This is a genomic window from Shinella sp. BE166 (genome assembly GCF_051201095.1).
GTDB lineage: Bacteria > Pseudomonadota > Alphaproteobacteria > Rhizobiales > Rhizobiaceae > Shinella > Shinella lacus.
In genome coordinates this window covers 1-54583 of record NZ_JBPEHL010000018.1, presented here as the reverse complement: position 1 = coordinate 54583, position 54583 = coordinate 1, and the positions used below count along the sequence as shown (strand labels likewise).

The following is a 54583-nucleotide window of genomic DNA, read 5'->3' as shown; positions in this document are numbered from 1 at the left end:
TGCGCCACTTCGTCTAAGGGACGTTGCTCGCGTTGAAATTGTTCCGGACGAGCGGCGTGGCATTGCGGAGCTGAACGGGGAGGGCGAAGTTGCAAGCGGTATCGTTCTTCAGCGCTTCGGTTCGAATGCGTTGTCTGTGATCGAGGGCGTTAAGGAGAACCTCGCCGACATCAAGAAGAGTCTGCCGGAAGGCACTGACATCGTGCCCGTTTATGACCGGTCGCAACTGATTGAAGCCGCCATCGAGACGTTGAAAGTTACGTTGATCGAGGAATCGATAGTGGTCGCGCTGGTGACGATTGCCTTCCTGCTCCACGTGCGAAGTGCATTGGTCGCGATCATCATGCTGCCGGTCGGGATTCTCATGGCCTTTGTCGCCATGCGGGCGTTGGGCATTGGCGCAAACATCATGAGCCTGGGCGGTATCGCGATTGCCATCGGTGCCATGATCGATGCCGCCATCGTCATGATCGAAAACGCGCACAAGCATCTTGAACGTGCACCGCCTGACAGGAAGAGGACTGAGGTCCTGATCGCGGCGGCGAGCGAAGTCGGTCCGGCTCTATTCTTCAGCCTCCTCATCATCACGGTATCCTTCCTGCCGATCTTCACCCTGGAATCCCAGGAGGGCCGCCTCTTCGGTCCCTTGGCGTTCACGAAGACCTTCGCTATGGCAGCCGCAGCGCTGCTGTCGGTCACGCTCGTTCCGGCCCTGATGGTTGTTTTCGTCCGAGGAAAGATTGTTTCCGAACACCGAAATCCGCTAAACCGGTGCCTGATCTGGGTCTATCGCCCGATCATCACGGGAGTATTGAGGGCCAAGGTGGTCACCATTCTGTTGGCCGTCGTCGCATTGGCAGTCACGATCTGGCCTGCGCGCCAAATCGGAACCGAGTTCATGCCGAGCCTGAACGAGGGCACGCTGATGTACATGCCGACGACACTGCCCGGTCTGTCCGTCACCAAGGCAGCTGAACTGATGCAGACCCAGGACAGGATCATCAAGTCCTTTCCAGAAGTGGAAACCGTGTTCGGAAAGGCGGGGCGGGCACTGACCGCGACCGATCCGGCCCCGACCGAAATGTTCGAGACGATCATTGCGCTCAAGCCGAAATCGGGGTGGCGGCCTGGTGTGACTATAGACAGCCTTAAGCAGGAGATGGACGCGGCGCTCCAGTTCCCCGGCGTCTCCAATGCCTGGACCATGCCGATCCGGGCGCGTATCGACATGCTCTCGACGGGCATACGCACGCCTGTCGGGGTGAAAGTGTTCGGAACCGATCTCAAGGAAATGGAGCGTATCGCGCGCGACATTGAGACCGTCCTGAAGGCAGTTCCCGGAACATCGAGCGCATATGCGGAACGTGTAATCGGGGGATACTACCTCGACATCATTCCGGATCGCATAGCCCTCGGAAGATACGGGTTGACCGTGGGCGACGTTCAGGAGGTCATCGGCATTGCCCTTGGGGCCGAGGTCGTGACATCCACGGTCGAGGGGCGCGAGCGATATGGTGTGGCCGTCCGCTATCCACGGGCGTTCAGGAGCGATCCTCAAGCAATCGCGCGCGATGTTCAGGTCGATGTCCCCACTGGTGGGTCAGTCCCTCTTGGGCAGGTCGCAGAGGTGCGTCTGAGCCGTGGGGCAACAAGCATCAGGACGGAGAACGGTCAGCTCGCCGTTTACGTATTTGTCGACATCGCCGGGCGGGACCTTGGCGGCTACGTGCAAGAGGCACGAGAGGCGGTGGAAAAAAGCGTCGAGATGCCACCCGGTTATTCCGTCGCCTGGAGCGGCCAGTTCGAATATCTTGAACGGGCAAAGGATAGGCTTTCCATCGTCGTTCCGCTCACGCTCGCTCTAATTTTCCTTCTTCTCTACCTCAACTTCAGAGCGCTGACCGAAACGCTGATTGTCATGCTCTCGCTACCGTTCGCGCTCGTCGGGGGTATCTGGCTGATGTGGTGGCTCGGCTTCAATGCTTCCGTTGCGGTCGCCGTTGGGTTCATCGCTCTGGCTGGCGTTGCTGCAGAAACCGGGGTGATCATGCTGATCTACCTCGACCATGCTCTTCGTGAGAAACAGGAGGCCTGTCAGGTGCAGCGGCGTGCCTTGACCAAAGCGGATTTGCGGGACGCCATCATGGTCGGTGCGGTTGAGCGAGTGCGACCCAAGATGATGACCGTCGTCGCCATCATGGCTGGTCTGATCCCGATCCTTTGGAGCACCGGGGCTGGCTCAGAAATCATGCAACGCATCGCCGTTCCGATGATCGGCGGGATGGTGTCGTCGACCATCCTGACGCTGGTGGTCATTCCTGCCGTCTATGCGCTCGTGAAGGGATGGCAACTGCCTGCCTCGCCCGTCGAGCAAATCGAACAATCCAATCAAAATCTAGCCGAAGGAGTTCTCACATGAACAGGAGACAATTCGTCTGCACGGCAATGGCATCTGTAGTCGTTGCCAGCGCTCGCCCAGTAGGGGCGTCACAAACACGAATGACGGTATACAAGGACCCGAGCTGTGGCTGCTGTGGTGCCTGGGCGACCGCGATGGGCAATGCCGGTTTCCAAGTCGATCTGCGTGAGGTTGATGATCTCGACTCGATTAAAAGGAAGTACCGCGTACCCCAGACTGCAGAGGGTTGCCACACAGCTGTCCTCGGGCCGTATTTTATCGAAGGACATGTACCCCTCGATGCCGTTAAAAGGCTGCGGAACGAGGTTCCCGACATCCTTGGCATTGCAGTTCCAGCTATGCCGCTCGGCTCCCTTGGGATGGGTGATGATCCCTCAGTTGCCTCCTACGACGTTTTGAGCGTGAGCCGGAGTGGAGAAACCGCTGTCTACATGAGCGTTCGGCCGAAGAAAGTTTGACCTCGTTCATGGTCTCCAAAAGATGCTCGTCCCTTGCCGTGGGCGCTCGGCCCACGGTACTTCCGGCATAGCTTTTTGTGGGGACTGGGCATGGACAACACCGTTATCGTCGCAATCGCAATCGGTGTCGTCTCCGTCATTTACTCGGCAGCCGGTCAGGCCGGTGGAACTGCGTTCCTGGCGGTCATGGGACTGGCCGCATTTCCTTCTCTGGAAATGCGGCCGACAGCGCTCTTTCTAAATATTGTCGCGGCAGGATACGCCACCTGGCGACTGAATCGGCACGATCTAATCGACTGGCGCTTTCTGGCCAATCTCGCGGTTTCTTCCGTTGTGTTCTCGTTCATCGGTGGACTGATCGCGTTTGGGCAGGAGGCCTATTCAATGATTACGGGCTTGCTTCTTGTTGTGGCGGCAGTTCTCATGATCCGCCAACGCGTCGAGACCAGGGACGAACAGCGGCATCGATCCCAATGGGCAACTATCGGAGTGGGTGCGGTGACGGGCATTCTATCGGGGGTCTCAGGGATTGGGGGTGGTGTATTCCTCGTACCTCTTCTCATCACGTTGGGATGGTGCACGCCCAGGAAAGCCGCGATCTTGTCTCCACCATTTATTCTGATCAACTCGGCTTCTGGTCTGGCAGGCGCACTGTCGACCGGACAAGTGCTCGGAGCGAATGCCTTTTTTTCGCAGTCGCCGCGCTTGCCGGAGCGGCCATTGGGACTACGGTCGGTCTAAAATTCATGTCTGATGGCATGACGCGTTACCTACTCGCGGCCATACTGATGGCTTCATCCCCCATGCCCTCGTTGACGAGATGGCGGAGCGTTTCAACGTCCTGGTCGGTGAGCAGCTCGGCGAGCGCATCGCGCCGGTCGATCGGCAGGACGGCGGCGATCGTGTCGAGTTCCCCGGCGCGCCGTTCTATCGCCGAAGGTGTCGCCGGCTCACGAGACCTCGGCGCGGTCATGCCGGTTCCGCCTGTGGCCGCCAGCGCAATGATCGCTTCGATCTCGCGGCGGTAATCATAGGGATAAACGACATCCTCTTCGCGGGCGAGGAACGTAAGAATCGTCGCCATGTCCTCGCCGAGGTGCGGATCGACATTGGCGAGATCGGTGAGATCGAAGCCGCCATGGACCTCGGCATTCCACCAGGCCAGCAGACAGGTGGCGACCCGCCGGCCCTGGCCGCTATCCTCATGCGCAACGTTGAGCAGCTTTTCGAGGGCGAACCTAACGCGGTCGTCCATGTTTGCCTCCCCTATTGCGACGACGACGGATGCAGTTTCACGTCCGTCCGTCCAAAATCCTGGCCTTTGAACAGCAGCGGGGCCTTGGCAATCGCGGCCACCGCATAGGAAAAACAGTCACCCATATTGAGACCGGCCGGATGGCGGCCCCGGCCAAAACGTTCGAACGCATCTTCGGCTGCGCGATAATGCTTCCCGTCGAAAGCGACGGTCGTGACATTCGGCGTTTCGGAAAGCCGCTCGATCATCCTTGCTGCACTGGCAAATCCCTTGCCGGTCAGGACCATCCGTGTTTCCAGCAGGGTCGGCCAGCCGATGATGACGTGCTCACGACCGATCAGCGGCCGGAAGACTTCGGCCTCCGGCTCATCGGCGGCGATTGCGATGATGACCGACGTATCGACGGCGATCATATGGGCAGGCCGTTCTCGTCGTAGAATTCGTCGTGGTTGGACGTGGTGCCGGGTGCGATATGGCGTCGATCTTCGGCCGCCAGATCCCAGACGGCGTCCATCGGATAGCGGATCTTGCCGTCACGCAGCGCCTGATCGTACCGTTCCAGCGCCAGCTCGACGAGCCGGTTGATCGGTTGGCCAGTGCGACGGGACAGGGAATGGGCCAGATCGCGGGCCTTGCTGCTGCGAATGGAAAGCTGCGGTTCGGACATGGCGTGCCTCATCGGGATCGAGGTCACAATATAGGGAAAAGCGCCCAGGATGGCAAGAATTTGGGGTCAGATGGCTAGTTTCCGATAAGGGTTACTTATCGGCGGTGACCCACCGCGGGAATAGTTGTGCAGGGTGCAGAACCCTACTAGCCACATAGCTTTCTCTTAACGAATCATTTACCATAAATTCAATGTCTTATGATCTCGCCAGATTACCTATCGAGAGCCTGTTCCGGCCGATCTCCGAGGCAGCTGTGGCTTTTACTTCCCGGTTTCAATTGAAACGGTAAGCTGAAAACTCGGCATCCAATTTTGACTTAACGGCTTCATCTCAGGTAGGGAAGCGGGCGCATCAAAGCCCGGACGCCTTGGTGAGATTGACGCGGAACCGGTCACGCCGCCGCTGGTACTTCCGGGTCATTTCGGCCGAAGCATGGCCGAGTTGCTTCTGAACGTAACGCTCATCGACCTCGGCCGAGGATGCGAGGCCAGCACGCAGCGAGTGGGCGGAGAATTTTTCCGCACGCTCGGTCTCAGTGAGATCAGGGCGCACGCCGGCAGCCAATGCCGCCTTCTTGACGAGGCGTGCCACTTCCTGATCGAGCAGCCGGTCGGGACCGACATCATTGCCTTGGCCGGTAACACGCCGGAAGAGGGGGCCGTGCGCGATCCGCGCAAGGTTGAGCCAGGTCTGCAGCGCAACGACAGGGCAGGTGGCGTCCGAGGATCCGCGACCGACTTCGACCTCGCGCCAACCGCGCTTGCCCCGGACTGTGACGACCATGCCCTTATCGAGGATCTCAACCCAGCCGCGGCCGTCCTTCGTCTGGTCGCGGCCGATATCGAGCCCGACAATCTCGGAGCGCCGCAGCCCGCCGGCAAAGCCGAGCAACAGCATCGCCCGGCCGCGCAAGCCCCGCAGCGTGCCGCGGGGGAGCGTTTCGAGCATGGCGATCAGGTGTTCGGGTAATATCGCTTCCTTCTGCCGGGGAGGGGCGGCGTGGGTGTTGCGGATGCCCGCAAGCACCGTGGCGATATGGCGGTCCTTGCGGTCGAGGGCCAAGCCGCGCTGGGCATAGTTCCAGGTGATCGCCGACAGTCGACGCTCGATCGTCGTGACCGAACTCTGCTTGCGGCCGCCGATCGCCGCGCCGGACGCGGTGCCACCGGCACAGGCGGTGATGTAGAGGCCTACGGTTTGCGGGTTCGGAGGCAGGGTCTCCAGCCCTTGCCGGCGGCACCATCCGGAAAAATGCTTCCAATCGGAGGCATAGGCTTTGCGGGTGTTGGCGGAACTGGCTGCCTCGACATAATCGCGGGCCTGATCGGCCAACTGCTCCAGGTGGGCGGGGAAGGCTGCACGCGTTTCTGGAGGAGGGGAGGGGAGCCCGGCATTGGGCGTCGGCATGCCGGCCGACGCCTGCGGCGCGGAAATGTCACCGTCGGCCGCTGTGCTGAGAGGCGGAGCAGAACTCTCCTCGACCTGAATTTCGCTGTTTTGCTCGATGATTTGGCTCATTTCCTTATAATGACAAGAATGAACGATAATGGAAGTTTATCGTTCGTTTTTATCTGTCGACGGGCGCGGCGGTTTATGCGCCAGATACTGGCTCAAAGCGCCGTCTTGTGGTACTGTTCAGCATGGTCTCACGCGCACGAATCATCCCCGATCCCCCGCCCATCTTCCCACTCCCGCCAGATTGGGCGCGGGCCGCCGGCGAGCGGCAAGGCGCTGGCGATGCGGAGCTTTTCGCCGGCGCGGCGCTCGCGGCTATCCACCCGATCGCCCGCAGCGAGCATCCGCTGGGACAGCTCTGGCGGCAGCGCCTGGCGCTGTCGGCCGCAGAGGCCGTCGTCCGCTGGCAGGGGCGCACGGAAGACGCCGCGACGCTGCGCGATCATCTCTATCTGACCCGCCCCGGGGACGATCCGGGGCCGGCTGGCCGGCTGCTGCAGGCCTGGAGGGCGCTGGGCAGAAAATCCTCGCTAGGGCCGGCATCGCTGAATGGCGAATGGCCGGTGATCTTCGCCGAGTTTTTGTCGGTCATGATCGACGAGCCGGCGCAGGAGGCGATCAACGCCGCACTGACGGCGAGCGTCGGAACCAGGAACCCGATCGAGGCGGCGAGCACGACGGCCGCGGCCAGCCTACACCTGCGGCCTGATAGCCGGCCGTTGGCACTCTGGCTCGCGGACGCGGTGCTTGCCCGGCGTCTGAACTGGCCGGTCCCGGTGCCACTCTTCGCGGCGCATCTGAAGGGGGACGACCTGCGCCTCGCCGCCGGTCCGCGTGCCGATCCGCAGCGGTGGCGGACCGCATGTGCCTTCGCGTATGGGCGAGGAGCAACAGCGGCGTTCGATCTTTACGCCGATCTGGCGCGGCGAACGGCACAGCTGCTGGCCGTGGCGCCCCAATTGCGCGGCAAGGACGCTGACGTCGTGGTGGCCACGCTGATCAGCGAAGATGCTCAGGCCGCGCGGCCGGTCTGGACGGCCAGCGACCGCTCCAGCCGTCGGCTGTTCGAGCGGTTGGTGGCGCTCGGCGGTGCGCGCGAGCTGACCGGACGGCCGACGTTCCGGCTTTACGGATTGTAGCCGATGGGACGGCGGCCACAATCGACCGAGGGGCTGGACACTGAACTGGCGGATCTGCCGCCGGAGTTGCGCTGGCGCGAATGGATGGGCCGGGTCGAGGCGGTGATTTTCGCGTCGTCCGAGCCGGTGAACCGCGAGACGCTGACGCAGTTGGTCGGGCGCGACTGCAGCATCGACCTGCTGATCGACGACATCCGCGACGAGCTGCGTGACCGGCCTTATGAGCTCGTCTCCGTGGCCGGCGGCTGGCAGCATCGGACCCGCATCCGGTTTGCTGATGCGATCCGCCGTGTCACCGGTGTCGAGCAGGAAGGACGCTCATTGTCGCAAACCGATCTGCTGGTGTTAGCAATAGTCGCCTATCACCAGCCGATCACCCGACACGAGATTTCCAAGATCATCGGAAAGGAAGTCAGCCGTGATAGAGTTGCTCACATTCGCTCTTTGGGTTTTCTTTCCTCGGGTCCGCGCAGTCCGCAGCCGGGCGCTCCTTACACGCTGGTCACGACACGGACCTTCCTGTCACGTTTCGGGTTAGGGACTTTGCGCGACCTGCCGAACCTCGAATTGCTCGAAGATGCCGGCCTGCTGAGCAGGGACAGGAGGTTCGATGGCGACATGCCGATCGCATCGGACGAACAGGACGAACAAGCCGACTTCGAGGACGACAGCAGCGAGGACTACCAGGCTTCGGATCGCTGACCATTCACAGGCTTTGCCCGGATCCGGGAAAGGGGATTCAGGTTGAGAATCTAGATCTACGGGTATTGACCCTGCAGTGGCTACAGGCCGTAGCACCCTTTCTTCATGCGAATCAGGGCTCGGACTAAAATGATCGAGGCAATACTCCACCGGCTCGGGCCGCTCGTCTTGTTTGTGCTGCTTGTCGCCGGACTTAACGGCTGTACCACCATGAGCCTCGACGATATCGGCGATCCGTCGCCGAAAATTCCGGTCAAACTCGTCGGAGAGATGGCAAAGAAAGGGATGACGCCGGAGAGCCCAGTGCTGATACGGATCTTCAAACAAGAAAGCGAGCTCGAGATTTGGAAGCAGGATCGGACCGGTCGCTACGCACTTTTGAAGGTGTATCCGATGTGCCGATGGTCAGGAAAACTCGGCCCGAAAACCCGGACCGGCGATCGGCAGGCGCCCGAAGGATTTTATCATGTCTCCACAGGCATGCTGAATCCCAAGTCGCAATTTTATCTATCGTTCAACCTTGGCTATCCGAACCGCCTCGAGGCGGCACTGAATTACACCGGCGAAGCTCTGATGGTCCACGGCGCTTGTTCTTCGTCGGGATGCTACGCGATGACCGACCAAGGTGTCGGCGAAATCTACGCCCTCGTGCACAGCGCACTCGCCGGTGGCCAAGACAAGTTTCAGGTGCAGGCATATCCGTTTCGCATGACCGTGGAGAATATGGTGGCCAATCGCAGCGATCCGAACTTCGCGTTCTGGAAAAACCTGAAAGAAGGTTACGACGCCTTCGAATTTTCCAAGCGGCAGCCAAAAGTCGCGGCGTGCAATCGTCGATATGTTTTCAACGCCGATTTCGACAGGGACCCTACCAACCCCCTTGCTGCCTGTCCCCCTCTTAAACAGGCTATAGATCCGACCCTTTCCGCCAAAGTTCAACAAGAGGATCAGAAACTGACCGCGCTGCTCGACAAGGATTCTCCTGCGACCGTGACCGCCTATGCTGACGGTGGGATGCACTCCAGCTTCCGCGAACTGCTGAAGCAAAACGGCGCCGACAAGCTTGCCCAGAAAATCTCGACCATTAAGTACCCGATCAGCCGTCCAGACGCGGCCTTGGCGGACCCTTACCAGGGCGAGCCTTGGAAACCGGCGCTTAGCCGTTCCGAAAAGGACAGAGACGCCGATTGATGGGGCAGTTCTTCACCTGAAGTTCAATTTGCGCGAGCATGGAACGCGCTCAACGAGGGAACGATTGTCTTTTATCTCGGCTACGCTGGCTCTTCACGTTTGTGGCGCGGTTTCGTCTAGGCGTATTTTCTTGCCCAGGTGATATCCATCAGGTCCTCGACCGGGACGGGGAAGTTCTTCAAGGCTGAATGTAAACGCTCCACATCGCCAGCATGTTCTTTAGTCACGCTTCGGCAAATTGGCGATTGACCCTGTAGCCGCTACAGGCTGTAGACCTAAGCTCGAACGAATCTGACGAAGGAAGCCTATCCAAGAGATGCGGCGGGGTCCCATTTCGCGGCATTCAGTCCGTCGAGCAATCTTTGTTTGGCGCCAGCCGAGAAGCGGGACTAACTGCAGCGACGGCGCGGGGCGACATCGGCGCGCGGTGTGGGCGCCTCGCGCTCGACTTCCACTAACGATCAGGCCCAGCCAATGAGGGGAAATCATATTGCCGACTAGTTCCGTTAGACATCGAACCGTCTGGATTGCGATCGCTTTTGTCCTCGCGCTTCTTTTCGACATCGCGACAAAGTGGCTGATCGTTAACGTCGTCATGGTCCCGCCGCGGACGATTGAGCTTGTGAGCTACTTCAACCTGACACTGGGTTTCAATACCGGCGTCAGTTTCGGAATGTTCAGCGATATCTTCTTTGAGCGTCCGTTATTGCTGGCCACCATAAAGACCGTCATAACCATCGGGCTGATCGTCTGGGCAATGCGAGCGGATCGGACGTTGGAAGCGACTGCGCTCGGTTTGATTGCCGGTGGGGCGGCCGGAAATATTCTTGATCGCGTGTGGCATGGCGCCGTCACCGACTTTCTCGATTTTCATATCGGGACTTGGCATTGGCCCGCTTTCAACATGGCAGATGTCGCGATCACCATCGGGGCAGCGCTGCTTATCGCAGGCTCGATCTTTTCTTTTGAGCCCGCACGCACACCCGGACCGTCCAGTACCGAGAAGCGCTGAATGAAGACGTTGTCGGGTTTCAGCCGCACGCGACGCTGGACCAGTGCATCGGCTTTCTATGTGCAGAAATAATGGGAAAACTTGAATGAGCGAGAAACACCGCGAGGACGAAATACGGCTCGACGCGAGAAATGCCTCCGAGCGAACGACGCTTGTCTGGGTCCTTGCCATCAATCTGTTGCAAGTGATCGTCGCCGGCGTCGTTGGCGTCTTCGCTGACTCGACCGGTCTTCTGGGAGCAGCCCTCGATAATATGGGCGACGCTGGCGTTTATGCCATCAGCCTTTACGCCGTCGGTCGGACGGTAGTGGCAAAGGTGCGTGTTGCGCGCCTGTCCGGAATCCTGCTGATCGCCCTGGGTCTGGCACTTTTCGTCGAGGTAGGGCGTCGGTTTTTCGTAGGCGCCGAGCCGATTGGCTTGGCCATGATCATTACCGCCTTCATCAATGCCGCGCTGAATGTCATTTGCCTGAAGCTTCTTCGATCGCATCGCGATCAGGGCGTTCATCTGAAGGCGTCGTGGATTTTCACGACGAACGATATGATCGCCAATGCCGGCATTGTCGTTTCGGGCGCAGCGGTTATGTTCTTCGCTTCTCCTTATCCGGATCTGGTTATCGGGGTGTTGGTTGCAGGCATCGTCCTGCGGGGTGGCTGGGAAATCCTGGAAGAGGCGAAGGACGCATCTTAGCGGCCTGCAATGTAGGAGATCGGCGTTCATTGCAGTTCACGACGCTGGTCGGCAATTCGCCTGCCGCCACAGACGCATTGGAACGAGGGCCTCAAACAGTCGAATGCGCTCTCTGCCTGCGCCGGCCACCCACTTCCCAGCCGCCGCTTTACATCAAAGCGGCTTTTGAATCTGTGTTGGCCCCTAATGCTTCGGCGAAAGAGAATCGATGATGCGGCAGTCGGCGACCGTTCCACAACTACACTGGTCGATAATACTGTCTAGTTCCGCCTTCAACGCCTGCAGGTCGCGGATCTTGCGCTCGACCTCGGCGCGATGCTCGTTGGCAATTTCGTCGACCGCCATGCATGACTGGTCACGGTCGTCACTCAGCCTCAGAAGACCGCGTACCTGATCGAGGGAAAATCCAAGGTCGCGCGCGCGACGGATGAAGCTCAGTCGATTCAGGTGCGCATGGTCATAGGCGCGGTAGTTGCCCTCGGTGCGGCCCGGTTCGGGCAGCAAACCGTTCTTTTCATAAAAGCGGATCGTTTCAACCTTGGTGCCGGTTTTCTTGGCAAGATACCCGATTGTCAGAATGTTTGGCGACATGGCTTGACCCTGTAGTTGCTACAGGCCTCATGTAAGGCGCCAGTTCGTAATTGTCGAGGTGACGTCATGGCTTCCAGCGCGTTGAAATTGAAGATCAAGGGCATGGATTGCGCTGCCTGCGCAATGAAGATTGAAAACGCGATGAAGCGCTTGCCAGGCGTCAGCGACATCAATGTCAATTACAGTCAGGAAAGCATGGTCATCATGCTGGATAAGGACAGGACCTCGCCGCAGACTGTCGAGGACAAGATCAAAGGGCTCGGCTTCACCCCAATTTCAGCGGGCGCGGACAATCAAGCTGGTGCCAGCCAGCTCCCGGACTACCACGACCAGGCATGGTGGAAGGGTAAGAAGGGGCGTCTCGTCATCTTCACTGGCGCGATGTTTGCAGTTGCCTGGAGCATCGCCCACGTATCTCCGGACTGGGGTCAGATCGCTTACTCGGTAGCGGCGCTGATCGCCATCGTTCCGTTCGCAAGACGTGCCTTCGTCGGTGCTGTCTCCGGAACGCCGTTTAGCATCGAAACGCTGATGACGGTTGCCGCGCTCGGGGCGTTGCTGATTGGGGCCGCCGAGGAGTCGGCGGTCGTAATCCTGCTGTTTGCCGTTGGCGAGCTTCTCGAAACCATCGCGGCCGGCCGCGCCCGGGCTGGTATCAAGGCATTGATCGATCTTGTCCCAAGGACTGCCTTTCGCGAGCGCGATGGCGTGGTCGAGAAGGTTGCAGTAGAGGAACTGGCGATCGACGACATAGTCGTCGTGCGGCCCGGCGATCGTGTTCCCTCCGATGGCAAAGTCACGCAGGGCTTTTCCGAACTCAACGAGGCTCCGGTGACAGGTGAGTCCGTTCCGGTCGCCAAGAACGTCGGCGACAAGGTCTATGCCGGCAGCATCAACACCAATGGCGAGCTTCGGGTGGCGATCAGTCATGTCGCGGCCGACAATACAATCTCGCGCATCATTCATATGGTCGAGGAAGCGCAGTCGTCGAAGGCACCAATGGCACGGCTGATCGATCGCTTCAGCGCCTGGTATACGCCGGCGGCTATGGTGGTGGCGGCGCTGGTCATCGTCGTGCCGCCGATCTTCTTCGGCGGCGAGTGGGCGACGTGGATCTACCGTGGCCTCTCCACGCTCCTGATCGCCTGCCCCTGTGCGCTGGTCATCTCCACGCCGGCGGCCATAGCGTCCGGACTTGCGGCCGGCGCTCGCAAGGGTCTGCTTATCAAGGGCGGCGCGGCACTTGAGACGCTCGGAAAGGTCAAGACCGTCGCCTTCGACAAGACAGGAACGCTGACCCGCGGCCGACCGCAGGTCACGGATGTGTTGGCAATTGGCGGGACAGAGGCCGATGTGCTGGCCCGCGCGGCCGCCGTCGAACGGAACAGCAGCCATCCGCTAGGCGTCGCGATTGGTGAAGCGGCGGTCGCAAAAGGCTTATCTGTGCCGGCAAGCTTCGGCGGTGCCAAGGCAACGCCCGGAAAAGCGGTTACTGCGCGGTTGAAGAACGGCTTCGTCTCCGTCGGGTCTCCCCGATTTGCCGCCGAGCAGGCCGTACTCGATGACGAATTTGCCCGGCGGATCACCTACCTTGAGGAAGAAGGAAAGACGGTCGTCGTTCTGATGATGAACGGCAAGATTGAGGGCCTGATCGCGCTCAGGGACGAGCCGCGGGACGACGCCGCAACTGCCATCCGGCATCTGCAGGATATCGGCGTCAAAACTATCATGCTCACCGGCGACAATCAGCGCACGGCAATAGCGATAGGATCGGCGCTCGGACTGGACGTGAAGGCGGAACTACTTCCGGACGCCAAGCTTGCCGAGATCTCGCGCCTCAAGACGCAAGCGCCCATCGCCATGATCGGCGACGGTATCAATGACGCTCCGGCGCTCGCCACCGCTTCGGTCGGGGTGGCAATGGGCGGAGGAACCGATGTCGCGCTGGAAACCGCCGACGCCGCGCTGCTTCGCGACAAGGTTATGGGAGTGGCCGATCTCATTGCCCTCTCAAAGGCGACGCTTGGCAACATCTGGCAAAATATCGGGCTCGCTCTTGGTCTCAAGGTCATTTTCCTCGGCACGACGCTTTTCGGTGTTACCACGCTTTGGATGGCGATTCTGGCTGATACGGGGGCGACGGTCCTGGTAACAGCCAATGCACTTCGCCTTCTTCGCCATCGCCGCCGTGATATCGAGTAGGAGCAACTGGAAAGGAGGCCGATGCCCTGCTTTCCGGATCTACAGCGCTTTCCGAGAAATTCGAAATTCATCAATCGACCCTCGTTAAGGGGGTCGCCAAAATGCGTCAGTTCGAAGATGCGATCGAAATAATGCCGGGAGAAACCCTAGCTTTGAGGGCGGGCGCATCGCACATCATGTTTGCGAAGCTTAGGAAGCAACTGGCGGCAGGGGAGCGCTTCGCCGTCAGTCTCAACTTCAAGAACGCTGGCTCGACAACCGTGGACTTGGCTGTCCAGGGGCTCGGGGTTTCCAAGCCCGCCAAAGCCCATGACGACGCAGGCCGAAGGCTGACTGACCGTGCTGAAGATTGTCCGCACCGCTGCTTAGTTGCCGGCGCGATTCCTGTCGCGATCTTAATCGGCGCCTGGCCCTGATGCCGCCGCCCGCGGGGCGGGAGCGTGCAACCTGCGATCGCCACAGGTCTCCAGGTGCTCTTATCCTCTCGACGGCCTGTCTGTCAGGTCAGGAACTCGCAATAGAACCAATTCGTGCTGAGCGAGGTCGAAACCGAGAGACAGCCGCGGTGTCAGGCCGGATGTTGAAGAGGTCGACCGGCCTGACGGAGACGTCGGGGCGCTCAGTTCGAGACCGTGTATCCGAGGTCCACAACCGTCTCCTGCAGTATGTCGGCGCCGATGATCTCGGGATCGATCTGAACGATCGCCCTAGTGCTATCGAGTGAAACGTTGACGTCCAGCACGCCGGGAAGCGCGCGTAGGCCCTTCTCGACCTTTGCGACACAGCTCGCGCAGTCCATTCCGACCACATTCATTTCTACAGTTTCCATCTGAAATCCTTTCAGGACTAAGCTGACGTGAGTTAAGTTTCCCAACGCGTCAAAACTTTGCACCCTGTAGCGGCTGCAGGGTCAACCCAAAGGGCTCACGGTTCCTAGAAATTTTTGGGCCCTTCGATCATTTGCCGCCAAGCCAATGTCCGGGAGGCATCCGCAGCCAATGAAGCGCCGTTGATCCAGTACCACTCTGCATCGTGCTACGTACCGAGTTAAAAACCTAGGAACGCAGATCAGAGCTATAAAGCCCCAGATTGAGGTGTTTAGCAGGGCCTCTGCCCTGCACGCTTAATCAGATGGTGGTGGAACCGGGTCACGCTTCATACCTGATGCTATGCGATATGTTTGCCGGCGGGCATTGTGATTACTCTGGTGTGACCGGCAGTGCTCGCTTGTGTGCGGTCGCTGTGTACATGGTGAGGATTCGCTCGCGAGCTGGTTCCGTGATCACCTTACCCTCGAGAAAATCGTCAATCTCGTCGTAGGTGACGCCGTAAGCCTCCTCGTCAGGACGCAGCGGCGCATCGCTTTCTAGGTCGGCGGTCGGCACCTTGTCGATCAGTTCCTGTGGCGCTCCGACGTGCTTTGCAATTGCACGGACGCGGCGCTTGGTAAGACCCGAAAGTGGAAGGATATCCGCAGCGCCGTCTCCGAATTTCGTGAAGAACCCCATCAGCGCCTCGGCGGCGTGATCCGTACCGATCACCAAGCCGCCGACGGCGCCCGCCAACGCGTATTGCGCAATCATGCGCTGACGTGCCTTGATATTGCCGAGGTGGAAATCGACCCTCTCTACCTCAAACAATTCTCCTGCCTGACGACGGATCTCTGCAAGCATGGCATCGGCAGCCGGTTTGATGTCGATGGTGACGGTTCGATCGGGACGGATCGCCGCTAAGGCTTTCTGCGCATCGGCTTCATCAGCCTGAACGCCATACGGGAGCCGCACTGCGACGAATTCCGCTTTGTGGCCGTGCTCGCGCAGGCGGTTTGAAGCGGTCTGGGCCAGGATGGCGGCGGTCAGGGAATCCACGCCGCCGCTGATGCCAAGGACAAAGGCCCGTAATGCCCTAGTGCGAAGGTAATCGGCCAGAAACGCGATCCGACGTTCTGTCTCTGCTGCTGCATCGAAGCTCGGTGCGACGCCGAGTGCGTGGATGATATCGGCCTGTTGATGCAGCAAGGTCGTTCCTTCGTTTGACGAACGCATCAATAGCTAAGCCCAGGCGCGGTGACGTCAAGGCCTTTCATAGGGGCTGATCAATTCCCTCGATGTCGGTCATCTGTTTCGCGTTCGTCAGTTGGGCTGGAAGGCGTCTACCCGGGAAGCGGCAAGCTTACAGCGGAAAGTTGCCTGTTGCAGCGCGTGGTCGTGGCTTAATTTGTGTGACCAATGGCCGAGGCCGTCGTGAGGATCCGGCCATTAGGTCATTCAGCAGCCTGCAGACTGCGCCTCTGGTTCTCGGTTACAGCATGATCCGCTTCGGATGCGGCTGGCAGTCGCCATCCCTTGATCAGCCCATAGACGGCCGGAATGACGACCAGCGTCAGCAGCGTCGACGACACCATGCCGCCGATCATCGGTACGGCGATCCGTTGCATGATCTCCGATCCCGTGCCGGTCCTCCACAGGATCGGCACGAGGCCGGCCATGATGGCGGCGACGGTCATCATCTTCGGTCGGACGCGCTCGACCGCGCCGACCATGATCGCCCGATTGAGGTCCGGCTTCGAGAAGGAACGACCCTCCTGTTCGCAGGCTTCGCGTTGCTCCTTCAGGGCGTGGTCGAGATAGATCAACATGATCACCCCGGTTTCCGCCGCCACGCCTGCAAGGGCAATGAAGCCGACGGCGACCGCCACCGAGGCGTTGAAGCCCATCCACCACATCAGCCAGATGCCGCCGACCAGCGCGAACGGCAGCGACAGCATTACGATGACAGTCTCCGTCAGCGCCTTGAAGTTCAGGTAGAGCAGCAGGAAGATCAGGGTCAGGGGAACGACGACGGCCAGTCGTGCTTCGGCCCGTTGGAGATATTCGAACTGACCGCTCCAGGCGACGGAATAGCCTGGAGGCATCGTCACGCTCCTTGCCACTGCCTGCTGGGCTTCGGCGACATAGCCGCCGAGATCGCGGTTGGCGATGTCGACGTAGATGTAGACGGCGAGCTGGCCGTTTTCGGTGCGGATGGTTGTCGCTCCGCGCGTCAGCTTGACGTCCGCGACCTCGCCGAGAGGAACCGTCCCGCCGCCCGGCAGGGATATCTGCACGTCCCTGGCGATCGACTGCGGATCGCTTCGCGAGGCCCGTGGATACCGTATTGCCACGCCATATCGTTCCCGGCCTTCGACCGTCTGGGTAACGACCTCGGAGCCCAGCGCCATGCCGACAACGTCCTGGACATCGTTGATGGTCAGCCCGTAACGGCCGAGCGCCGTTCGATCGGGAACGATGTCGAGGTAGTAGCCGCCGATCACCCGCTCGGCATAGGCGCTCGACGTACCGGGGATTGTCTTCAGCACGCTTTCGATTTGGCGAGCGACTTTTTCCATCTCGCCGAGATCTGTACCGTAGACTTTAACCCCGACGGGCGTTCTGATCCCGGTCGACAGCATATCGATGCGGGCGCGGATCGGCATGGTCCAGGCATTGGAGACGCCGGGGAACTGCAGGGCGGCGTCCATCTCCTGTTTCAGGCTGTCGGTGGTGACCCCCGGCCGCCATTCCGACTTCGGCTTCAGGGTGATGATCGTCTCGAACATCTCCGTCGGCGCCGGGTCGGTGGCGGTCAGCGCCCGCCCGGCCTTGCCAAAGACGGTTTGGACTTCCGGGAAGGACTTGATGATGCGGTCCTGCGTCTGCATCAGCTCGGCCGCCTTGGTGACCGATATGCCGGGCAAGGTGGTCGGCATGTACATCAGCGTGCCCTCGTCGAGATTGGGCATGAACTCGCTACCGATATGCTGGACGGGCCAGGCAGTGACCCCGAGGATGACGAGCGCCGCCAGAATCGTCAATGTCTTGACCCGCAACACCCCAGCAATGACGGGGCGGTAGATCCAGATCAGGAACCGATTGAGAGGGTTCTTGTGCTCGGGAACGATATAGCCCCGAACGAAGAGGATCATCAGTGCAGGCACAAGCGTCACCGATAGCAGGGCGGCAGCAGCCATCGAGAAAGTCTTGGTGAAGGCGAGCGGCCCGAACAGCCGGCCTTCCTGCGATTCCAGTGTAAAGATCGGCAGGAACGACACGGTGATGATCAGCAGGCTGAAGAACAGCGCCGGCCCGACCTCGCTCGCCGCCTCTATGAGGATTTCCACCCGTGGCTTGTCAGGCGGCGCACGCTCGAGATGCTTATGGGCATTCTCGATCATGACGATCGCCGCGTCGATCATCGCGCCGATGGCGATAGCGATGCCGCCGAGGCTCATGATGTTTGCACCGATCCCGGTTCGGGCAGAGGTCGCGGACCTGTCCATGCTGTCGGCGCACGCCGACGCAAACGAGCTGATGCGCTGGCTGTCCGGCTTCCGTCGGCCGCCGTCCCGCGTGTTCATCGTGCATGGTGAAGACGATGCCTCCGAAGCGCTGCGCGTGCGGATCGACCGCGAGCTTGGATGGAACGCAGTCGTCTCACGCCAGAATCAGGCTTTCGACCTATGACGATCAACAACGTCGAACCCGAGGTTCCTTCTCAGCCGACGCTACGCGTGCGGCGCCTGCGGCTGCACACTCAGCACCAGGCCGTGGTGGTGATGCGCACCGATTGCCATGTCTGCCGCTCGGAGGGTCTGTCCGCGCGCACCCAGGTCCTCGTCTCGATCGGCGCGAGACAGGTACAGGCAACGCTCTTTCAGGTCGAAGGAGATGCATTGCTCGCTCAGGATGAAGTCGGTCTTTCTGAAACAGCCTGGCAGATCCTCGGCGTTAGCGAGAATGACAATGTGACGGTGACCCATCCTCCGGCCGTGGAGTCTCTGACGAGCGTGCGCCGTCGCATATATGGCAATCGCCTCGACGCGCACGCCTTTGCCGAAATCGTGAGCGACGTGGTCGCAGGCCGCTATACCGAGGTCCATCTCGCCGCCTTTCTGACCGCCAGTGCCGCGCTTCCTCTCGACGAGAGCGAGACTGTTGACCTCACGCGCGCCATGGTCGATGTCGGCGACCGGATGAGCTGGAATGCTCCGATCGTTGTGGACAAGCACTGTGTCGGCGGGTTGCCGGGCAATCGAACCACGCCGATCGTCGTCGCGATCGTGGCCGCCAATGGCCTTGTCATGCCGAAGACGTCTTCGCGCGCGATTACCTCGCCAGCCGGCACCGCCGACACAATGGAAACGCTTGCCCCTGTCGACCTCAGCATCGAAACCCTTCGACGCGTCGTGGAAGCAGAAGGCGGATGCATCGCCTGGGGCGGGGCGGTGCATCTCAGCCCCGCCGACGACATTTTCGTCCGGATCGAACGCGAACTCGACGTGGATACCGAGGGACAGCTTGTCGCTTCCGTCCTTTCAAAAAAAATCGCCGCTGGCTCGACGCATGTGGTTATCGACATCCCGGTTGGGGCAACCGCCAAGGTGCGCAGCGAAGCGGCCGCCGATCAGCTCGCCAGTCGCCTCAGCGCCGTCGCTGCCCGTTTCGATCTGGCCCTGACCTGCGTCCAGACCGACGGTTCGCAACCCGTCGGGCGCGGCATCGGCCCAGGTCTAGAAGCCTTCGACGTCCTGGCGGTTCTTCAAAACGCGCCGGATGCGCCGGACGATCTGCGACGCCGCGCGATCCTGTTGGCGGGCGCCGCGCTTGAGATCGGTGGAAAGGCCGCAAAGGGGAAAGGTGAAGCGCTTGCGTTGGCGACCTTGGTCGACGGTCGTGCCTGGTCGAAGTTCATGGCGATCTGCGAGGCGCAAGGCGGACTTCGTGAGCCACCGAAGGCCGCACAGGTTCATCCGTTGATCGCGTCGCGCGCCGGCCGCGTCGTCCATATCAACAATCGCAAAATCGCCCGACTCGCCAAGCTCGCCGGAGCGCCGGAGTCGAAGGCGGCAGGCGTCCAAATGGCCGTCCGCCTCGGCGACGAGATCGCCAGCGGCCAGCCGCTTTTGCACGTTCACGCCGAGACGGCTGGTGAACTTGGCTACGCACTGGACTATGCCGCGCATGCAGGCGACCTTTTCGAGGTCGAAAGTTGACGTGGCGGCTGTCCATTTGGATACGCCGGCACCGTCCGGCCGGCGCATTCTCGATCTACCAGCGCTTGATGCACTGGATGGTCCTTATCCTGTGTATCATCCAGGTCCCCACGGCCTGGGCGATCCAACGCACGCACATGGCGCACCTTTTCTTGAAACCTAAACCCTTCGACCTTTTCCTGCATCAGGTTCACGCCTGGAGCGGATGGCTGATTATGGCGCTGGCGCTCAGTCAACTTATTCTGCGCTTCACATATGGCCGACCACCTCCGATCCAGGGCATGTCGGTGCTTGAGCGCATGATCGCAGGGGTCACTCATGCGGTGCTCTACGGCCTATTGCTCGCACTGCCGATCACAGGCACGATCGCTATGTACGTGACGTTCCGCATCGCTTCCCTGCACAGCCTGCTGAGCTGGATGCTTCTGGTCGTTGCGACCACTCACGCCCTCGCTGCTCTGTGGCATCACTTCTGGCGTCGCGACGACGTGCTGCGGCGAATGATCAGGAACACGAAATAGCGCGCCGGACAGTCAGCCCACGGGTAAATTCTATCTAGTCGAGCGCGCTTCTCCGCGCGAGCAGCACACTCATTTGCGGAGATTGGCGCGCAGGTCGTTTCGGTGAGCGGCCTCGCAAGCATTGATCCCTACGTGTTTGATGCAGCGCAAAGTGATCATTCTGGATCTGCGCTAGATTTGCCCCCAGTTTCTACATTCAAGCAAACCGAAGGATGAGCCGTGGTGGCCGCCGGCGTGACAATGGTCAAGGCGTTCAGAAGGTCGCATAATTGGGCGACCGCCTTGCGGCGCGGGTTTATCCTTTTCTTCGCCATCGCGTTCGGGCTTACGGCGTTTCTCACAGATGGCGGGCATCAAGCGCGTGCTGCTTCAAGGGAGGGCATCCCGGCGCTCATGACTCAAGCTGGGGATTGTGCCGACCTCCTCGTGCGCATGCCCTGCGACAACGATACCCAACGCGGCGCCGAGCACCCGTGCGACAGCGGTCACTGCCTGTCGAGCCTCGGGTGCTTCCTCTGCGCTCCGCTGAACACGGCCTGGAGCTGGCGCACGTTGAACGCCGAGACAGTCTCGCCGGCTGCATCGCCCGTGCCCTCATCCGCGGAGTTGCGTCGTCAGAAGCGACCTCCGCGATCCATCTTGGTCATCTGAGCACCTTCGGCCTGTTCTGTCCGTGTGCTCCAGCCGACCCGAGGACTGGCACAATGCCTTAGTCTTCCGACCGTGCGCGTCCCAGGCCGCCCAACGATACGGCCGAGGAGACGAGCCGTTCTGCGTGACGCCGACGTGACATAGCCTCCAATCGTCGGCTGCCGGCGAGCCAGAAAGGGCCATGCACGGACCTTGCCGAAATCGGTAGGCAGCGGCACGCGAGGAAGTCTTCGGTATCCGCACGCCGGGCCACTTTTCAAACTCACCTCAAGATGTGCTCGAGCAGCCCGCAAGGCTGCGAGCCGAGGAGCTGAATACCATGTTAAAGACCCACTCGACCCGTTCGATTTCCATCACCGCGGCAGTCCTGACAGCAACCGCGATTCGCAGACGTGCGGCCATGCTGGCCTTCGCGACGGCATCGGCCCTGGTGCTTGCTATTCCGTTCGCCGCCACCGTCCGAGCGGAGCCTGCTGCAACCGGCTTCGTCTATACGGCCGATGAATTTGGCAACACCGTTAGCCGCATCGACCTTGCCACGGAAAAGATCGACATCGTTCCGGTCCCGATCACGCCCCACAACGTGCAGTTCGTATCGGGAAAAGATTTGGTGCTGGCGGTGGGCCTGCCGGTCGCCGGCAAAGCTGAAGACGCTCATGCGTCCAATGGGGCTGGCCATGGCGGCGACGGACATGGTGATGCCGCTGTCGCAGGCCAATTGATCGTCCTCGACGCGGCCGATATTTCCTCCGGCGTGAAGGCGTCGATCCCCGTGGGTGGGCATCCTGCGCATGTGATCGCAGACGCGCAAGGCAATCGCGCCTACGTCTCGAATTCCGAAGACGACAGCTTGTCGGTCGTTGATCTTGCCAAGGGCGAGGTCGTCGCCACGGTCGGCACCGGCGACTACCCCCACGGCCTGCGGATGAGCCCGGATGGAAGCGCCATCTATGTCGCGAATGTCCAGGACGGTACTGTTTCGGTTATCGACACAACGGCGCTTTCGGAAGTTGCCAGGATCAAGGTAGGCGTTGCGCCCGTCCAGGTCGGCTTCACACCTGACGGAAAGCGGGTCTATGTCTCGCTGCGCGATGAAAACAAGGTCGCCGTTATCGACACGCAGTCGCGCGAGGTGATCGCACGCATCAATGTCGGCCGTTCGCCCATCCAGGTTTACGCCACGCCTGATGGCCGGCTGGTTTACGTCGCGAACCAGGGAACCGAAACGGAGCCGGATGAGACGGTCTCGGTTATCGATGTCGTAGGCGGGAATGTCGTGAAGACCATCCAGACGGACAAGGGCGCTCACGGCGTGACGGTCGTTGCCGACGGAGCCTTTGTCTTCGTCACCAACATCGTGGCCGGGACCGTTTCCCAGATCGACGTCGGCAGCCAGTCCGTGGTCAAGACATATGCTGTCGGCAAGGGACCGAACGGCGTCACCTATCAGGCGCAGTGATGCAACGTCGGGGCGGCGCTTCGCCGCCCCGCACGACCTAAGCCTCAAACCTATGAGCAGGACGGCCGGCATGCAGGCTTCATCAATGGACAAAGGGTCGGCGAGGCTCTATTCTTTGCCCATGCTTCGCGCGTTGCTTATCATTGTTACAACCATCTCGCTTGCCGCTGCTTCTTTTGCCGTTCAAGCACACGAGACCCGCATGTCCGGGATGTTGGAACGCGCCGCGCTGACGCAGCACATGGAGCAAGCCTCTTCTTCGATGGCCGCTTGCAGCGAAGGGAAATCCTGCAAAGCAGATGCCGGATTGTGCACCTTCGCCTGCGCCGGAATATCGGCCTGGCTTCCGGTTGTGCGTACTTCGGCAAAGCAAATCAGCTCGCGGCAAAAATATCCCTTCCCGCCGGATGCCGTCTTCGTTGCGGCAGCTCCCGGCCGGAATGATCGCCCTCCTATATCGCGCCTCCTCTGAGCCTGCGGCGGGGCTGATCCCGCTGCGATCCATTTGGACCTTTCAGGCGGGACAGATCGTCCCGAGGTGACGAATATGACGACCTTTTCACGACGCGGCTTCCTCGCCGCCAGCGCAGCCATGCTTGCTGCATCCCATTTCCCCATCAGGGCCTACGGCCAGGACGCGGCTGCGATCCGCCTGGCCGCCACCAGCCGCACGCTCGATATAGACAATCGACCGGCCACCGTTTTCGGACTTGCTGGTCCCAACGGGCAGGGGCTGCTCCTCGATCCGGGCGAGCGATTTCGGGTGGATCTGACCAACGATCTCGCCGAGTCCACGATCATTCATTGGCACGGCCAGATTCCCCCGAACGCTCAGGACGGCGTCCCGGATATGCCGCAGCCGCTTCTTCAGCCCAGTGAAACGCGCAGCTTCGATTTCGCGCCCCAGCCCGGAACGCACTGGATGCACAGCCATGTGCCGATCCAGGAAATGCGATTGCTCGCCGCGCCGCTGATCGTCCGGAGGGCAGAAGACCTATCCGCCGATCGGCAGGAAGTCGTCCTGTTCCTGCACGACTTCGCGTTCAAGACACCGGAAGAAGTGCTGGAAGAGATCACCAGCGCAAGCGCTGATGGACATGGCGCTGCCGGCATGTCACGCGCGATGCAAGGCATGAACCATGGCGGCATGCCTGGAATGAACCAGGGCGAGGCCGGGGGAATGGGCTCGATGGCCATGGATATGGGTAACATGGCGATGGATCTCAACGACTACGACTGGGATGCCTATCTCGCCAATGACCGAACCCTGTCCGATCCCGATGTCGTTCAGGTCGAACGCGGCGGCCGGGTTCGCCTCCGTGTCATCAACGCAGCCGCAGCCACCGTTTTCTGGATCGACACGGGCGAAGCACAAGCCCGGCTCGTCGCCGTCGACGGGCATGAGGTCCAGCCGGTCGCGGGTTCGCGGTTCGGGCTGGCCATGGGGCAGCGTCTCGACCTGGAGATCGACCTTCCAAATGAGACCCGCGCATGGCCGATTCTGGCGCTCAGGGAGGGCGAACGTGAAAGGACCGGCATTATTCTCGCCCCCGCGGGCGCCACGATCGACCGGATCGATTCCCTTTCAGCGAATGACGCCCCGGCCTTCGACACGGACTTGTCTCAGGAGTCACGGCTGGTCGCTGTCGACACGCTTGCCGCCCGTCCGGTGGATCGAAGCCACATGATCATGCTCGGCGGCTCGATGCAGCCCTATGTCTGGACCATCGACGGAGCACCATGGGGCAAGCATCGGCCGGTTGCCGCAACGAGCGGCGATCGGGTGGAACTGATGTTCCACAATATGTCGATGATGGGGCACCCGATGCATCTGCATGGGCATGCATTCCAGGTTGTTGGCATCAACAGGCGACGCTTCGAAGGTGCGCGCCGCGATACCGTGTACATACCGCCGATGTCGATGGTCACTGTTGCCCTTGATGCCGGCGAGGCCGCGAGCTGGATGTTGCATTGCCATCATATGCCGCATCTGGCCACCGGGATGATGACCGAGTTCAGGATCGCTGCATGAAACCGCTCTGGATCGCGGTCGCCGCAACTCTCCTGGCGGCGGCCGGTGCGATCTTGGTCGGAAAGGGACGGTCCGGTCAGGAGGCGAGCGATCGCATCGCCCTTGGCCGGGCAGTCTATCTAGCGAACTGTGCGAGCTGTCACGGCACGAAACTCGAAGGCCAGCCCGACTGGCGCAGCCCGGGCACGAGCGGCCGCCTTCCGGCGCCGCCGCATGACAAGACCGGTCACACCTGGCATCATTCGGACAGGCAGCTCCTCGCAATCATCACCGATGGGACCGCCGCGGTGGTTGGCGGTGGCTACGAGAGTGACATGCCCAGCTTTCGGGAGGCTCTGACCTCCGCCGAGATCGAGGCTGTCCTCGACTACATCAAGAGTACCTGGCCGCAACGAGAGGCAGACTACCAACGCCGCATCTCGAACGGCTGACACGCCGGAGGCCACGAAAACAATTTCGTGGCCCCACATCGCCATCGCGCGCCGCCCCACCACCACATTCATGCCGACGGGTTCGGCAGTTGATGGCGGCAGAGAGGGTGTTCGGCGGCCTAAAGACATAAGGATTCACAAATGAACAAGAGAAACGTCTTCGCTCTGCTCGTCGCCGCGGCAGCGGTTGCGGGCTTTGCGCTTTGGAATCGAACCGGATCGGAAGACGAAGCCAGAAGAGGAGTATCGGGCCAGGGGACGGCATTGTCGGTTGTCGTGCCTTCGTCATTGTCCGACACCGCAAAGATGGGAGAACGAGCTTTCAACGCCGTCTGTGCAGCGTGCCACGGCAAGAACGCGGCCGGAACCGATGCCGGCCCGCCGCTCATCCATCGGATATACGAACCTTCTCACCACGGAGACTACGCCTTTGAAATGGCCGTCGCCAACGGCGTGCGCGCGCATCACTGGAAATTCGGAAACATGCCTCCTCAGCCGGGTCTGACGAGGGCCGACGTCGCTACGATCGTGGCCTATGTGCGCGAGCTTCAGCGGGCGAACGGCATCAATTGAGGAGCATTGGCGGCGAGATACCCTGCCAGACCTGTCGAGGCGGGTTTGAGGAAATCGGGCGGCTGCGAGTGGAGTTGTGGTGTGATAGGATGAGGCGGCCAAGTCGCCTATGGGAGGGGTGTGCAATGCGAACTGGCATAACATGCGCATTTGTCGTTCTGGCTTTGCTGGTGTCGGCGTCAAATGCCCAAGAGGATCAGCCGTTTCATACGTCTTATTTCGCGGATGAAACGACCATCAGCCTGTCCGTGACCGTCGCGGCAACCTCTCTTGACCCGGAATATAATTTCGATGTGCAAGTCGCGCTCACGGAGCGCGGACCCGAGGGTCAGATCAGATTCATCGACCACAGCGCCCACCTTGCAAAGGTACGATGCGCCGCGCCGAAGGCCGTCATGATCGGCCAATCAGAGTTTATGCTGTCGGATTCGCCCGAGCCGGGGGATTGGAAGCAGGATCTCTGGCGCACCTTCTGCCTCCTGCCGGTCTCATGAGGAACGGGGCCGCGCTGCATCCAGCGCGGCCCTGTGCTTCACTTGACCTGGGTGACAGTCAGCTTTCCGTTGACGCGCTCGGCAACGAACTGGACCTTTGCGCCGACCTTGAGCTTTTCCAGCATCGCGTCATCAGCGACCTGGAATACCATCGTCATGGCCGGCATCTCGAGGTTCTTCAGCTCTTCATGGATGAGCGTGACCTTCTTCGCCTTCTCGTCCAGCTTCTTGACCGTGCCGCTGGTGAATTCCTGCGCGAAGGCGGCGGTGCCGAAGGCGAAGGCGACGGCGCCGGCGAGTGTGATTCTTGTGATAGCTTTCATCGTCATTTCTGTTGCTCCTTATTTCTTCGCGACCGTGACGTCGCCGTGCATGCCGGAATCGTAGTGACCGGGAACGAGGCAGGCGATCTTGAACACGCCGTCGTTGGTGAACTTCCAGACGATCTCGCCGGATTTTCCGGGCGCGAGGCGAATGGCGTTCGGATCCTCGTGTTCCATTTCCGGGAATTTCTCCATCACGGCTTTGTGCTCCATGATCTTGTCTTCCTGGTCGAGCACGAATTCATGATCGACCTCGCCCGCATTCTTGATCGCGAAGCGAACGGTCTGGCCCTGGCGGACCTTGAAGGTGCTTGGTGTGAAGATCATCTTGCCGTCATCCGTTTCCTTCATCGTGACACGGATGGTCTGGGACGCCTTGGCCTTTTCACCGGGTTCGCCAACGGCCATTTCGCCATGACCGCCCTCATGCGAACCGGATGCAAAAGCAGCGGTGGCAAACGTTGAGAGTAGCAGACCAACTAGAATGCGTTTCATAATCGTTTCCTTTGTCGTTTCTGGGAGGAAGTTAACCGTGATTGGAATGGCCAGACGGAAGTTGTGTCTTGGCATCTTTCGCTTTGACAGGCTCGGGCAAGCTCCCGGTCCATTCCCACGCCTGCGTGCCGGGAGGGTTCTCGTACCAACCCGGATCGCTGTAGTCGTCCGCTGAGATACCCTCGCGGACCTTCACCACGGAGAACATGCCGCCCATTTCGATCGGGCCGTGGGGACCCCACCCGGTCATCATGGGGACGGTGTTCTCCGGTATTTCCATCGACATTTCGCCCATATCCGCCATGCCGGCCGTCCCCATGGGCATGTATTCGGGACGGATCTGCCTGATCTTTTTTGCAACCTCCTTCTTGTCGACCCCGATGAATGTCGGGATCTCGTGACCCATGGCATTCATGGTGTGATGCGACTTGTGGCAATGGATCGCCCAGTCGCCGACGTACTTCGCGTCGAACTCGTAGGCGCGCATCGCACCGACAGGGATGTCGATGCTGACCTCGGGCCAGCGCGCCTCCGGCCTGACCCAGCCGCCATCGGTGCAGGTCACCTCGAAATCGTAGCCGTGCATGTGGATTGGATGGTTCGTCATCGTCAGGTTACCGACGCGAACACGAACCCTGTCGTTCTTGGAAACGACGAGCGGATCGATCCCTGGAAAGACGCGCGTGTTGAACGTCCAGAGGTTGAAGTCGGTCATTTCCATGATCCGGGGCACGTATGTTCCCGGATCGATGTCATAGGCGCTGAGCAGGAAGACGAAATCCCGATCCACCGGCATGAACTTCGGGTCCCGGGGATGGATGACGAAGAAGCCCATCATCCCCATCGCCATCTGTACCATCTCGTCCGAGTGCGGGTGGTACATGAAGGTGCCGGATTTCACGAGATCGAACTCGTAAACGAAGGTCTTGCCAGAGGGGATGTGAGGCTGCGACAGCCCGCCAAGACCATCCATCCCCGACGGCAGGATCATACCGTGCCAATGAATGGTCGTGTGCTCCGGCAGCTTGTTGGTCACGAAAATGCGAACCCGGTCGCCTTCGACTGCTTCGATGGTCGGACCCGGTGACTGGCCGTTGTACCCCCAAAGATATGCGGTCATGCCTTCGGCCATCTCCCGCTCCACCGGCTCGGCAACGAGGTGGAATTCCTTCACCCCGTTGTTCATTCGGAACGGCAAGGTCCAACCGTTGAGGGTGACGACCGGATTGTAATCTGGGCCGACCGTCGGCTTTACCGGGGTTTGCGTGGCCGCCGAGTCCATGAGAGCGGCTTCCGGCAAGCCCATGTTGGACGTTTGCGCCCAGGTCTTACGATAACGCTGCAATGGTGGCAACTAAACCACATATGTGCTAATGTGGGTCCGTCACTTCGGGAGTATGTGAAATGAGCCGCTTGACGATCGACATAACGGACAAACAACATCAAAGCCTCAAAGCGCTAGCCGCTCTGCAGGGCAAGACAATCAAGCAGTACGCACTTGAGCGCCTGTTTCCTGGCGACGTCGAGGGAGAACTGGCCTGGGAAGAGTTAAAGACGTTGATGAATACGCGCATCAGTGAGGGGCTCGCCGGAAAACTGTCGACCAAAACCGTAGGTGAGATCCTCGACGAGGAGATCGCCGAAGGTCGCGCTTGACGGCTTACATCCTGACCGCAGAGGCAGAATCCGATCTTCGCTCGGTAATCCGTTACACACGGACACAATGGAGTGCCGCCCAGGTACGTCACTACGTCTCGGCTTTGGAGCGAGGAATGGAGGACATTGCCGCGGGCAAAGTTCCCTTCAAGGATCTGAGCGCACTCTATCCGGCGCTGCGGATGGCGCGATGCCAGCACCACTACTTCTTCTGTCTGCCTCGAGAACATGCGCCCGCTCTCATCGTAGCGATTCTTCACGAACGAATGGATCTCATGAGGCGTTGGCTGACCGTCTAAACGAGTGATGTTTTCACGACGGGAGGAACTCCTGCGCGCGTGCTAGATAAGCCCTTGTCTTCGAGCGATCAAAAAGGTGTCGTCGGTTCGGATCCCTTCAAGAGCAGCGAATCTGACGCTTCGAGTGGCGTGATGAGATTTTTTAAGAGATTACCCGATGGCAAATGGCTCGAAACGCAAGGGCATGCCCCGTTCTAGGGTTACGAGCTCCGGTGGCAGGATTGCCAGACCGTCGGCATGGGCCATGGGCAACAGGCTTCCCGACGATCCGCGGCCCAGCATTGCAAGCAGGGGAGTGCCAGAAGCGTCGCGACTCTGAAGGCGGACGGCGACGAATTCCGTTCGGCCCTCCTTCTTGCGCAACCCAAAGTCGGAGATCGCCGGCATCCAGACGGGATCCAAACGCTCGATCCCGGCCACAGCCCTGATCGCCGGCAGCGCAATCTTGTCAAGTGTCACGGCGGCGGCCATGGGATTCCCAGGAAGCCCGATAAAGAGCGCCGACCCCAGCGTGCCGAAGGAAACCGGCTTACCCGGCCGCATGGCGACATCAAGCACGCCGAGCGACCCGCCGCTGCGTGTTAGCGCGTCCCGCACATGATCCTCGCCACCCTTGGACATCCCGCCTGACGTCACGACGATATCGTGCTCCGTAGCAGCGCTGTGAATGATATCGGTGGTCGCCTCAATCGTGTCCGGCGTCGCCCCGAGATCGCGGACTTCAAGCCAGGGATGCGACAGCATGGAGGCGAGAAGGTAGCGGTTGGAATTGTAGATCTGGCCAGCTGCCAGGTGCTCACCCGGCTCTTTCAGTTCAGAGCCTGTTGTGATGAACCCGAGTCGGATCTTTCGAACGATGGAAATCCGAGACAAGCCTGCGGCCGCGAGCAGCGCAATCCGGTGTGCTGTCAGAACCGTCCCGGCCTTGAACAGCAGAGAGTTTTGGTCGACGTCTTCGCCCGCCCTGCGGATGTTCTCGCCTGGGCGGGGCCGGTAGGCGGTGGTGAACTCGCGATCGTGCCGCGAGCATTTTTCACGGATGATCACGGCGTCGAAACCGGCCGGGATCATCGCGCCGGTGAAGATTTCCACGGCCTCAGCACTTTCGAAACTGCGGCTGCTGGCCTGATCTCCGGCTGCCACTCTGTCTGCGACCAGAAAGGTCCAGGGACCACTGCCGGAAAAATCTGCCGAGCGGACCGCAAACCCATCCATCGCCGAATGATCAAAGCGCGGCAAGGCACAGGGCGAGCGGATGTCGGCGGCCACAACTCTTCCCGCAGCAGAGAACAGTTCTAGATTTTCGCTGGCGGTCACTGGCCGACAGAGGCTGATGGCGCGGCTCACCGCATCGGCAACCGACAGCATGGGGCGAGCAGCGTAGGCTTGCCCGCAGTCGAGAGAGTCCAACTGGACCGAGGTAGAGCGTGACGAGGATGAAGCCCCACTTCATCACGGCCGGTTCTGGATTGTTCCTGAATTGATCCCAGGCAACATATGCCGTGCTCAAGCCTGAAAGGACGAACCAGATGAAAAGCAGGTAGTCGATGGGCTGAATAAACACAGTGCACTCCATGTCCGTGAGAATCATGACATGGAGCGCACCGTACCGATTCCTAGTGTTGGAAGGTCAAGGGCGGCGCCCCTATTTTGGACCCTCCATTTCTTGGACATCCCAACCCCGTCAAGCCAAAAGGAACCATAGGTACGCCGGTGGAGCGGGGGCAATAGCTTACCGAGGGCTATCAAAATGACAGAAACCGCTTCAAGCTCAAACCCGCCGACAGAATGTAAGGCGGCATAGCGAGTGAATAGTGACCACAGTTCAATTGCAAAATACTTGGTCTAGCGCCTGCGCAGGTCAGCCTCTGTATTAACCTCTCCGACAGCTCTGGCAACACCACTTTATCTCTCTTCGCCAGCACAACGTGAAGAATGAGATCCGGTCGTGCCAAACGATCCGCGTAATTCTCGATGTTAAGTGGCGCCCAGGCTCTCCTGAGATCAGTAAGCTCAATATCCGGTTCAAGGCTCTCTCGAATTGATCGCGTGGCACGGCCGGTCCAAACCATATCCGCGAGGCTTCCTGCCGCCAGAAACAGCGAGGCCTTAGAAACGGTCGCGTCGTGCGCCGCGATGAGGCCTGCGACCCAGGAGCCCAGGCTCATACCGAGAACAGAAATCTCTCTGTAGCCTTCACTCTTTAACCAACGAATGAGTTTGCGCCCATCCCATACCCCCTGCCTTATCGATTGGATCGTTCGACCGAGATTCGCGCTAAGCATGTAGTCGGCGTGCGTGGACCCCGGACGGCTGCGCTCGAGGTGATACGGCATAGCAATTTCCACAACCGTTATGCCTCGCTTGGAAAAGAACCTAGCAAGCTGATTATTCCGCGCACTTGCATTCCAATGGTGAAAAACCACCATCGCTCGGTCGAGCGATCCACTCTCGGTGATCCTCGCCCAGACGACATTATTCTCGTCGATGTCGGTCAGGGTGTCCGATGGAAACTTGAGCCATCCATCTCGCCGTTTAAAACCTTGATCGCTCCTAGTCGGCTCATCGAAGAAAGTCTGATCAGCCACGGCTTGGTCGGCGAGAAGACAAAACTCCTCGATACTCCCGATCTTCGCAGCGCCTGAAAAGGCCCGTTCCGCGTCGAGCGCGAAAACCGTTGCTTTCTTGCCTTCCTCACCGCGCTTTGCCCGCCGCTCATCCCAACGATCAAGCCAATTATGAAACATTCAGATTGGTCCCTACTTCACTCGCCCGCCAACGGCCGAACGCCGGATCAAACAGGCCGTAAAGCGCAAGAAGCACTCCAAGGCCCAAAAGGATCGAAAAACCAGAAAAAGCACCGATCAACAAGTAGCCTGCAACGAGCAACGCTACGACCGTCGACATCTTCCACAAAGGTACACGAAACCGGTTTCCGGTACCCAAACCGATGGCGCCAAACAAAAAAACGATGCAGGTGGAAATAACGACAAGAAGGCTGCTGTAGTGCGTCGGCATTCTATAGCCGATCGTGCCGCTCAGATTGTCGAGCCCAAAAATAGCCGCTGACATATCTCTGATCAACCAAGCCGCAATATTCTCGCCGGCCGACGTCAGGTACGAGCTTTGGCCCTTCATGCATATGGCGACCAAAATCCCCAAAACAGTACACCTGAAAATTCCCCGGATCAGGGTCAGTCCGACTTCGTTGAGCTGGGATCGGCAATCCACCTCAGGTCGCGTTTCCAGTTTCTTTCTGATTTTGCAAAAATCATAAGCGATCGTGTAAAGCAAAATGAGGCCTGCAAAGAAAATATAGAAAGAGATCGCCATGTACAAATATGCAATCCCTGTGAATAGCATCGCCTCCGGCACTGATATGACATCAGGGCGCACGATCGCTAATTTTCCCCAGTCCATGGCATATTCGCCGCCGCCTTTCATTAGCGGGATCAAACACACTTCGATCCACTGAACAATCCCAGCGAATACAAAGCAAACCAGAAAAACCGCCCAATAGGTAGAGGAAGAGCTTTCTACGTTGCGCGCCCAAGCATCGTGGGAGTCCGTCCCGTCGGCCTGCGCGACAAGCTTCAGACGCCCCTCGAATTTCCAGAAGGCCAGAAGCTCTATCACGAACACGAAGAATAGTGGCAGGAACACCATGAAGACGAATGTCCAATTTGGCGCCCAGAGAAACCCGACCTGCTTAACGACCCCGTCCATTCGGTCGTAACTCGCGCTGTGAACCCCCGTAACATAGGACAAAAACCCAAGAGCGGTGGCGCCCGCAAACACCGCCGCTGGCAAATTCAAGGGAGAGCCGGAGCTAAAAAGCGCCTCTGATCTCATCGCCAAACCCAAACGCCGAACTGGCGTCTTGGCGTCCGCATCCCCTGCCAACCCTACCGAGGGCATCGTCTCATCAGGGGCGGTCGCATTTTGTGCTATATCTGGGGCTTCCGGTGCAACGCTGCTTCCGGCTTTCCTCCCGTCTCGCCTCTTGGCCGTTAATCGAGATTGGGCCTCACTCAACTCCATCTGCCATTCGCTGGTTGCGACCGGATCATCGCACCCAAAAATCCTTGCCAGCCAACGAATGTTGGCGGTGCTGATTCCCTTGTCGTTCTCTTGAAACCAAAGTTGCACCGTGCGCAGGTCGATCCCAATCCGGTTGGCATCAATCTGTGAAATCGCCTCTGCAAGTAGCTCCGGCGTCCATGGTCCTGCTGGAAATCCATCGCTGCCAAGCGGCCGTCCCGCTCCGGCCGCGGCCGTTCGTTTGAATAGTTCTTTGAAATCACTCCCGTCCTTCGGCGGAGGGAGAAAAAACTTTCCGTTGTTCAACAAAGACTTAGTGGCTCGCGTTTCGTTTCGTTTCGCTAGATTTCGTATCTTGTCGTGCCTTCGTTCCCAAATAGAGGCCTGTTCCCCCCGCAACAGATCCCACGATTACGCAGGCTGTTTTCGGTCGACGGTCATTTGTTTCGATGAACCCCCCTCAACCGATCATGCGGCGCGCCGCGGTACTTGGCAGCCGATTGTGTTTTCTCGTGGTCCAACGCGTGTGTGGAAATTCGAGACGGTGTCATTATTATGGAACGAAATATGGGCAAGCCTTTGCGTGGTCAGACAGTCCTGGTCACCGGCGCGTCGGGCGGCATAGGGGCGGCAATCGTGGAGCGCCTCGCCTCGGAGGGTGCGCGGCCAATCATCCACTATTGCCAGGACGAGGATGCGGCGGAGACACTATTGGCCCGTATTGGTGGCGACGGCTTGATGGTGCAAGCCGATCTTTCGACTTCGGAGGGGCCATGCACATTGTGGCGGAAAGCGGTTGCTTTCGCGGGACGTATTCACGGTGTCATTAACAATGCGGGTATCCGTACCGAAATTCCGATAGAGAATTCAGCCGCGGCCTGGAAGGCCGCATGGCAAATGGAGTTTCAACTCAATCTCTTTGCTGCGGCCGATCTCTGTAGGGAGGCGATCAGGCATTTTCGAACCGAGGGTGGTGGGCGCATCATTAACATGGCAGGCCAAGCCGGTCAGCGTGGCTCCGCCGCCGACATACTGCCTCATGGCGCGACCAAGGCCGCGCTCATCAATCTCACCAAATCCATCGCCTCAAGCTTCGCTCGTGAGGGGGTGATAGCGGTGTCTATCGCACCTGGCCTCGTCCGAACGGAGATGGCAGAGAAATACATCGCCGCCCATGACAAGGGAGAAGCTGTAGGGGACATTCCAATAGGGGATATGGCCGAAGCATCCGAAATAGCTGAACTTGTCGCGTTTTTGTTGCGTCACTCTCAGGAGTCGCTCAACGGTGCCACCCTCGATGTCAATGGCGGCAGCTATATTCGCTAACCCGGGATAGCAACCAGAAGCAGTTTCAGCAAATCCGCGTGAAGCCGAAATCATTCATCGGCAAGCGCGAGCGTGACCTCTTTCCGGACCTTTTTCGCCGCCCGCTTCTTCGCGGGAGAGCTTTTGAATATGGTCAAGATCTTCTCGATAGATTGGTCTGCCCCGGCCTTTCGTAGAGCGCTTGCGTCCAACGCCGATTTAAAGTCCGGAGCTGGACTTGTGCAGGACGGGTCGCTGTTCTGGCCGGGGCGCGGGGTCTCATTGGCACCCTCGGGCAGTTCATGAAATTGCTCGGGTTGCAATTGACTCGGCGGCTTCCTGAGAACCGCCGAGCTATTCGCAGCAAATTTTGCTCCGGGTATCGATATGATCTGCGAAGCGCTGACAGGAGACGGCCCAGCCTCTGGTACTTCGAACTCGAAATTGCCAACGCCTTCAACCGACGTTTCCTTTGATGGCGCTCGCATCTGCAGCCATGCGCGCTTCGTAAGCTCCTTATCAGCATAATAGAAATTCCGTACGCCCAATATCGGCTGCTGATTTCGGAGCTTGATGATGCATCGTGTCTCGTTCATCGAACCCAATTCATCGGGGCGCATCAGGGGCCGCATCGCAGTCTTGTGGGACATCGTGGCACCCTTGCGATCGAACAGAGTCACGCCGGTCGAAACGGCCTTATCGACCGTAACTTCCTTCCGCTCGCCGAGCAGCTGGGACACGTAGCGCTGATCCTCCGGGTCTTGCGCGCCGAGGAAGATCTGAGCGCGCGCCGAATTGACGAGGGCCTGCCGTCCCTCGCGGGTATAGACGTTGTCGATCGACCGCAGGGACTGGACGAAGAACCAGCAGGGAATGCCATAGCCACCGAGAACGGTAGCAACAGTGAGGGCATTTTCCAGCTTGCCCAGGTTTTGGAATTCATCGAGCAGGACCAGCACGCGCCGCTCGCCGCGCTTCATCATGTTGCGCGACATGTAGTCCATGAACTGGACCATGAGCACATTAAAGATCGGCCCGATCGAGGCGATCTGCTGGATGCGGAAATCCAGATAGAGGCTCATATTCTCGCGGCGCATCGCGCGGATGTCGAAGGTCGACCGCGCCGTCGCGCGCAGGATGCGATTGTTCTTGAACGGCCGCACCGCTGCGGCCAGCGACCCGTAGATACCATCGAACTGCTTGCTGGCCATGACGGCGAAGCGGGCGAGGGTGGTATAGGTGAAGGAACTGATCCAAGTTTCGCGAAGCTCCGGATTGGCGACTTCCTCAAGCCATTCGCGGAGTGGCTGATCGCCACCCTCCACGACATTGAGGACCGTGCCGAGATTCTTGTCCTTGTCGAGAATATCGGGGTTTTCCAATACCCAGGACGTGACGCCGGCGAACAGCGCACGGGCGTCGGAGATCCAATAGGCATCGCCCTTGGGCGTCGGCAACAGCGCCATCGCGATCGAGTTGATGTCGATATCGCGTTGATCAGGATCGATGGCGACGAAGTCGAGCGGATTATAGCATTCGGTATCGCCATTCTCGTCGGCTGGCGAGAAACGCAGGACGCGGGAGAATTTCGAGCGGAAGCCGGCCGTCGCCTCATAGGTCTCGCCGCGCATGTCGAGCACGACGATGCTGTCCGGCCATAGCAGGCAATTCGGCACGATGAGCGACGCGCCCTTGCCTGACCGGGGCGGGCCGATGACGAAGCCGCCTACGTCGTCGCCGTCGATCCAGAGCTTCTTGCCGCCGAACAGCATCGGTTTCAAGAACCGTCGCCGGCCAGAGCCGCGCTGGGTGAAGCCGCCCGGCACCTTGATCAGGCTGCCGCCGATCCGGCCGACGAACACACCGCCGGTGCGCGTCAGGCCGAGGGCGCGGGCTTCCAGCGGGCCGAGGAACCGGGCATCCGTCGATTTCTTCTTGCCGGTCATCGCGGTGACGAGCATGGCGCCGCCGGCGAGGAGGCCTGCCGCCGTCGCTATCGCCGGCCGATGCCAGTCGCCGGCGGCGATATCGAGCCGCGCGGCCCGATAGGACGCCAGCATATCGTCCTGCAGCGCCTGGAACATCCATGTCGAATCGTCGAAGGCATAGCAGAGGCCGGCATAGGCGAGCGAGGCAACGAACGCCGCCGCCGCTGCGGCGATGATCAGCCCGAACAGCAGGATCGCTGGGTTCATAACGTGTCCGCCTTGGTGAAGACGATTTCCGAGACGACGCGGCGACCGTCCGTTAGTCGCTCGAGCTGAACGACAATGGGAATGACTTCTTTCAGGTAGTCGATGATCTCCTGCTTTCTTAGCGTGACGCCGCTCTGTAGCACCATCAGCGCCAGGCGGTCGTATGCATCTCGCGCGCTGTTTGCGTGGACCGTCGTGAGGGAACCGGGATGACCTGTATTGATCGCCTGCAGGAAGGAGAATGCCTCTTCACCCCGAAGCTCTCCCAACATTACGCGGTCCGGACGCATGCGCAACGAAGCTTCCAGCAACTCCTGCGGCGTGACTTTGGCGCGCCCCTGATCGCCCTTTGACGCAATCAGGGCAACCGTGTTCGGGGTGATCGGCCTGAGCTCTCGTGTATCTTCTATCGTCACGATGCGTTCCTCCTCCGGCACTTCTTTCAGCAGTGCATTGAGGAATGTGGATTTGCCCGTTGAGGTGCCACCGGACACCGCGATCGAAACGCGCGAGCGCACGGCCGTCCGAAGAAACTGCAGGACGTCGACATCCCCCTTCATCATGGCAGCAAGCTGTTCCTCTGCTGCTGAGAGCGTGAGTTGCCGACCGACCTTAGTGTCATCGAAGGCACCACGGCTCTTATAGATATCCAGGCCGATATCGTGGATCACCTGCTTGCGGATCGAGATCGCGCCTCCATCGGGCGCGGCCGGCGGCAGCACGCACTGGAAGCGTTCGCCTGTCGGCAGGGACGCAGACAACATGGGCCGTTCATCGTTTACGACCTGATTGGTGGAGCCGGCGACGCGTTCGCTCAGCGTCCGTATCCATTCGGCAGAGAACTGCGTGTCGACGACACGCTCCATGCCAGCGACGCCAAGGCGTTCGACGAACAGTTCGCCGGGGCGGTTCACCGAGATTTCCGAGACGCGCTCATCCGAAAGAAACGGCTTCAGCCGCTCCAGTGCTTTGTCGAGGAACGGAAACTGCTTCATTTGTAGACCGGCGCGACTGGATAGTAGGGCGTCGGATCGACGTTGCGCCGGATTTGTCCACCGCGCTTCAGCCGCATCATCTCCTGCCGGACCGGATCAGCGTAGAAGGCGGAGAAATCGAGATCGCGTCGCAGATAGACGATGATCGACTCGCCCTGGGCGACATAGATCGTCGGCGGGATTTTCGAACTTTCCTTGAACGCCTCGTTGGCGATGTCCTGCAGGATGGCCGATGATTTCTCGGCGGCAATCGAACGGGCTTCGGCGGCGGTGCGGCTCGGCTCGGTGGTGATCGTCGTCACCACGCCGGTGATCGGATCGACGGTCGAGATCGAGCGGGCGCTTTCCGTGGCGGTGTCGCCGAGCGCCGAGACATATTCCGCCGCGCCGCCTATCACCGACAGCATGATCGCGGAACCGAAGCGCTCCCAGAAATGCGTGTCGATCTCGCCGGTCAGCCCGGCGCGGCCGAGACGGTCGGCGCCGGGCGAGGCGATCTCGGCGGAAATGCCGTCGGAGCGAATGACACGCGACCAGACGACGAAGATGCGCTTCTGCCCCCGCGCCGGGCCGGACTTGTATTCCCCTATCAGGCGGGAGCCCTTCGGAATGAGGATGCGAGCGCCATCGAGCGAACGGACGTCCTCGCGCACGACGGCGCGCACATGCCCGGCAGGTCCGTGTTGATCGCTGTCTCCAGGAACCCTCGAATCATCGTGCCCTGGGCGACGAGCGCGTCGGTCCGGTCGAAGCGTGTTGCCTTGACGATGCCGGCGGTCTGCTTTTCCGACTGGGCGAGGAAAGCCTTGTTGGCATCGCTCTCGGCGCCGGGGACGGCGACGAGCTGGCCGTCATCGGCGATCGTTACCGACGGGTCGCCGGCCGCCAGGCTTTCGCGGCCGGAGCCGTCGACGATGATCTGTTCAGAGCGCAGCCGTTCCCAGCGAGCCTTCTCCTCGTCCTCCCGGCGCTTTGCCTCCAGCGCAGCAAGCCGTGCATCCTCTTCGGCACGCCGGCGGGCCTCCTCCGCCCGAAGCCGCTCCTCTTCGGCGCGCCGACGCTCTTCCTCGATCTGGCGCAGCTTTTCCAGGTCATCGCCGGGGTTGACGGTGACGTCGACCGCGGCGGAGTCCACCGGCTTCTTTTCCTCGACCGGGATTTGCACGAGGTTCGGATCGGCCGCCTGTTTAACCGGCTCGTCAGGGAATTCGCGGATGCTGGTGTTGGATGTCTCGAAGGTCTCGCCGGTGCCTTCGGTGAGGTTGGAGGTTTGCGGGCCGGCCGGCCAGTTGACATAGGCGAGCACGCCAGCCCCGACGAGAAGCAGCACGGGGAGGGCGAGCTTTCCGAGACGGCCGTTGCGGTCGCTGGCGACGCTGCTTTGCCCGTCCAGATGCTCGAAATCGACTTTGCTCATCGCTGGCGCTCCTCTTTGCTGCCGAGGCGCTTCGGCCCGTAGGCGTCCTCGATGAGATCGAAGGACTGGCGATTGGCCTGCCGGTTATAAAGGCACAGCCACTTGTCGCCGGCGCGCAGCGTGAACTGCGCCGCGATCTTGTCGACCACCACGTATTTGCCCTGGGTGCGCAGGTTGACGAGCGATTCCTGGCGCTTGCCTTCGACGACGAAAATGGCCGGTATTTCGTCGGGAAACTCCAGATACATATGGGTGCCGTCATCGAAGGCGACGCGCGGCTTCAGGCTTGTGTCGCCCTTGAACACATAGTCGTAGTTCAGCCGGCTTGGATCGAGATCCTTGAGCAGCGGATCTTTGGCGCTCTCCTGCGCGGCGGCCAGCAGCCGAGCGTTGACGTCCTCATCGGGATATTTGAACCGCACCTGGAACGCAGCGCGCAGGTCGGCCGCGGCCGATCCCTTCAGCAACAGGGCATAGACGCGCTGGTTGGTGACAATGTTGACGTTGGTCTCGGCATTCTCGCGCAGTGGCTTTACGAACAGGATGCCGGAGCCCTTTTTGGGAACAATCGACCAACTGGCCGTGTCGCCGGCCGAGATCGTTTCGATCACTTCCGAGCTGCCGAGCTGGATCATCGTCGAGACGCCAAGCCCGGCGGGCACGGTGACGACGGCATTGTTGTTGAAGGTGATGTAACGGATGCGCGGATCGGCGGCAGTCACGGGATTCGAAATGGCCAGCAGCGAGATGGTGGCGAGGGTAAGAAGAGATTTCCGCATCAGCGCGCCGCCTTGTCAGCCGGTAGAACTTCGGGCAGCGATTCCTGGTCACGCCTGTATTCGACGACCTGGAAGCCGAGCGGATTGTCGAAGCGATATTCGTTTTTGAGCGGCGCCGTCGTATAGCGGAAGCGGACCACCGAGACCCAGTGCTCACGGCGGAGCGTGTTGTCGCGCCGCGTTTCCGTCGAGAAGCGGACTGTCGCGGTCGAGGCGTTGAGAAACGACACCGACTTGATGGTGACGGCGATGCGGGTATCGCGACCGAGCAGCTTGTCCTTCGACTGCGGGTTCGACGGCTCGAACTCATGCCGCAGGTCCGCCGCCGCCTGGCCCGTCGAATAGAGCTGGGCGAGATCGTAATTGTCCTTCAGCGCCCGTGGATCGTAGGTTTCGCGCGCCCGGATGTAGCGCACGATATTGGCGGTCTTGATCGCATCGTTTTCCGAAAGCTTGCTTTCGTTCAGGGACCGGGCAACCTCGACGAAGCCGGTGGTCTTGTCGGCGATCACCACCACGGCCTCGAACTGCTTCAGCGGGATGAGGAGATTAAGCGCCGATAAACTGAGCAATGTGGAAATGCCTGAGACAGTCGCGATGGTCCAGGCGATTTTCCGGGAGCGGCGCTCTTTGCGATACAGCTCCGCCTCCCAGGAGGCGCCGGCCTTCCAATAGGCGGAAAGGTCGATGGGCGGAATTTCGGGTGCGTTCGCTGTCGGCTCTGCGTTGCTCATTTTACATATCCAATGACCGCCGCTTCGGCGGGATAAACTATAGTTTACTGATCAAGCCAAGCACGCGCGCCTGCCGGCTAAGTCACCGTGCAGCGGGCATTGGATGGCATGGATTGTTGACGCCGATCAGCTCCGTTGTGCAGCCGTCAGGAGACTAGCTGCACCACATCATCAGTGTTTTTTTGGAGGCTGTGTTGGAGAAAAAGAAGGACCGGTCGTCCTTCACCTCTATCCGGACAGTGTCACGGTCGCCGTCGGCTTCGTCGGAGCCAGTCTCGATCCATAGCACATCGAGCACATAGGAATCGTTGTCCTGCTTGACCGACAGAACCTTTCCGGCGGTCTTATTCGCGCCGATTCCCTTATCCTCGATATAGATGAATGCGGCAGCTGCGGCTTCGCAACCACCATCGACAGGAGCATAAGAGCCGGTCAAAACTGGCAGGATCGAGCTTTGCGCTTGCGAGAACGCCGTGTTGGGCAGGAGAAGACCGATCGCAAGCGCTATCGAGGCTGTTCCCTTCATCAGAAACCTCCTCGCTCAGAAACCGAACATTGCGCCGATGCTATGCGCATAACCCGCCAGCGTGTTGTAGAGTTCGATGAAATACTCAGCGATCGGTTTGAAGAAGATCACCACAGCCATAAAAACGAGAAAGCCGAAACCGCTGCCTTTGCTGGACTCGGCGCGAGCGTGGTCAGCTGCTTCCTCGTTGATCTGAGCCTGCTGGTGGAGGGCCGCTTGATAGCGGTGGGGATCATTCCAAGGGTGCTGCATGCAAGCCTCCATTTTGTAAATTATAGTTTATCGCGCAATTCAGACTGCGGCCAGCCTAAAGTTGCCCGTTCTTTTCTGTTTCCCGCTGAATAGCCCTTGCGCGCGCAGCCTGGACATCGGCGGACGTTCGACGACGACCGAGCCCGGCCCTCAAGATTTGTGCTCGGCCGGTAAATTGGTAGCCGGCCCGGCGGAACGATTCACGACCTCCTTGGAAGGGAACGTCCCCTTGGCCGGGTGCAGTGCCACCAGTGATCGCACTTGCGAAAGCCGGAATGAACCGGAACACGACGATCCCGAGCAGGCAGACGATGACGAACGGCGCGACATAGGAGAGCTTGCTTTCCGTCGCGGTGTTGTTGGCCGTGTTGATGGCCAGTTCGATGAGCTGATAGAGGAAGGCGAGGAAGGCCATCATCAAGGTCTGCGTCACCATCAGGTTGACCATCAGCAACAGCCAGCCGTCGGTGAAGCGGAAGGTCCAGCGATAGAGCGCCAGGATGATGAACACCGGCGCCAGCGCCAGCGTGATGAACAGCATCAGCTTGGCGGCCAGGATCGCGGCCGCCGCGACGGCGATGAAGATCATCGCGACGACAAAGACGATCGCACCGATGAGAGCGCCGACATATTCGAAGGTGCCGGTCGCCACCTGCTCATAAATCTTGCCTGCGGTCTCGAAGACGGCATCGAGGATCTTCACGACGCCCGTTGTGTCGCCCGTCCCGCCATCGAGCGCACCACCGGAACCAGCGATCGACTCGATGATCGTGTCGGAGATGAGGTTTGGCACCTCTTGGACGAGCTTGTAAAGCGTGGCGGAAAATGCCCCCCAGTTCGTCGCCATATAATAGATGAAGAAGGCGCGGCCGAGCCGCCAGGCCGCTTCCGGCACGGAGAAGCCGTCGCGACCGGCGAGGATCATGTAACCCCACCAGAGGACATAGAGGGTGAGCATCGACCCGAACAGGACGTTCACCTGTAGCGCGAGACCGTCATAGGCGTTCTTGATGAACGTCTCCCCGATGGCGTCGAGCTTGGAAAAAATGTCCGAGATGATCGTGGTCGCTGCCATCCGTTTATTCCTTCAGGACGGGCGCGAAGACGTCATTGACCGGCATCGCCGGGCCGCACAGGTCTTCGGCCTCTGCATATCCCGAGATCGGCGGGCAGGGGGCTTTTTTCTCACCCTTGGTCTGGCAACCGGCGAGCAGCGCGAGACCGGAGAGCATGATGGCAACGGGCAATCGCATGCGGCCTCACTTGAACGGGTTGACGTCTTTGTATTGCAGCATCTTGGCGGTCTCCGACTGCTGGGTCAGCCGCATCTGCATCTCGGTGTTCAGCGCCGAGACCGCGCCGTTGGAGACGCCGATCAACTCGTTGATGGTGCGCGCCGTCTCCAGCTGCATACGGGTATTGGCATCGACCGAGCCCTTGACGTCTTCGGCCGAGCCGATCTGGCCGGTGGCCGACTGAAGCGATTGCTCGCGCTGCGACACGCCCTTGGTCGCCTGCTGCGTCAGCGCCGAGAGGAGCGCCACTGTATTGACCGCGCCGGAAAAGGCATTGTTCATCGCGCCGGCATCCTCGCCTTCGACGATCGCCTTGACCTGTTTCACCAGTTGCAGGCCGTTGATCAGCGTCGCCGCGATATTCTGCGCATCGGAGCCGAGCCCGCCGAAGGACAGCGTGCCGCCGTTCATGATCGACGAGAAGGACGGTGCGGCCGAGACCGACATGTTGCCTCCAAGGCCGGTCGTGGAAATCCCCATCGAGCCGTCACGGCTGCCGGAGAGCGCGCCGAGGATCTCCTTGGTCTTTTCGAGGATGTTGGTGTTGGTCTTCATGATCTCGCCAGTGTTTTCCGCATTCTTCTTGGCGATGGCGAGATTGGTGTTGTCGATCACCGGAATGTCGGCGAGCGCCGGCGTCGAGAAGGCAAAGGCGGCGGAGACGATGAGCAGCTTGTTCATGGGAACCCCCTTAATCGGCCGCGTTGGCGGCGTTCTGGATGGATAGAAGATTGTTGCCGACCGAGCGGTCTGTGCCGCCGGACGAGAGAATTTCGGTATCGGCGTCGGCGGCCGCGACCACGGCGCAACGCGGCCAGTCCTCGCGCGGCACCTTCATCTCTTCGAGGATGACCGGGTCGCAGCTGTAGGGATTGACCTTGCTGTCGGATTTCAGGGTCTTGGCCGTCTCGGACGTCTTCGACAGGTTCATCTGCATACGCGCCTGCAGCAGCTCGTTGAAGAGATTGCGGGCGGTGATGAGGTTGTTCAGCAGCTCGGCATTGACGGCCCGCGCCTGCGTATTGTCGTCCCAAGCATCCTGGTAGATTTCCGAGGCGCCGACCGAGGCGGACAGAGCATCGATGCGGCGGCCCGCTTCCTGGACGCGCGCCGTGCTGGCATCGATCCCTGAAATGGCACGGTCGACAGTGCCGGCCGCGGCGCTGTTGGAGCTGCGGGTCGCTCCGGAGCCGTAATCGACATAGGATTTATAAGACGGCGAGGAGATGTCCTCGATGTTCGAGCCGCCAGCATAGGCGTTGAACCACGTATGGTTCCGGCCGACCTTGCCGGCCCAGTTCTTTTGCTCGGCGGCCGTCGAGCCGTTGTACCAGGAGGCGAGGCAGGCATAGTCGGTGCTGCCGCATTTGTTGACGCCCATGCCGAGGTATTTGACGCCGCCCTCGATGTTCTCCTCATTGATGTCGCGGTCGAAGCCCATGCCCTTGCCGGTCCGCTTGGTCAGCTGCATCACGCCCTTCACGCCGGTCGGCGAGCCAGAGCAAGTCGAGATGCCAGATTCCGCATGCGCGACCGACAATGCCAGCCCGACCGGCACATCGTACTTTTCCGCATAATGCTTGATCAGCTCGACGTTCTTCGCGTCCTCTTTCACGGCGTGCGCCGGCGAGCGATAGAGACGGCGGTTCTTTTCCTTCTGAGAGATATTGCAGTTCGTCACCGACTGCTCTTCGAGCTGGTCGGTCTGCGTCTCGGTGTCCTGCTTGGAATGCCCTTCATCCTCGGCGCGCTTTTCCTTGACGTCATCGTCGATGACCGGAATGTCAGCGAAGACAGCTGGCGCAGGCGCTCCGGCGAGTGTCATTGCGGACAGCAGAATAATGATCGCCTTACGCATCGGGTGCCTCCGGAATGGTCCAGCCACAAAAATGCGGGAGCCAGGCGGCCGGCTCGTCGCCATAGGTCTCGCGCAGCGTCTGGCACTCGCGCACCGTCTCTGGCCGCCCGGACAGGACCTTCACCAGGTCAGGCATCGCCGACAGGTCGAGCCGTGCGATCACCGAGTCCTGGGCGTGCTTGATGAGGAAGGTGCGGCTCGTCTTGTCCGCTTGTTTCACGAAGCGGAATTCCTTTTCCGAGAGGCCGAACGCCTTGCGGTAGCTCTCCTCGTCCGCGGATGCGTTCGGGAAGAAGATGTTGGTCATCGTCTGTTCGATGATCGTATTGCGCAGGTCGGAGCGCACGACGTCGGCGGCCGACTGCGTGCCGAAGCCGACGATGCCGTTCATCTTGCGGATGGTTTTGAGCCAGTCCTTGATGAAGCCCGAGAACACGTCGTCATCGAGCAGGCGCCAGCCCTCATCGAGGAAGATCATCGAGGGGCGGCCGTCGAGGATTTCCTGAATACGATGGAACATGTAAAGCAGTGCCGCCGAGCGCGTGCGCTTGTCGGACAGGATCTCCGTCATGTCGAAGCCGATCACCGAGCCGGCAAAATCAAGCTTGTCGGTCGGGTTATTGAACAGCCAGCCCTTGTCGCCTGTGGTCCATTCCTTCAGCCGGTCGGCGAGATCGCCAATGCCGGATCGCATCCGGCCGCGCAGCGCTTCCGCCAGCATGTCGAGACGCCGTTGCGGCCTCTCGAAATCGGTGTAGATGCTGTCGACCGCATCGGAGATGACCGCCATCTCCTCGGCATTCAGCACTCGGTCCGAGGGTGTGACGAGATAGGAGACCAGCGTCTTGCCAAAACTCCGGTTGGCCGGCGTGTCTTCGAGTTGCAATGGCGCAAAGCCGGTCGGCTCGCCCGGTGACAGCCGTTCATAGCGTCCGCCCATAGCGCGCACGAAGATCTCGCCGCCGCGATCCTTATCGATGAAGACGCAGCGCGGCCGCGGCTCGACACGCATGCCCTGGGCGAGCAGGAAGGACAGCGCCACCGTCTTGCCGGAGCCGGTCGGGCCGATGACGGTGAAGTTGCCGACATCCGCCTCATGGAAATTGAAGAAAAAGGCAGTCTGGCTGGTGGTTTCCAAGAGCGAGATCGGAAGCCCCCAATGGATCTTGTGCGTCTGCCCGGATGGGAAATTGTGTGCGGAGAACAGCCCGGCGAAGTTGACCGACGAAATCAGCCCTTGCCGGGCGATATAGGGAAAGTTGGTCGGCAGCTGCGCCCACCACGCCGCTTCCTGATTAAGGTCTTCGCGGACGGCAACCACGCCCATGCGCGCCAGTTCGGCCGTGACGTCTGCGACCGCCCGGTTGAGGCGCGACAGGTCGCGCTCAAGCACGGCGACCGTCATGTGATGCTTGCCGAACACCACCTCGCCCGAGGCCAGCCGGTCGCGCGCCGTCTCGATATCGTCCTCGACCGCCGTGCCGCCATCGTCGGAATTGGAAATTTGCCGGCTGATGGTGGCGATCGCCTCCGTGACCGTCGTCCGGTCCTCCGGGGCGAAGGAATGGGTGACGATGAACTCGTAGGGCAGGCGCAGCAGCCCATCGAGCTGGCCGGGCGTCGTCATCGGCGGATATTCCTTGATCGACACCATGGCGGCGACCTTGGAGGTCGCGCCATCCGCCGACCAGATTTCCGTGGCCTTGCGACCAAACATGATCCGGCCGGTCCCGACATAATCGGCGAGCGACATGCGGGGCAGGGGCATCGTCCGCTCGTCGCCGGCGGCGAGGATCTTGGCGAAGAACTCGGCCGGCTCGGAATAGAGGCCACCATCGCGGGTGACGCAGGAAAGGATTTCCGGGCGGTAGGAGCGGAAATCGCCGACAATGCCCGAGACCATGTCCTTCAGGTCGCGCAGCGCCTCGCCGCGGGCTTCGACCTCGTTGTCGGCCATGCGGAAGACATCGAACATCCGGTCGACCTTGCCGGCGCGGCCAGTCATCGGCCGGCGGATGACCGTCAGGTATAGTTCGTTGACGAACATCGTCCGGTGCTGCAGCCCATCCATGTAGCGGGCGTTCAGCTCATCTGCGAAGGGATTGTCGAATTCACCGTCAATTGCCGGCTTGATCTGCCGGCGGATGATCGTGGCATAGAGCGCAAAGCGTGACGATCCGAGGGAGCGGACCGTCATGTTGCGGTTGGCGAGGCGAGCATTGATCTCCGCCTGATCCATCGTTTGATAGGGCAGGCCAGAGAGACGGATGACCTGTAGCAGCAGGCCGGACTTGGTGACGATCGTCTCCTCGTCGACATGGCGCAGATAGGGGACGTGCGTGCCGATCCCCAGGTCGCGAGCGCGTTCCCGGCCGAACTTCAGGTCGTGATTGACGATGTTCATGGGGCGTAGCTCCCCGCTTTCCAGAAGCGCCGGTTGCGGATCGCCCGCCGCATCGACAGGAACACCTGCGCCACGCGGACGATGTGGATGTCCCGCTGGCACAGGTACAGGGCGATGAAATGGACGGGCAGGACGATCAGCGGCGCCAGGAAATTCGACGACGCGATGAAGACGACGATCCCGAAAATGCCGTTCACCACGAACACGATGATGTCGACCCCGAAATACATCGGCGGCTTGGTCAGCGGCTGGATGAGAGGTTCGACATCGGGAGCGTCGTCACGCATGTCAGACACCCCCGGCCGCCTTCATGGCGTCGACCAGTTCGGCGGCGCCGAAGATGATCGCGATGCCGATGACGATGGAGATCGCGCCCTGCCAGGCCATGCGTCCGGTCAGGAACAGGAAGCCGAGGAAGCAGACGGCGATGATCGCGAGCGACCGGGCGACGCTGCCCTGCAGGACGCCGGTGAACCATTCGAGGATGCCTTCGACCGGCGCGGCCGATTGCGCATAGGCCAATTCCGGGACCAGCGCGATGGAAGTCGCAAGGACCGCCAGCGACAGGAGAGCCTTGCCGGGGAGGCGCGGCGTCATCGTGGAAATGCTCATTCGAAAGTCCTTCTGATCTTGGGAGGTTGAGGTTGGAGGGAACCAGCGCTAGTCGGCGGTCCAGACGTGTTGGTCGCGCCAGGGGGAGGGCGCGAGCGCAACCGTCTCCGTGCGGGCGTCGTTATTCCCGCGGCGCTTTTCCTCGGCCGCCGACGCCTTGGCGTTCAACGTCCAGCGGTTCATCACCTTGACGATGTACTGGGCTGTCTCGTTGAACTCAGGGATGCCGCCCTTCTGGTAGACGCGCTCCGGTCCGGCGTTGTAGGCGGCCAGCATCAGCAGGGGATCGTCGAACTCGCCGTAGAGCTTCTTGAGGTAGCGAACGCCGGCGCGGATGTTCGATTCCGGATCGCAGCGGTCGGTCACGCCATAGTCGGAGGCGGTCTCGGGCATCAGCTGCATGATGCCGATGGCGCCGGCATCGGAGACCTGGTGCCTGCCGCCGGCGCTCTCGACATCAACCACCGCGAGCGCCAGATCGGGGTCCAGTTCTTCCTCGGTGGCGATGGTCCGAACCAGTTCCATTACGCGCTCGCTATCGACAGATTCGCACGCTTGCGCGGTCATAGCCGACGTCGAGAGGAGGAGAAAAATCAGGGTGGTTTTCAAATCGTTTATCCGGGTTGTCGCATCGAGTAATAAACTATAGTTAATTCCTATGGGATTCCCCTGTCAATTCGGAAATGGCATGGCTGCTATGCGACAACAACTCAAAGTAATCGGGTTCGCCCTCATATCCCTGGCGGGAGACGCCACCGCAGTCACCATGGCGCAGGGCGAAAATCCCTACGGCGAGCCGCCTCCGGGATACCTCCGCCAATTTGTGGAGCAGGGGGCGAAGGCATTCGTGCTGGAGCGTTTCGACGCCGAGGGAAACCTGGTGGCCAGGTCGGTTGAGAAGCTGAATGAGAGCGTCGAGATCGACGGCCCGGTCGAGCGAAGTATCGCGGGGCAAAGAATCAGTTTGCGTGGGCTGACCGCCTGCCCAACCGAAAACGTCGTTTATAATCGCGTACAGACATGGCGTTGCACCGACGCGGCGCGCGACTACGCCGAGACGGTCTATAACAGGCGTGCCAAGGTCATTCTCTGCAAGACCCTGGTGCTGACCCCGGCTGAAAACGAGGCGATCCCTGCGTCATGCTTCGTCCTCGTTGGTGGCGACGGGGAGCCCTTCAAGACGGTCAATGACGACGACAGCATGGTGTTTCTCGGACTGGCGTCCATTGGACGAACACAGGATGGGCGCAGCCGTAGGCCTGACCTCGAAGCGTCGCAATCTCTCTCACGATCGATGGGGTTCCAGAATGCGGACTGAGTTTTCGATGGCCATCGCCATGCTGGTCGCGTTCGCAGCCGTTGCGCAGGACAAGACCATCTCATTTCCGTCTAACGTAAGCTTTGAGACGGGCGATACCTGGGCTTACGAAGGCCGGAAATACAGGGTTTTCGGGGTTCAGTCATGTCTGCGCGGCACGACTTTTCGTTCCTCTGATGGTGACGAGGTCGACTGCGGGATGCGTTCGATCGCATCGATAGCAGCGCTGTTCTCGACGGGTTCGATCGGTTGTCAGCCTGTCGGCAACGCCAAGGATGGCGCCACGTTCGTCGTCTGCGCAGCCGAGATCGATGAGATGACGGTCGATGTCGGAACGGCGCTCATATCGTCGGGCGGGGCATTTGCGGCCGTGTTCCCTTCTGGCGCGCCGGTATCGGCATCCTACGCGATCGCGGAGAAAGCCGCCAAAGACAGCCGCGCCGGCCTATGGGCGGGGCGCTTCGTTCATCCCGTCTCCCTGCTTCTGGGCGAGCAATGACCAGACCTCCGAAAGATCGATGTGAAGGCATTCCGTAATCATGGCGACTTCCCGCAGGGTCATGAGCTGCCATGCGCCTTCCTGCAGAAGCTCCAATCGCTCTTCAGCAATGCCGGTCAGTTCGGCAAATTCATGAGGTTTGGTGTCGCGGCGCCTTAATTCGTCTGCGAGGAATTGCACAAGCTCTACAGCACTTTCACTGGCCATTTGCGGTCATCCTTTCCGGTCACCGGCACGACGGTTTCGCGTCGTTGTGGTGCGGGTTTGCTTTGCCTGCATGCGCGCTCGCCAGTGCGAAGTCGGGCAAGGCGATGTCGGAACGGACGGGTGTGATTCCCCCGGCCGAATGTCTCGCTCAACCTTTCCACGAGTGAAAAGCGGCGTTTTCGCGGCAGCCGCTGATTATGTTTGTCCGGCGAGTAAATTATAATTAACTTGGTGACTCGCCTTGTGGGCGAATGAGCCAGGGAGGTTTCATGCCGTAGACAAAATAAAACCCGCCTCGGAGAGACGGGTTCAGTGACACACGGAGATGTGCGCAAAAGTCTTATAGCCAATGATTTTTTCGCACATTGATGAGGCCGCTGCAAGTTAATTCTTGCCACGAATACGTGCGTCCTGCGTCCTGGATTTCTCTCCGCTGACCACAACGAGGAGAGAAAATGCTTGTTGCATCACCAGCGGCCTACGGGCCGAACCTATTGTCGCGCCTACTCGCCGCGCGCACCCTCCAGCAGATTGACGACTGCGCGAAATCCGCCTGGATACTGAATGGGGAGGGGCTCGTAGACGACCGCGAGATGGCATATCTAGCCCCGGTCATCGAGCATCAGCGGCGCGCGATCCGCGCGCAACCTTGGCGTCTGGGCGATCCGATTGGTCATCTAAGACCGACGACGGCCAAGCCGGTTCACCGACGCCCGTCAATTCCCGCAGACAGGCGAGCTGCATCCTGGGTGCGCCGCCGCTCGCTCGCCAAAAACTGCATCATCCCGACTTGCATCGCCGGAAGGTTGACAATCAGCAAGCTTGCCGTGCTTTCGGTCATTGCCCGAGCGGTGATGGACCGTGGAAGATCGAATATGTCTCTCCCTGAGATCGCCGCACGCGCTGGCGTCGGATGCACAACAGCGCGGTATGCCATTCGGGATGCCTTGCGAATGGGGCTGATCAGCGTGTCCGAGAACCGGATCAACGGATTTTGGAGCCGCCCCAACACGATCAGGATCGTCTGTGGTCGTTGGCTTCGATGGCTGAAGGAGCATGCAGGGTTTTCGCCACGGAGAAAATCGGACGACGGAATTGCTGTCGATTGCGTCGGCACCCCCCTCAGAAATCTGATCCCCACGATTGAAATTATTTCATTCTCGCTGCGAGGCGCGGTTCATCATCGATGGGGAGCGCGTGCAAATGTGCCTTACTGGCGCGGGGATACATGCCTTGATAGGGGAGTGAGGGCTTTGGAATAGCATTGCGCTGGTTTCACGGAACCTCTGGTCATCGAACTTCCGGCTAGTGGAAGTGGAGCACCGCTCGCAATACATGATGCTGAAGCCCACCTTGCCGAAGCCGTCCGCGATGATCATTCCGTTCCGTCATGTCGAGACTCCATTCGAGTTCAGCTGGGAAGAATGGTCCTCGGTGTAGTGCTCGTTGAGGCGAAACGCCGGCTTGATCAGTTCCAGCCCGTCGGCTTTACGATCGGATGGAATGTCGGAGCCACCGGCGGCCAGCACATCTTCCATGCCCATATGCATGTGGTGTGTCGCTACGAAAGAGACGCCAAGGCTGGTCTCGGCATCCGCGACTTTCTGCGATCCTAGAAGGCGCGACCGTCAGGCGCAGCACTTTGAGCCGCCCGTTGCCGGCGCGCAGCAAGAGTTCGTTGCGGTCGCCTGCTCCGCCAGCCATCGGTCGCGCGGCTTGCAGCTCGACGGCCGCGCCGCCAGCGCCACCTCTAACCTGCCGTCTGCCAAGCGCGGCGACGATGCGCAATAGAGCGCCATCGGCCGCTTCCCATCGCTGACCTCAAAGGTGAGCTTGGCCGCCGGATCGAGCCGAACGTGATCAGAAACCTTGCGGATGATCGCGGAGAACTTTCCTGCAGGCATGTGGCTCCTGCCGTCCTCGTAGATATCCCAGAGCTGGACGAACATCTCCGACCAGGCTTCCGGATTGGCACCGCAGTCGAGCGCCGAGAATGCACCCGCCTTGACCTCGGTGACATGATAGCCTGCCTTCACCGGCTGACCATCGTAGAGAAACACCAGCGACGCCTCGGGCGCAGCCGCAAGGCCGTCAAGAAGCTGGCCAAGCGTGATATCGGACGAAACAGCCTTGTCGATCGCATTCATGTGCGATACTCCTATTGTTCAATGATTCAAGGATTATTGAAATATGAATGAGTGTCAAGCCCTCACATCATTCGCGGCCCTGTCGCAGGAAACCCGCCTCGCCATCGTCCGCACGCTGGTCGTCGCCGGACCGGATGGGTTGGCCGCCGGGCTGATCGCCGAGCGCATGGGCGTCTCGCCCTCAAATGTGTCGTTCCATCTGAAAGAGCTGGAGCGATCGGGCCTTATCGCGCAGCGGCGAGAATCTCGCTCGATCGTCTATAGCGCCAGCTACGATGCGCTGGCCGATCTCGTAAAATTCCTGATGGAGGACTGCTGCGCTGGCCATCCGATGGTCCGAGAGGGTGTCGAGCGATCCGATGGCTGCTGCAAGACGGATGTTGCCCGGAGCGAGGGCGACGTCATTGCGTGATCGGAAGGTACCTGTCGGCATTGTTGCCGCACTCGGCCTGACCCAGATCATCGGCTACGGCACCCTCTACTACAGCTTCAGCATCCTGGCGCCTGGCATGGCCGCGGATCTCGGCATCACCGTCGCGCAGGTTTTTGCGGTCTTCTCCGCCTCGCTCTTCGTTGGCGGCCTGTCAGCGCCCTATATCGGCCGGCAGATGGATCGCATCGGCGCCGCGACGGTCATGGCGATCGGCTCGGCATTGTCCGCACTGACCTTGATCTTGTGCGCCTGGTCGCCATCGGTGGCAGTCTTCGCGCTGGCCATCGTCCTGTTGGAGATATCGTCCGGCATGGTCCAGTACCAAGCCGCTTTCGCGGCACTGGTCGAGGCCGATCCCCGGTCAGCGTCACGCAGCATCACTTATCTCACCCTGATCGCGGGATTTGCCTCGACGATCTTCTGGCCGATTGCCACGGCGCTGCTCGGCTATCTCTCGTGGCGGGAAATCTACCTCGTCTATGCCGTGCTCAATCTTGCTGTCTGTATGCCGTTCCATGTCTGGATCATGCGGAAGGGAAAGGTAGCGGCAGCCGGCGGGCAAAGACCTATGCGCGAGCCTGTCGTCGGAGCTGTTCCGCGCGAGCGTCGGCGCGGTACGGTGGTCGTCGTGTCGGCTGCATTCGCGCTGCTGAGCTTCACCCTTGGCGCGATGCTGGCGCATATGGTGCCGATGCTCGGGTCGCTTGGCTTCGGAAGTGCCGCCGTCGGCATCGGCTCCCTGTTCGGTCCGGCGCAGGTTCTTAGCCGCCTGATCAACATGATCTTTGGAACGCGCCTCGCGCCGCCGGGCCTCGCGGTTCTCTCCGCAGTCTTCATGGTGCTGAGCGTCGTTATTCTGGCGCTGTCCGGCAACTGGCTCCCCGGCGCGGTCGCCTTCTCGATCTGCCTCGGCCTCGGATCGGGCATCAACAGCATCGCGCAGGGAAGCTTACCGCTCTACCTGTTCGGCTCGGATGGCTATGGTGCGCTCACCGGCAAGATGGCCGCCTCGCGGCTGGCTGCCGGCGCAGCAGCGCCGTTTGCCTTCGCGGCGACGATGGAGCAGTTCGGCATAGGCGCATCGCTCGTCCTGAGCGCCGCGCTTGGCTCGATCGGTATTGCGGCGTTTGTCGCGGTAGCGATGGCGACGAAGCGGAGCCTCGTCACCTCGCCAAGCCCGTCAAATTGACCGCAGCGATACCCGCTTCTCAAGCTCGGCCGCCTGTTCCTTGCGCTCGCTGTAGCGGTCGGTGAGATAGGCCGAAGCATCGCGCGTGAGAATGGTGAACTTCACCAGCTCCTCACAGACATCCACCACCCGGTCGTAGTAGGACGAGGGCTTCATCCGGCCATCGGCGTCGAACTCCTGATAGGCTTTGGCGACCGAGGATTGGTTCGGGATGGTGACCATCCGCATCCAGCGGCCGAGAATGCGCATCTGGTTCACGGCATTGAAGGACTGGCTGCCGCCCGAGACCTCCATGACGGCGAGGGTTTTGCCCTGCGTCGGCCGGACCGATCCGACCGAGAGTGGAATCCAGTCGATCTGGGACTTCATGATGCCGGTCATCGCGCCATGGCGTTCCGGGCTCACCCAGACCTGCCCTTCCGACCATTGCGAAAGATCGCGCAATTCGTGCACCTTCGGGTGGCTCGCCGGCGCTTCGTCAGGGAGCGGCAGGCCCTTCGGGTCAAAGATACGAACCTCGCATCCAAGGCGTTCGAGCAGCCGGCGGACCTCGAATGCGAGCAGGCGGCTATACGACACCTCACGCAGCGAGCCGTAGAGGATCAGGATGCGCGGCTTATGCGTTGAGAACGCCGGACGCAGGGCATCGAGATCTGTCGAATATAGGTGATCGCCCTGCAGTGCTGGGAAAGTGTCAGGCAATGCGCTTTCCTTCCTGGTCGAGGATCTGTTCACCGTCCTCCTTGAAGAACGGTCCCCTGAAGGTGTCGGGCAGGATGTCGAGCACCGCCTCGGACGGACGGGCGAGCCGGGTGCCGAGCGGTGTCACGACGAAGGGGCGATTGATCAGGATCGGCGTTGCGATCATCGCGTCGAGCAACTGCTCGTCAGTCAGGTCTGGGTTGTCCAGACCGAGTTCGGCATAAGGCGTGCCTTTCTCGCGAATAGCTTCCCGAACGTTCAAGCCAGCGTCCGCGATCATCGTCGCAAGCTGCTCGCGCGTCGGCGGCTGCTGCAAATACTCGATGACAACAGGTTCGATGCCGGCAGCGCGGATCAGCGCCAGCGTGTTGCGGGACGTCCCGCAGGCGGGGTTGTGATAGATGGTCGCGTCCATGGTCAGTGCTTTTCGGTGGCGGTGGTTCTGGAAACAGCGGGGGCGGCCTCGTACCAATCTTTCGAGCGGTTCACGATCCACACGACCGAGAGCATGACCGGAACCTCGATGAGAACGCCAACGACGGTGGCGAGTGCTGCGCCGGACTGGAAGCCGAACAGGCTGATGGCTGCGGCAACTGCAAGCTCGAAGAAATTGCTGGCGCCGATCAGGGCTGACGGGCCGGCAATGCAATGCCGCTCACCGGTCATCCGGTTGAGTAGATAAGCCAGCCCGGAGTTCAGATAGACTTGGATCAGGATCGGCACGGCGAGCAAGCCGATGACGGCTGGCTGGGCGATGATCTGTTCACCCTGAAAGGCGAAGAGCAGAACCAGCGTCGCAAGTAGCGCCACCAGTGAGATCGGCTGCAACCTTGCCAGCACGCCATCCAGTGCCCGCGTCGTTCCGCTAACCGTGAGGCGGCGGCGGATGACCTGTGCGATGATGACGGGCACGACGATATAGAGGGC

General features: G+C 60.4%; 61 protein-coding genes and 4 pseudogenes (1 of these 65 cut by a window edge). 28 read left to right on the top strand and 37 right to left on the bottom strand.

The genetic code is table 11. The features are described 5' to 3' along the window. The 3 genes from J2Y63_RS29635 to J2Y63_RS29625 all read left to right on the top strand — a co-directional run. Nucleotides 1-2419 carry the 3' portion of an efflux RND transporter permease subunit gene (locus tag J2Y63_RS29635; protein ID WP_306041751.1) on the top strand. It extends 752 nt beyond the left edge of the window, so 2419 of the gene's 3171 nt are visible here — the last part of the coding sequence; its start codon lies beyond the left edge, outside the window; its stop codon occupies nucleotides 2417-2419. Beyond that, nucleotides 2416-2877 carry a DUF411 domain-containing protein gene (locus tag J2Y63_RS29630; protein WP_082342935.1) on the top strand — a complete coding sequence of 154 codons (462 nt, stop codon included), beginning with the start codon at nucleotides 2416-2418 and terminating at the stop codon, nucleotides 2875-2877. The genes J2Y63_RS29635 and J2Y63_RS29630 overlap by 4 nt, the downstream gene beginning before the upstream one ends. A 90-nt stretch (nucleotides 2878-2967) precedes the next feature. Next, entirely contained in the window at nucleotides 2968-3618 is a 651-nt protein-coding gene (locus J2Y63_RS29625; protein WP_306041748.1) for a sulfite exporter TauE/SafE family protein, read from the top strand. Between the two features lie 31 nt (nucleotides 3619-3649). Here J2Y63_RS29625 and J2Y63_RS29620 read toward each other — a convergent pair. From J2Y63_RS29620 to J2Y63_RS29600, 5 genes and pseudogenes are all read right to left on the bottom strand, one after another. Then, a pseudogene (locus J2Y63_RS29620) lies at nucleotides 3650-3850 on the bottom strand (integrase); the annotation flags it as partial. 84 nt (nucleotides 3851-3934) lie between these two features. Then, nucleotides 3935-4132 (bottom strand): annotated as a pseudogene (locus J2Y63_RS29615) (DUF7673 family protein); the annotation flags it as partial. A gap of 11 nt (nucleotides 4133-4143) precedes the next feature. Continuing rightward, a complete protein-coding gene (locus J2Y63_RS29610) occupies nucleotides 4144-4545 on the bottom strand; it encodes a type II toxin-antitoxin system VapC family toxin (protein ID WP_306041746.1) in 402 nt (133 codons plus the stop codon). Continuing rightward, a complete protein-coding gene (locus J2Y63_RS29605; RefSeq protein WP_306041745.1) occupies nucleotides 4542-4799 on the bottom strand; it encodes a type II toxin-antitoxin system VapB family antitoxin in 258 nt (85 codons plus the stop codon). Before J2Y63_RS29605 ends, J2Y63_RS29610 begins: the two co-directional genes overlap by 4 nt. Nucleotides 4800-5151: 352 nt before the next feature. Continuing rightward, nucleotides 5152-6318 (bottom strand): site-specific integrase, encoded by a 1167-nt coding sequence (locus J2Y63_RS29600; protein ID WP_435269010.1) that lies wholly within the window; start codon nucleotides 6316-6318, stop codon nucleotides 5152-5154. Nucleotides 6319-6425: 107 nt separating this feature from the next. Here J2Y63_RS29600 and J2Y63_RS29595 point away from each other — a divergent pair, with 107 nt between their 5' ends. The 5 genes from J2Y63_RS29595 (at nucleotide 6426) to J2Y63_RS29575 (ending at nucleotide 10990) form a co-directional block, all read left to right on the top strand. Continuing rightward, nucleotides 6426-7394, top strand: coding sequence for a DUF1403 family protein (locus tag J2Y63_RS29595; protein ID WP_306041741.1), 969 nt, complete (start codon nucleotides 6426-6428; stop codon nucleotides 7392-7394). 3 nt (nucleotides 7395-7397) lie between these two features. Continuing rightward, nucleotides 7398-8096 (top strand): SMC-Scp complex subunit ScpB, encoded by a 699-nt coding sequence (gene scpB / locus J2Y63_RS29590; protein ID WP_256121159.1) that lies wholly within the window; start codon nucleotides 7398-7400, stop codon nucleotides 8094-8096. A gap of 129 nt (nucleotides 8097-8225) precedes the next feature. After that, nucleotides 8226-9287 carry a L,D-transpeptidase family protein gene (locus J2Y63_RS29585; RefSeq protein WP_167388195.1) on the top strand — a complete coding sequence of 354 codons (1062 nt, stop codon included), beginning with the start codon at nucleotides 8226-8228 and terminating at the stop codon, nucleotides 9285-9287. A gap of 490 nt (nucleotides 9288-9777) precedes the next feature. Then, on the top strand, nucleotides 9778-10299 hold the full coding sequence (gene lspA, locus J2Y63_RS29580; protein ID WP_094542208.1) for a signal peptidase II: 522 nt from the start codon (nucleotides 9778-9780) through the stop codon (nucleotides 10297-10299). An 85-nt stretch (nucleotides 10300-10384) separates the two neighbouring features. Then, nucleotides 10385-10990: a cation transporter gene (locus tag J2Y63_RS29575; RefSeq protein ID WP_094542209.1), complete on the top strand. Its 606-nt coding sequence runs from the start codon at nucleotides 10385-10387 to the stop codon at nucleotides 10988-10990. Between the two features lie 183 nt (nucleotides 10991-11173). Here J2Y63_RS29575 and J2Y63_RS29570 read toward each other — a convergent pair whose 3' ends face one another. Next, nucleotides 11174-11581 (bottom strand): MerR family transcriptional regulator, encoded by a 408-nt coding sequence (locus J2Y63_RS29570; RefSeq protein ID WP_094542210.1) that lies wholly within the window; start codon nucleotides 11579-11581, stop codon nucleotides 11174-11176. Between the two features lie 66 nt (nucleotides 11582-11647). Between J2Y63_RS29570 and J2Y63_RS29565 the strand changes: the two genes are divergently transcribed. Both J2Y63_RS29565 and J2Y63_RS29560 read left to right on the top strand, forming a co-directional pair. Next, a complete protein-coding gene (locus tag J2Y63_RS29565) occupies nucleotides 11648-13783 on the top strand; it encodes a heavy metal translocating P-type ATPase (RefSeq protein ID WP_306041730.1) in 2136 nt (711 codons plus the stop codon). Between the two features lie 14 nt (nucleotides 13784-13797). After that, a pseudogene (locus J2Y63_RS29560) lies at nucleotides 13798-14199 on the top strand (copper chaperone PCu(A)C); the annotation flags it as partial. A 203-nt stretch (nucleotides 14200-14402) separates the two neighbouring features. Here J2Y63_RS29560 and J2Y63_RS29555 read toward each other — a convergent pair. The 3 genes and pseudogenes from J2Y63_RS29555 to J2Y63_RS29545 form a co-directional block, all read right to left on the bottom strand. Beyond that, nucleotides 14403-14612 carry a heavy-metal-associated domain-containing protein gene (locus J2Y63_RS29555; RefSeq protein ID WP_094542212.1) on the bottom strand — a complete coding sequence of 70 codons (210 nt, stop codon included), beginning with the start codon at nucleotides 14610-14612 and terminating at the stop codon, nucleotides 14403-14405. 370 nt (nucleotides 14613-14982) lie between these two features. Then, nucleotides 14983-15828: an ammonia-dependent NAD(+) synthetase gene (gene nadE / locus J2Y63_RS29550; protein ID WP_094542213.1), complete on the bottom strand. Its 846-nt coding sequence runs from the start codon at nucleotides 15826-15828 to the stop codon at nucleotides 14983-14985. 218 nt (nucleotides 15829-16046) lie between these two features. Further along, nucleotides 16047-18071: pseudogene (locus tag J2Y63_RS29545) on the bottom strand (efflux RND transporter permease subunit); the annotation flags it as partial. On the opposite strand from J2Y63_RS29545, the gene J2Y63_RS29540 reads away from it, so the two are divergent. From J2Y63_RS29540 to J2Y63_RS29500, 9 genes are all read left to right on the top strand, one after another. Further along, complete coding sequence (locus tag J2Y63_RS29540; RefSeq protein WP_374817246.1) at nucleotides 17995-18285, top strand: MBL fold metallo-hydrolase RNA specificity domain-containing protein; 291 nt, start codon at nucleotides 17995-17997, stop codon at nucleotides 18283-18285. The pseudogene J2Y63_RS29545 and the gene J2Y63_RS29540 overlap by 77 nt on opposite strands. After that, nucleotides 18282-19814, top strand: coding sequence for a thymidine phosphorylase family protein (locus tag J2Y63_RS29535; RefSeq protein ID WP_080843324.1), 1533 nt, complete (start codon nucleotides 18282-18284; stop codon nucleotides 19812-19814). Before J2Y63_RS29540 ends, J2Y63_RS29535 begins: the two co-directional genes overlap by 4 nt. Then, a complete protein-coding gene (locus J2Y63_RS29530) occupies nucleotides 19811-20335 on the top strand; it encodes a cytochrome b (RefSeq protein WP_306041725.1) in 525 nt (174 codons plus the stop codon). Before J2Y63_RS29535 ends, J2Y63_RS29530 begins: the two co-directional genes overlap by 4 nt. Before the next feature lie 970 nt (nucleotides 20336-21305). Beyond that, nucleotides 21306-22445: a cytochrome D1 domain-containing protein gene (locus J2Y63_RS29525; protein WP_234190684.1), complete on the top strand. Its 1140-nt coding sequence runs from the start codon at nucleotides 21306-21308 to the stop codon at nucleotides 22443-22445. A gap of 70 nt (nucleotides 22446-22515) precedes the next feature. Further along, nucleotides 22516-22917, top strand: a complete 402-nt coding sequence (locus J2Y63_RS29520) for a hypothetical protein (RefSeq protein ID WP_094542215.1) — start codon at nucleotides 22516-22518, stop codon at nucleotides 22915-22917. 75 nt (nucleotides 22918-22992) lie between these two features. After that, nucleotides 22993-24477 (top strand): multicopper oxidase family protein, encoded by a 1485-nt coding sequence (locus J2Y63_RS29515; protein ID WP_306041721.1) that lies wholly within the window; start codon nucleotides 22993-22995, stop codon nucleotides 24475-24477. Then, nucleotides 24474-24908, top strand: a complete 435-nt coding sequence (locus tag J2Y63_RS29510) for a c-type cytochrome (protein WP_306041719.1) — start codon at nucleotides 24474-24476, stop codon at nucleotides 24906-24908. The genes J2Y63_RS29515 and J2Y63_RS29510 overlap by 4 nt, the downstream gene beginning before the upstream one ends. A gap of 141 nt (nucleotides 24909-25049) precedes the next feature. Then, on the top strand, nucleotides 25050-25481 hold the full coding sequence (locus J2Y63_RS29505) for a c-type cytochrome (protein ID WP_037094849.1): 432 nt from the start codon (nucleotides 25050-25052) through the stop codon (nucleotides 25479-25481). A 125-nt stretch (nucleotides 25482-25606) separates the two neighbouring features. Continuing rightward, a complete protein-coding gene (locus J2Y63_RS29500) occupies nucleotides 25607-25975 on the top strand; it encodes a hypothetical protein (protein ID WP_052821447.1) in 369 nt (122 codons plus the stop codon). Nucleotides 25976-26013: 38 nt separating this feature from the next. On the opposite strand, the gene J2Y63_RS29495 is transcribed toward J2Y63_RS29500, so the two are convergent. Genes J2Y63_RS29495 through J2Y63_RS29485 form a run of 3 tightly spaced genes read right to left on the bottom strand, consistent with a single transcriptional unit; the run spans nucleotide 26014 to nucleotide 28147 of the window. After that, on the bottom strand, nucleotides 26014-26298 hold the full coding sequence (locus J2Y63_RS29495) for a copper-binding protein (protein WP_077546222.1): 285 nt from the start codon (nucleotides 26296-26298) through the stop codon (nucleotides 26014-26016). Between the two features lie 18 nt (nucleotides 26299-26316). After that, nucleotides 26317-26793: a cupredoxin domain-containing protein gene (locus tag J2Y63_RS29490; RefSeq protein ID WP_077546209.1), complete on the bottom strand. Its 477-nt coding sequence runs from the start codon at nucleotides 26791-26793 to the stop codon at nucleotides 26317-26319. Between the two features lie 31 nt (nucleotides 26794-26824). Continuing rightward, nucleotides 26825-28147 carry a multicopper oxidase family protein gene (locus tag J2Y63_RS29485; protein WP_306041706.1) on the bottom strand — a complete coding sequence of 441 codons (1323 nt, stop codon included), beginning with the start codon at nucleotides 28145-28147 and terminating at the stop codon, nucleotides 26825-26827. Nucleotides 28148-28197: 50 nt separating this feature from the next. On the opposite strand from J2Y63_RS29485, the gene J2Y63_RS29480 reads away from it, so the two are divergent. Then, complete coding sequence (locus tag J2Y63_RS29480) at nucleotides 28198-28449, top strand: antitoxin (RefSeq protein ID WP_094542217.1); 252 nt, start codon at nucleotides 28198-28200, stop codon at nucleotides 28447-28449. After that, complete coding sequence (locus J2Y63_RS29475) at nucleotides 28446-28748, top strand: type II toxin-antitoxin system RelE/ParE family toxin (RefSeq protein ID WP_094542218.1); 303 nt, start codon at nucleotides 28446-28448, stop codon at nucleotides 28746-28748. The genes J2Y63_RS29480 and J2Y63_RS29475 overlap by 4 nt, the downstream gene beginning before the upstream one ends. Before the next feature lie 150 nt (nucleotides 28749-28898). Here J2Y63_RS29475 and J2Y63_RS29470 read toward each other — a convergent pair whose 3' ends face one another. From J2Y63_RS29470 to J2Y63_RS29460, 3 genes are all read right to left on the bottom strand, one after another. Further along, on the bottom strand, nucleotides 28899-30116 hold the full coding sequence (locus tag J2Y63_RS29470; protein WP_306041701.1) for a molybdopterin molybdotransferase MoeA: 1218 nt from the start codon (nucleotides 30114-30116) through the stop codon (nucleotides 28899-28901). 377 nt (nucleotides 30117-30493) lie between these two features. Continuing rightward, the gene (locus J2Y63_RS29465; protein ID WP_306041699.1) at nucleotides 30494-31495 is read right to left on the bottom strand and encodes an alpha/beta hydrolase family protein; all 1002 of its coding nucleotides are present in this window, start codon (nucleotides 31493-31495) and stop codon (nucleotides 30494-30496) included. After that, entirely contained in the window at nucleotides 31485-33098 is a 1614-nt protein-coding gene (locus J2Y63_RS29460; RefSeq protein ID WP_306041697.1) for an RcgA family putative transporter, read from the bottom strand. Before J2Y63_RS29460 ends, J2Y63_RS29465 begins: the two co-directional genes overlap by 11 nt. A gap of 258 nt (nucleotides 33099-33356) precedes the next feature. Here J2Y63_RS29460 and J2Y63_RS29455 point away from each other — a divergent pair, with 258 nt between their 5' ends. Then, nucleotides 33357-34115: an SDR family NAD(P)-dependent oxidoreductase gene (locus J2Y63_RS29455; RefSeq protein ID WP_298103138.1), complete on the top strand. Its 759-nt coding sequence runs from the start codon at nucleotides 33357-33359 to the stop codon at nucleotides 34113-34115. A gap of 50 nt (nucleotides 34116-34165) precedes the next feature. Here J2Y63_RS29455 and J2Y63_RS29450 read toward each other — a convergent pair whose 3' ends face one another. From J2Y63_RS29450 to J2Y63_RS29375, 16 genes are all read right to left on the bottom strand, one after another. Further along, entirely contained in the window at nucleotides 34166-36178 is a 2013-nt protein-coding gene (locus J2Y63_RS29450) for a type IV secretory system conjugative DNA transfer family protein (protein ID WP_435269009.1), read from the bottom strand. Between the two features lie 107 nt (nucleotides 36179-36285). Further along, nucleotides 36286-37284, bottom strand: coding sequence for a P-type DNA transfer ATPase VirB11 (gene virB11, locus J2Y63_RS29445; RefSeq protein ID WP_306124199.1), 999 nt, complete (start codon nucleotides 37282-37284; stop codon nucleotides 36286-36288). Beyond that, nucleotides 37281-37937, bottom strand: coding sequence for a TrbI/VirB10 family protein (locus J2Y63_RS29440; RefSeq protein ID WP_435269008.1), 657 nt, complete (start codon nucleotides 37935-37937; stop codon nucleotides 37281-37283). Before J2Y63_RS29440 ends, virB11 begins: the two co-directional genes overlap by 4 nt. Further along, on the bottom strand, nucleotides 37874-38701 hold the full coding sequence (locus J2Y63_RS29435; protein ID WP_435269007.1) for a hypothetical protein: 828 nt from the start codon (nucleotides 38699-38701) through the stop codon (nucleotides 37874-37876). Before J2Y63_RS29435 ends, J2Y63_RS29440 begins: the two co-directional genes overlap by 64 nt. Continuing rightward, nucleotides 38698-39480: a TrbG/VirB9 family P-type conjugative transfer protein gene (locus J2Y63_RS29430; RefSeq protein ID WP_306041687.1), complete on the bottom strand. Its 783-nt coding sequence runs from the start codon at nucleotides 39478-39480 to the stop codon at nucleotides 38698-38700. The genes J2Y63_RS29435 and J2Y63_RS29430 overlap by 4 nt, the downstream gene beginning before the upstream one ends. Next, a complete protein-coding gene (locus J2Y63_RS29425) occupies nucleotides 39480-40214 on the bottom strand; it encodes a virB8 family protein (RefSeq protein WP_306041684.1) in 735 nt (244 codons plus the stop codon). The genes J2Y63_RS29430 and J2Y63_RS29425 overlap by 1 nt, the downstream gene beginning before the upstream one ends. A 154-nt stretch (nucleotides 40215-40368) precedes the next feature. Beyond that, nucleotides 40369-40740 (bottom strand): hypothetical protein, encoded by a 372-nt coding sequence (locus tag J2Y63_RS29420; protein WP_306041682.1) that lies wholly within the window; start codon nucleotides 40738-40740, stop codon nucleotides 40369-40371. 15 nt (nucleotides 40741-40755) lie between these two features. Then, nucleotides 40756-40992, bottom strand: coding sequence for a hypothetical protein (locus tag J2Y63_RS29415; protein WP_306041680.1), 237 nt, complete (start codon nucleotides 40990-40992; stop codon nucleotides 40756-40758). 55 nt (nucleotides 40993-41047) lie between these two features. Continuing rightward, the gene (locus tag J2Y63_RS29410; RefSeq protein WP_306041678.1) at nucleotides 41048-42067 is read right to left on the bottom strand and encodes a type IV secretion system protein; all 1020 of its coding nucleotides are present in this window, start codon (nucleotides 42065-42067) and stop codon (nucleotides 41048-41050) included. Between the two features lie 4 nt (nucleotides 42068-42071). Beyond that, nucleotides 42072-42245: a hypothetical protein gene (locus J2Y63_RS29405; protein ID WP_306041676.1), complete on the bottom strand. Its 174-nt coding sequence runs from the start codon at nucleotides 42243-42245 to the stop codon at nucleotides 42072-42074. A 6-nt stretch (nucleotides 42246-42251) separates the two neighbouring features. Next, a complete protein-coding gene (locus J2Y63_RS29400) occupies nucleotides 42252-42968 on the bottom strand; it encodes a type IV secretion system protein (RefSeq protein ID WP_306041674.1) in 717 nt (238 codons plus the stop codon). 10 nt (nucleotides 42969-42978) lie between these two features. After that, nucleotides 42979-44145: a transglycosylase SLT domain-containing protein gene (locus J2Y63_RS29395; protein ID WP_306041672.1), complete on the bottom strand. Its 1167-nt coding sequence runs from the start codon at nucleotides 44143-44145 to the stop codon at nucleotides 42979-42981. Continuing rightward, on the bottom strand, nucleotides 44138-46549 hold the full coding sequence (locus tag J2Y63_RS29390) for a VirB4 family type IV secretion/conjugal transfer ATPase (protein WP_306041670.1): 2412 nt from the start codon (nucleotides 46547-46549) through the stop codon (nucleotides 44138-44140). The genes J2Y63_RS29395 and J2Y63_RS29390 overlap by 8 nt, the downstream gene beginning before the upstream one ends. Further along, nucleotides 46546-46836 (bottom strand): type IV secretion system protein VirB3, encoded by a 291-nt coding sequence (locus J2Y63_RS29385; RefSeq protein ID WP_306041668.1) that lies wholly within the window; start codon nucleotides 46834-46836, stop codon nucleotides 46546-46548. Before J2Y63_RS29385 ends, J2Y63_RS29390 begins: the two co-directional genes overlap by 4 nt. A gap of 1 nt (nucleotide 46837) precedes the next feature. Beyond that, nucleotides 46838-47161, bottom strand: coding sequence for a TrbC/VirB2 family protein (locus J2Y63_RS29380; RefSeq protein ID WP_306041666.1), 324 nt, complete (start codon nucleotides 47159-47161; stop codon nucleotides 46838-46840). Nucleotides 47162-47209: 48 nt separating this feature from the next. After that, nucleotides 47210-47770 carry a lytic transglycosylase domain-containing protein gene (locus tag J2Y63_RS29375; protein ID WP_306041664.1) on the bottom strand — a complete coding sequence of 187 codons (561 nt, stop codon included), beginning with the start codon at nucleotides 47768-47770 and terminating at the stop codon, nucleotides 47210-47212. Between the two features lie 79 nt (nucleotides 47771-47849). Between J2Y63_RS29375 and J2Y63_RS29370 the strand changes: the two genes are divergently transcribed. Next, on the top strand, nucleotides 47850-48479 hold the full coding sequence (locus tag J2Y63_RS29370) for a hypothetical protein (protein WP_306041662.1): 630 nt from the start codon (nucleotides 47850-47852) through the stop codon (nucleotides 48477-48479). A 7-nt stretch (nucleotides 48480-48486) separates the two neighbouring features. Beyond that, the gene (locus J2Y63_RS29365) at nucleotides 48487-48978 is read left to right on the top strand and encodes a thermonuclease family protein (RefSeq protein WP_306041660.1); all 492 of its coding nucleotides are present in this window, start codon (nucleotides 48487-48489) and stop codon (nucleotides 48976-48978) included. Here the strand turns inward: J2Y63_RS29365 and J2Y63_RS29360 are convergent. Then, nucleotides 48925-49185 carry a hypothetical protein gene (locus J2Y63_RS29360; protein ID WP_156334159.1) on the bottom strand — a complete coding sequence of 87 codons (261 nt, stop codon included), beginning with the start codon at nucleotides 49183-49185 and terminating at the stop codon, nucleotides 48925-48927. The two genes, J2Y63_RS29365 and J2Y63_RS29360, sit on opposite strands and share 54 nt — an antisense overlap. A 455-nt stretch (nucleotides 49186-49640) precedes the next feature. On the opposite strand from J2Y63_RS29360, the gene J2Y63_RS29355 reads away from it, so the two are divergent. Then, nucleotides 49641-50447, top strand: a complete 807-nt coding sequence (locus J2Y63_RS29355; protein WP_156334158.1) for a hypothetical protein — start codon at nucleotides 49641-49643, stop codon at nucleotides 50445-50447. A 126-nt stretch (nucleotides 50448-50573) separates the two neighbouring features. On the opposite strand, the gene J2Y63_RS29350 is transcribed toward J2Y63_RS29355, so the two are convergent. Beyond that, a complete protein-coding gene (locus tag J2Y63_RS29350; RefSeq protein WP_226923758.1) occupies nucleotides 50574-50723 on the bottom strand; it encodes a hypothetical protein in 150 nt (49 codons plus the stop codon). Between J2Y63_RS29350 and J2Y63_RS29345 the strand changes: the two genes are divergently transcribed. Further along, on the top strand, nucleotides 50679-50801 hold the full coding sequence (locus tag J2Y63_RS29345) for a hypothetical protein (RefSeq protein ID WP_226923756.1): 123 nt from the start codon (nucleotides 50679-50681) through the stop codon (nucleotides 50799-50801). The two genes, J2Y63_RS29350 and J2Y63_RS29345, sit on opposite strands and share 45 nt — an antisense overlap. 12 nt (nucleotides 50802-50813) lie before the next feature. On the opposite strand, the gene J2Y63_RS29340 is transcribed toward J2Y63_RS29345, so the two are convergent. Continuing rightward, the gene (locus J2Y63_RS29340) at nucleotides 50814-51332 is read right to left on the bottom strand and encodes a DUF6428 family protein (protein ID WP_050746477.1); all 519 of its coding nucleotides are present in this window, start codon (nucleotides 51330-51332) and stop codon (nucleotides 50814-50816) included. A gap of 43 nt (nucleotides 51333-51375) precedes the next feature. Here J2Y63_RS29340 and J2Y63_RS29335 point away from each other — a divergent pair, with 43 nt between their 5' ends. Both J2Y63_RS29335 and arsK read left to right on the top strand, forming a co-directional pair. Further along, a complete protein-coding gene (locus J2Y63_RS29335) occupies nucleotides 51376-51744 on the top strand; it encodes an ArsR/SmtB family transcription factor (RefSeq protein WP_050746476.1) in 369 nt (122 codons plus the stop codon). Then, the gene (gene arsK, locus J2Y63_RS29330) at nucleotides 51710-52954 is read left to right on the top strand and encodes an arsenite efflux MFS transporter ArsK (protein ID WP_435269014.1); all 1245 of its coding nucleotides are present in this window, start codon (nucleotides 51710-51712) and stop codon (nucleotides 52952-52954) included. Before J2Y63_RS29335 ends, arsK begins: the two co-directional genes overlap by 35 nt. Here the strand turns inward: arsK and arsH are convergent. The 3 genes from arsH to J2Y63_RS29315 form a co-directional block, all read right to left on the bottom strand. Next, nucleotides 52946-53656 carry an arsenical resistance protein ArsH gene (gene arsH / locus J2Y63_RS29325; RefSeq protein WP_306041654.1) on the bottom strand — a complete coding sequence of 237 codons (711 nt, stop codon included), beginning with the start codon at nucleotides 53654-53656 and terminating at the stop codon, nucleotides 52946-52948. The genes arsK and arsH overlap by 9 nt on opposite strands. After that, nucleotides 53649-54071 carry an arsenate reductase (glutaredoxin) gene (gene arsC, locus J2Y63_RS29320; RefSeq protein ID WP_306040861.1) on the bottom strand — a complete coding sequence of 141 codons (423 nt, stop codon included), beginning with the start codon at nucleotides 54069-54071 and terminating at the stop codon, nucleotides 53649-53651. The genes arsH and arsC overlap by 8 nt, the downstream gene beginning before the upstream one ends. Before the next feature lie 2 nt (nucleotides 54072-54073). Next, a partial coding sequence (locus J2Y63_RS29315; RefSeq protein WP_435269006.1) for an arsenic resistance protein occupies nucleotides 54074-54583 on the bottom strand: 510 nt, incomplete at its 5' end.

Bases quoted from the DNA above. Each gene is read 5' to 3' on its own strand.
- J2Y63_RS29630 (WP_082342935.1), top strand. From the start codon at position 2,416: ATGAACAGGAGACAATTCGTCTGCACGGCAATGGCATCTGTAGTCGTT.
- J2Y63_RS29625 (WP_306041748.1), top strand. From the start codon at position 2,968: ATGGACAACACCGTTATCGTCGCAATCGCAATCGGTGTCGTCTCCGTC.
- J2Y63_RS29610 (WP_306041746.1), bottom strand. From the start codon at position 4,545: ATGATCGCCGTCGATACGTCGGTCATCATCGCAATCGCCGCCGATGAG.
- J2Y63_RS29605 (WP_306041745.1), bottom strand. From the start codon at position 4,799: ATGTCCGAACCGCAGCTTTCCATTCGCAGCAGCAAGGCCCGCGATCTG.
- J2Y63_RS29600 (WP_435269010.1), bottom strand. From the start codon at position 6,318: ATGAGCCAAATCATCGAGCAAAACAGCGAAATTCAGGTCGAGGAGAGT.
- scpB (WP_256121159.1), top strand. From the start codon at position 7,398: ATGGGACGGCGGCCACAATCGACCGAGGGGCTGGACACTGAACTGGCG.
- J2Y63_RS29585 (WP_167388195.1), top strand. From the start codon at position 8,226: ATGATCGAGGCAATACTCCACCGGCTCGGGCCGCTCGTCTTGTTTGTG.
- J2Y63_RS29575 (WP_094542209.1), top strand. From the start codon at position 10,385: ATGAGCGAGAAACACCGCGAGGACGAAATACGGCTCGACGCGAGAAAT.
- J2Y63_RS29570 (WP_094542210.1), bottom strand. From the start codon at position 11,581: ATGTCGCCAAACATTCTGACAATCGGGTATCTTGCCAAGAAAACCGGC.
- J2Y63_RS29565 (WP_306041730.1), top strand. From the start codon at position 11,648: ATGGCTTCCAGCGCGTTGAAATTGAAGATCAAGGGCATGGATTGCGCT.
- J2Y63_RS29555 (WP_094542212.1), bottom strand. From the start codon at position 14,612: ATGGAAACTGTAGAAATGAATGTGGTCGGAATGGACTGCGCGAGCTGT.
- nadE (WP_094542213.1), bottom strand. From the start codon at position 15,828: ATGCGTTCGTCAAACGAAGGAACGACCTTGCTGCATCAACAGGCCGAT.
- J2Y63_RS29540 (WP_374817246.1), top strand. From the start codon at position 17,995: ATGACGATCGCCGCGTCGATCATCGCGCCGATGGCGATAGCGATGCCG.
- J2Y63_RS29535 (WP_080843324.1), top strand. From the start codon at position 18,282: ATGACGATCAACAACGTCGAACCCGAGGTTCCTTCTCAGCCGACGCTA.
- J2Y63_RS29525 (WP_234190684.1), top strand. From the start codon at position 21,306: ATGTTAAAGACCCACTCGACCCGTTCGATTTCCATCACCGCGGCAGTC.
- J2Y63_RS29520 (WP_094542215.1), top strand. From the start codon at position 22,516: ATGCAGGCTTCATCAATGGACAAAGGGTCGGCGAGGCTCTATTCTTTG.
- J2Y63_RS29515 (WP_306041721.1), top strand. From the start codon at position 22,993: ATGACGACCTTTTCACGACGCGGCTTCCTCGCCGCCAGCGCAGCCATG.
- J2Y63_RS29510 (WP_306041719.1), top strand. From the start codon at position 24,474: ATGAAACCGCTCTGGATCGCGGTCGCCGCAACTCTCCTGGCGGCGGCC.
- J2Y63_RS29505 (WP_037094849.1), top strand. From the start codon at position 25,050: ATGAACAAGAGAAACGTCTTCGCTCTGCTCGTCGCCGCGGCAGCGGTT.
- J2Y63_RS29500 (WP_052821447.1), top strand. From the start codon at position 25,607: ATGCGAACTGGCATAACATGCGCATTTGTCGTTCTGGCTTTGCTGGTG.
- J2Y63_RS29495 (WP_077546222.1), bottom strand. From the start codon at position 26,298: ATGAAAGCTATCACAAGAATCACACTCGCCGGCGCCGTCGCCTTCGCC.
- J2Y63_RS29490 (WP_077546209.1), bottom strand. From the start codon at position 26,793: ATGAAACGCATTCTAGTTGGTCTGCTACTCTCAACGTTTGCCACCGCT.
- J2Y63_RS29480 (WP_094542217.1), top strand. From the start codon at position 28,198: ATGAGCCGCTTGACGATCGACATAACGGACAAACAACATCAAAGCCTC.
- J2Y63_RS29470 (WP_306041701.1), bottom strand. From the start codon at position 30,116: ATGCTGTCGGTTGCCGATGCGGTGAGCCGCGCCATCAGCCTCTGTCGG.
- J2Y63_RS29465 (WP_306041699.1), bottom strand. From the start codon at position 31,495: ATGTTTCATAATTGGCTTGATCGTTGGGATGAGCGGCGGGCAAAGCGC.
- J2Y63_RS29455 (WP_298103138.1), top strand. From the start codon at position 33,357: ATGGGCAAGCCTTTGCGTGGTCAGACAGTCCTGGTCACCGGCGCGTCG.
- J2Y63_RS29450 (WP_435269009.1), bottom strand. From the start codon at position 36,178: ATGTTCCAGGCGCTGCAGGACGATATGCTGGCGTCCTATCGGGCCGCG.
- virB11 (WP_306124199.1), bottom strand. From the start codon at position 37,284: ATGAAGCAGTTTCCGTTCCTCGACAAAGCACTGGAGCGGCTGAAGCCG.
- J2Y63_RS29435 (WP_435269007.1), bottom strand. From the start codon at position 38,701: ATGAGCAAAGTCGATTTCGAGCATCTGGACGGGCAAAGCAGCGTCGCC.
- J2Y63_RS29430 (WP_306041687.1), bottom strand. From the start codon at position 39,480: ATGCGGAAATCTCTTCTTACCCTCGCCACCATCTCGCTGCTGGCCATT.
- J2Y63_RS29425 (WP_306041684.1), bottom strand. From the start codon at position 40,214: ATGAGCAACGCAGAGCCGACAGCGAACGCACCCGAAATTCCGCCCATC.
- J2Y63_RS29420 (WP_306041682.1), bottom strand. From the start codon at position 40,740: ATGAAGGGAACAGCCTCGATAGCGCTTGCGATCGGTCTTCTCCTGCCC.
- J2Y63_RS29415 (WP_306041680.1), bottom strand. From the start codon at position 40,992: ATGCAGCACCCTTGGAATGATCCCCACCGCTATCAAGCGGCCCTCCAC.
- J2Y63_RS29410 (WP_306041678.1), bottom strand. From the start codon at position 42,067: ATGGCAGCGACCACGATCATCTCGGACATTTTTTCCAAGCTCGACGCC.
- J2Y63_RS29405 (WP_306041676.1), bottom strand. From the start codon at position 42,245: ATGCGATTGCCCGTTGCCATCATGCTCTCCGGTCTCGCGCTGCTCGCC.
- J2Y63_RS29400 (WP_306041674.1), bottom strand. From the start codon at position 42,968: ATGAACAAGCTGCTCATCGTCTCCGCCGCCTTTGCCTTCTCGACGCCG.
- J2Y63_RS29395 (WP_306041672.1), bottom strand. From the start codon at position 44,145: ATGCGTAAGGCGATCATTATTCTGCTGTCCGCAATGACACTCGCCGGA.
- J2Y63_RS29390 (WP_306041670.1), bottom strand. From the start codon at position 46,549: ATGAACATCGTCAATCACGACCTGAAGTTCGGCCGGGAACGCGCTCGC.
- J2Y63_RS29385 (WP_306041668.1), bottom strand. From the start codon at position 46,836: ATGCGTGACGACGCTCCCGATGTCGAACCTCTCATCCAGCCGCTGACC.
- J2Y63_RS29380 (WP_306041666.1), bottom strand. From the start codon at position 47,161: ATGAGCATTTCCACGATGACGCCGCGCCTCCCCGGCAAGGCTCTCCTG.
- J2Y63_RS29370 (WP_306041662.1), top strand. From the start codon at position 47,850: ATGGCTGCTATGCGACAACAACTCAAAGTAATCGGGTTCGCCCTCATA.
- J2Y63_RS29365 (WP_306041660.1), top strand. From the start codon at position 48,487: ATGGCCATCGCCATGCTGGTCGCGTTCGCAGCCGTTGCGCAGGACAAG.
- J2Y63_RS29360 (WP_156334159.1), bottom strand. From the start codon at position 49,185: ATGGCCAGTGAAAGTGCTGTAGAGCTTGTGCAATTCCTCGCAGACGAA.
- J2Y63_RS29355 (WP_156334158.1), top strand. From the start codon at position 49,641: ATGCTTGTTGCATCACCAGCGGCCTACGGGCCGAACCTATTGTCGCGC.
- J2Y63_RS29350 (WP_226923758.1), bottom strand. From the start codon at position 50,723: ATGGAAGATGTGCTGGCCGCCGGTGGCTCCGACATTCCATCCGATCGT.
- J2Y63_RS29340 (WP_050746477.1), bottom strand. From the start codon at position 51,332: ATGAATGCGATCGACAAGGCTGTTTCGTCCGATATCACGCTTGGCCAG.
- J2Y63_RS29335 (WP_050746476.1), top strand. From the start codon at position 51,376: ATGAATGAGTGTCAAGCCCTCACATCATTCGCGGCCCTGTCGCAGGAA.
- arsK (WP_435269014.1), top strand. From the start codon at position 51,710: ATGTTGCCCGGAGCGAGGGCGACGTCATTGCGTGATCGGAAGGTACCT.
- arsC (WP_306040861.1), bottom strand. From the start codon at position 54,071: ATGGACGCGACCATCTATCACAACCCCGCCTGCGGGACGTCCCGCAAC.